Annotated in this window: 51 protein-coding genes (2 of these 51 only partly in view); 29 read left to right on the forward strand and 22 right to left on the reverse strand. The window is 63.9% G+C overall.

Annotation, left to right across the window (positions count from 1 at the left end; all coding sequences use genetic code 11):
* From AB0323_RS03850 to glyA, 9 genes are all read right to left on the reverse strand, one after another.
* Positions 1–127: the 5' end (the start) of a hypothetical protein gene (locus AB0323_RS03850; RefSeq protein WP_364538339.1), read on the reverse strand. 446 nt of this gene lie to the left of the window's left edge; only the first 127 of its 573 coding nucleotides appear in the window; the start codon lies at positions 125–127; the stop codon falls past the left edge of the window.
* 67 nt (positions 128–194) lie between these two features.
* Positions 195–1028 carry an ABC transporter permease gene (locus AB0323_RS03855; protein ID WP_366176181.1) on the reverse strand — a complete coding sequence of 278 codons (834 nt, stop codon included), beginning with the start codon at positions 1026–1028 and terminating at the stop codon, positions 195–197.
* Complete coding sequence (locus AB0323_RS03860; RefSeq protein ID WP_366176182.1) at positions 1025–1846, reverse strand: ABC transporter permease; 822 nt, start codon at positions 1844–1846, stop codon at positions 1025–1027. Before AB0323_RS03860 ends, AB0323_RS03855 begins: the two co-directional genes overlap by 4 nt.
* Positions 1839–2768: an ATP-binding cassette domain-containing protein gene (locus AB0323_RS03865; RefSeq protein WP_364538345.1), complete on the reverse strand. Its 930-nt coding sequence runs from the start codon at positions 2766–2768 to the stop codon at positions 1839–1841. Before AB0323_RS03865 ends, AB0323_RS03860 begins: the two co-directional genes overlap by 8 nt.
* A 229-nt stretch (positions 2769–2997) precedes the next feature.
* Positions 2998–3297 carry an SHOCT domain-containing protein gene (locus tag AB0323_RS03870; RefSeq protein WP_366176183.1) on the reverse strand — a complete coding sequence of 100 codons (300 nt, stop codon included), beginning with the start codon at positions 3295–3297 and terminating at the stop codon, positions 2998–3000.
* 133 nt (positions 3298–3430) lie between these two features.
* Entirely contained in the window at positions 3431–4096 is a 666-nt protein-coding gene (locus AB0323_RS03875; protein ID WP_366176184.1) for a response regulator transcription factor, read from the reverse strand.
* Positions 4093–5238 carry a sensor histidine kinase gene (locus tag AB0323_RS03880; RefSeq protein WP_366176185.1) on the reverse strand — a complete coding sequence of 382 codons (1146 nt, stop codon included), beginning with the start codon at positions 5236–5238 and terminating at the stop codon, positions 4093–4095. Before AB0323_RS03880 ends, AB0323_RS03875 begins: the two co-directional genes overlap by 4 nt.
* Positions 5239–5340: 102 nt before the next feature.
* The gene (locus AB0323_RS03885; protein WP_366176186.1) at positions 5341–6252 is read right to left on the reverse strand and encodes a bifunctional methylenetetrahydrofolate dehydrogenase/methenyltetrahydrofolate cyclohydrolase; all 912 of its coding nucleotides are present in this window, start codon (positions 6250–6252) and stop codon (positions 5341–5343) included.
* Positions 6253–6260: 8 nt separating this feature from the next.
* Positions 6261–7559 carry a serine hydroxymethyltransferase gene (gene glyA, locus AB0323_RS03890; RefSeq protein WP_236818388.1) on the reverse strand — a complete coding sequence of 433 codons (1299 nt, stop codon included), beginning with the start codon at positions 7557–7559 and terminating at the stop codon, positions 6261–6263.
* 227 nt (positions 7560–7786) lie between these two features.
* Here glyA and purU point away from each other — a divergent pair, with 227 nt between their 5' ends.
* The 3 genes from purU to AB0323_RS03905 all read left to right on the forward strand — a co-directional run bounded on the left by purU (position 7787) and on the right by AB0323_RS03905 (position 10053).
* Positions 7787–8647, forward strand: a complete 861-nt coding sequence (gene purU / locus AB0323_RS03895) for a formyltetrahydrofolate deformylase (RefSeq protein ID WP_366176187.1) — start codon at positions 7787–7789, stop codon at positions 8645–8647.
* 116 nt (positions 8648–8763) lie between these two features.
* Positions 8764–9435, forward strand: a complete 672-nt coding sequence (locus tag AB0323_RS03900; protein ID WP_366176188.1) for a class I SAM-dependent methyltransferase — start codon at positions 8764–8766, stop codon at positions 9433–9435.
* Positions 9436–9528: 93 nt separating this feature from the next.
* The gene (locus AB0323_RS03905; RefSeq protein ID WP_366176189.1) at positions 9529–10053 is read left to right on the forward strand and encodes a gamma carbonic anhydrase family protein; all 525 of its coding nucleotides are present in this window, start codon (positions 9529–9531) and stop codon (positions 10051–10053) included.
* Here the strand turns inward: AB0323_RS03905 and AB0323_RS03910 are convergent.
* Together AB0323_RS03910 and AB0323_RS03915 are read right to left on the reverse strand one after the other, a co-directional pair.
* The gene (locus AB0323_RS03910) at positions 10050–11774 is read right to left on the reverse strand and encodes an NAD(P)/FAD-dependent oxidoreductase (RefSeq protein ID WP_366176190.1); all 1725 of its coding nucleotides are present in this window, start codon (positions 11772–11774) and stop codon (positions 10050–10052) included. The two genes, AB0323_RS03905 and AB0323_RS03910, sit on opposite strands and share 4 nt — an antisense overlap.
* On the reverse strand, positions 11771–13201 hold the full coding sequence (locus tag AB0323_RS03915) for an amino acid permease (RefSeq protein ID WP_366176255.1): 1431 nt from the start codon (positions 13199–13201) through the stop codon (positions 11771–11773). The genes AB0323_RS03910 and AB0323_RS03915 overlap by 4 nt, the downstream gene beginning before the upstream one ends.
* Positions 13202–13420: 219 nt before the next feature.
* On the opposite strand from AB0323_RS03915, the gene alr reads away from it, so the two are divergent.
* The 5 genes from alr (at position 13421) to AB0323_RS03940 (ending at position 19146) form a co-directional block, all read left to right on the forward strand.
* Positions 13421–14641, forward strand: coding sequence for an alanine racemase (gene alr, locus AB0323_RS03920; protein ID WP_366176191.1), 1221 nt, complete (start codon positions 13421–13423; stop codon positions 14639–14641).
* A complete protein-coding gene (locus tag AB0323_RS03925) occupies positions 14631–16238 on the forward strand; it encodes a PucR family transcriptional regulator (RefSeq protein ID WP_366176192.1) in 1608 nt (535 codons plus the stop codon). Before alr ends, AB0323_RS03925 begins: the two co-directional genes overlap by 11 nt.
* Positions 16239–16700: 462 nt before the next feature.
* Positions 16701–17417, forward strand: coding sequence for an ABC transporter ATP-binding protein (locus AB0323_RS03930; protein ID WP_366176193.1), 717 nt, complete (start codon positions 16701–16703; stop codon positions 17415–17417).
* A complete protein-coding gene (locus tag AB0323_RS03935) occupies positions 17418–18845 on the forward strand; it encodes a hypothetical protein (RefSeq protein ID WP_366176194.1) in 1428 nt (475 codons plus the stop codon).
* Positions 18829–19146: a hypothetical protein gene (locus tag AB0323_RS03940; protein WP_366176195.1), complete on the forward strand. Its 318-nt coding sequence runs from the start codon at positions 18829–18831 to the stop codon at positions 19144–19146. The genes AB0323_RS03935 and AB0323_RS03940 overlap by 17 nt, the downstream gene beginning before the upstream one ends.
* A 578-nt stretch (positions 19147–19724) precedes the next feature.
* Here the strand turns inward: AB0323_RS03940 and AB0323_RS03945 are convergent.
* On the reverse strand, positions 19725–20522 hold the full coding sequence (locus tag AB0323_RS03945; protein WP_366176196.1) for a nitrilase-related carbon-nitrogen hydrolase: 798 nt from the start codon (positions 20520–20522) through the stop codon (positions 19725–19727).
* A 236-nt stretch (positions 20523–20758) separates the two neighbouring features.
* On the opposite strand from AB0323_RS03945, the gene AB0323_RS03950 reads away from it, so the two are divergent.
* The 9 genes from AB0323_RS03950 to AB0323_RS03990 all read left to right on the forward strand — a co-directional run bounded on the left by AB0323_RS03950 (position 20759) and on the right by AB0323_RS03990 (position 32454).
* Entirely contained in the window at positions 20759–21949 is a 1191-nt protein-coding gene (locus AB0323_RS03950) for an ROK family transcriptional regulator (protein ID WP_364538379.1), read from the forward strand.
* A 138-nt stretch (positions 21950–22087) separates the two neighbouring features.
* Positions 22088–23644, forward strand: coding sequence for a multiple monosaccharide ABC transporter ATP-binding protein (gene mmsA, locus AB0323_RS03955; RefSeq protein WP_366176197.1), 1557 nt, complete (start codon positions 22088–22090; stop codon positions 23642–23644).
* A gap of 44 nt (positions 23645–23688) precedes the next feature.
* On the forward strand, positions 23689–24960 hold the full coding sequence (mmsB, locus tag AB0323_RS03960) for a multiple monosaccharide ABC transporter permease (protein WP_366176198.1): 1272 nt from the start codon (positions 23689–23691) through the stop codon (positions 24958–24960).
* 48 nt (positions 24961–25008) lie between these two features.
* Complete coding sequence (locus AB0323_RS03965) at positions 25009–26112, forward strand: sugar-binding protein (RefSeq protein ID WP_364538385.1); 1104 nt, start codon at positions 25009–25011, stop codon at positions 26110–26112.
* Positions 26113–26311: 199 nt separating this feature from the next.
* Positions 26312–27760 (forward strand): FtsX-like permease family protein, encoded by a 1449-nt coding sequence (locus AB0323_RS03970; protein ID WP_366176199.1) that lies wholly within the window; start codon positions 26312–26314, stop codon positions 27758–27760.
* 2 nt (positions 27761–27762) lie between these two features.
* Entirely contained in the window at positions 27763–28464 is a 702-nt protein-coding gene (locus AB0323_RS03975) for an ABC transporter ATP-binding protein (RefSeq protein WP_366176200.1), read from the forward strand.
* Between the two features lie 103 nt (positions 28465–28567).
* Positions 28568–29638 (forward strand): Gfo/Idh/MocA family oxidoreductase, encoded by a 1071-nt coding sequence (locus AB0323_RS03980; RefSeq protein WP_366176201.1) that lies wholly within the window; start codon positions 28568–28570, stop codon positions 29636–29638.
* Between the two features lie 100 nt (positions 29639–29738).
* Entirely contained in the window at positions 29739–30593 is an 855-nt protein-coding gene (locus tag AB0323_RS03985; RefSeq protein ID WP_366176202.1) for a hypothetical protein, read from the forward strand.
* Between the two features lie 118 nt (positions 30594–30711).
* Positions 30712–32454: a hypothetical protein gene (locus AB0323_RS03990; protein WP_366176203.1), complete on the forward strand. Its 1743-nt coding sequence runs from the start codon at positions 30712–30714 to the stop codon at positions 32452–32454.
* 136 nt (positions 32455–32590) lie between these two features.
* Here the strand turns inward: AB0323_RS03990 and AB0323_RS03995 are convergent, their stop codons facing one another.
* A complete protein-coding gene (locus tag AB0323_RS03995; protein WP_366176204.1) occupies positions 32591–34066 on the reverse strand; it encodes a chlorohydrolase family protein in 1476 nt (491 codons plus the stop codon).
* Positions 34067–34275: 209 nt separating this feature from the next.
* Between AB0323_RS03995 and AB0323_RS04000 the strand changes: the two genes are divergently transcribed.
* Positions 34276–35685, forward strand: a complete 1410-nt coding sequence (locus tag AB0323_RS04000; RefSeq protein WP_366176205.1) for a DUF3100 domain-containing protein — start codon at positions 34276–34278, stop codon at positions 35683–35685.
* 908 nt (positions 35686–36593) lie between these two features.
* Positions 36594–37091 (forward strand): uracil-DNA glycosylase, encoded by a 498-nt coding sequence (locus AB0323_RS04005; RefSeq protein ID WP_364538599.1) that lies wholly within the window; start codon positions 36594–36596, stop codon positions 37089–37091.
* A 5-nt stretch (positions 37092–37096) separates the two neighbouring features.
* Here the strand turns inward: AB0323_RS04005 and AB0323_RS04010 are convergent, their stop codons facing one another.
* Positions 37097–37543, reverse strand: a complete 447-nt coding sequence (locus tag AB0323_RS04010) for a DoxX family protein (RefSeq protein ID WP_366176206.1) — start codon at positions 37541–37543, stop codon at positions 37097–37099.
* A gap of 130 nt (positions 37544–37673) precedes the next feature.
* Positions 37674–39893 carry an NADP-dependent isocitrate dehydrogenase gene (locus AB0323_RS04015; RefSeq protein ID WP_366176207.1) on the reverse strand — a complete coding sequence of 740 codons (2220 nt, stop codon included), beginning with the start codon at positions 39891–39893 and terminating at the stop codon, positions 37674–37676.
* Positions 39894–40103: 210 nt separating this feature from the next.
* Here AB0323_RS04015 and AB0323_RS04020 point away from each other — a divergent pair, with 210 nt between their 5' ends.
* Both AB0323_RS04020 and AB0323_RS04025 read left to right on the forward strand, forming a co-directional pair.
* On the forward strand, positions 40104–41096 hold the full coding sequence (locus AB0323_RS04020; RefSeq protein ID WP_366176208.1) for a hypothetical protein: 993 nt from the start codon (positions 40104–40106) through the stop codon (positions 41094–41096).
* Positions 41097–41269: 173 nt separating this feature from the next.
* Entirely contained in the window at positions 41270–42298 is a 1029-nt protein-coding gene (locus AB0323_RS04025) for a hypothetical protein (protein ID WP_366176209.1), read from the forward strand.
* A gap of 176 nt (positions 42299–42474) precedes the next feature.
* Here the strand turns inward: AB0323_RS04025 and purH are convergent, their stop codons facing one another.
* On the reverse strand, positions 42475–44172 hold the full coding sequence (gene purH, locus AB0323_RS04030; RefSeq protein ID WP_366176210.1) for a bifunctional phosphoribosylaminoimidazolecarboxamide formyltransferase/IMP cyclohydrolase: 1698 nt from the start codon (positions 44170–44172) through the stop codon (positions 42475–42477).
* A 120-nt stretch (positions 44173–44292) separates the two neighbouring features.
* Between purH and AB0323_RS04035 the strand changes: the two genes are divergently transcribed.
* The 3 genes from AB0323_RS04035 to AB0323_RS04045 are packed head-to-tail and all read left to right on the forward strand — an operon-like array spanning position 44293 to position 47573.
* Entirely contained in the window at positions 44293–45243 is a 951-nt protein-coding gene (locus AB0323_RS04035) for a BadF/BadG/BcrA/BcrD ATPase family protein (protein ID WP_366176211.1), read from the forward strand.
* Positions 45227–46201 carry an N-acetylmuramic acid 6-phosphate etherase gene (gene murQ / locus AB0323_RS04040; protein ID WP_366176212.1) on the forward strand — a complete coding sequence of 325 codons (975 nt, stop codon included), beginning with the start codon at positions 45227–45229 and terminating at the stop codon, positions 46199–46201. Before AB0323_RS04035 ends, murQ begins: the two co-directional genes overlap by 17 nt.
* A 19-nt stretch (positions 46202–46220) precedes the next feature.
* Positions 46221–47573 (forward strand): MFS transporter, encoded by a 1353-nt coding sequence (locus tag AB0323_RS04045; protein ID WP_366176213.1) that lies wholly within the window; start codon positions 46221–46223, stop codon positions 47571–47573.
* A gap of 241 nt (positions 47574–47814) precedes the next feature.
* Here AB0323_RS04045 and purN read toward each other — a convergent pair whose 3' ends face one another.
* Positions 47815–48387, reverse strand: a complete 573-nt coding sequence (purN, locus tag AB0323_RS04050) for a phosphoribosylglycinamide formyltransferase (RefSeq protein WP_366176214.1) — start codon at positions 48385–48387, stop codon at positions 47815–47817.
* Positions 48388–48425: 38 nt separating this feature from the next.
* Here purN and AB0323_RS04055 point away from each other — a divergent pair, with 38 nt between their 5' ends.
* Positions 48426–48848 (forward strand): hypothetical protein, encoded by a 423-nt coding sequence (locus AB0323_RS04055; RefSeq protein ID WP_366176215.1) that lies wholly within the window; start codon positions 48426–48428, stop codon positions 48846–48848.
* A 30-nt stretch (positions 48849–48878) separates the two neighbouring features.
* Here the strand turns inward: AB0323_RS04055 and AB0323_RS04060 are convergent, their stop codons facing one another.
* On the reverse strand, positions 48879–50210 hold the full coding sequence (locus tag AB0323_RS04060) for a DUF6350 family protein (RefSeq protein WP_366176216.1): 1332 nt from the start codon (positions 50208–50210) through the stop codon (positions 48879–48881).
* A gap of 359 nt (positions 50211–50569) precedes the next feature.
* On the opposite strand from AB0323_RS04060, the gene AB0323_RS04065 reads away from it, so the two are divergent.
* Entirely contained in the window at positions 50570–51034 is a 465-nt protein-coding gene (locus AB0323_RS04065) for a DUF4383 domain-containing protein (protein WP_284991734.1), read from the forward strand.
* A 156-nt stretch (positions 51035–51190) separates the two neighbouring features.
* On the opposite strand, the gene AB0323_RS04070 is transcribed toward AB0323_RS04065, so the two are convergent.
* From AB0323_RS04070 to AB0323_RS04085, 4 genes are all read right to left on the reverse strand, one after another.
* On the reverse strand, positions 51191–51922 hold the full coding sequence (locus AB0323_RS04070) for a maleylpyruvate isomerase family mycothiol-dependent enzyme (protein ID WP_366176217.1): 732 nt from the start codon (positions 51920–51922) through the stop codon (positions 51191–51193).
* Positions 51922–52749 carry a fumarylacetoacetate hydrolase family protein gene (locus AB0323_RS04075; RefSeq protein ID WP_366176218.1) on the reverse strand — a complete coding sequence of 276 codons (828 nt, stop codon included), beginning with the start codon at positions 52747–52749 and terminating at the stop codon, positions 51922–51924. Before AB0323_RS04075 ends, AB0323_RS04070 begins: the two co-directional genes overlap by 1 nt.
* Complete coding sequence (locus tag AB0323_RS04080) at positions 52746–53831, reverse strand: cupin domain-containing protein (RefSeq protein WP_366176256.1); 1086 nt, start codon at positions 53829–53831, stop codon at positions 52746–52748. Before AB0323_RS04080 ends, AB0323_RS04075 begins: the two co-directional genes overlap by 4 nt.
* A 225-nt stretch (positions 53832–54056) precedes the next feature.
* A complete protein-coding gene (locus AB0323_RS04085; protein WP_366176219.1) occupies positions 54057–54857 on the reverse strand; it encodes an IclR family transcriptional regulator in 801 nt (266 codons plus the stop codon).
* A 47-nt stretch (positions 54858–54904) separates the two neighbouring features.
* Here AB0323_RS04085 and AB0323_RS04090 point away from each other — a divergent pair, with 47 nt between their 5' ends.
* The 3 genes from AB0323_RS04090 to AB0323_RS04100 all read left to right on the forward strand — a co-directional run.
* Positions 54905–56248, forward strand: coding sequence for an aromatic acid/H+ symport family MFS transporter (locus AB0323_RS04090; RefSeq protein WP_366176220.1), 1344 nt, complete (start codon positions 54905–54907; stop codon positions 56246–56248).
* Positions 56241–57506 carry an FAD-dependent oxidoreductase gene (locus AB0323_RS04095; RefSeq protein ID WP_366176221.1) on the forward strand — a complete coding sequence of 422 codons (1266 nt, stop codon included), beginning with the start codon at positions 56241–56243 and terminating at the stop codon, positions 57504–57506. Before AB0323_RS04090 ends, AB0323_RS04095 begins: the two co-directional genes overlap by 8 nt.
* A gap of 109 nt (positions 57507–57615) precedes the next feature.
* On the forward strand, positions 57616–57671 hold the beginning of the coding sequence (locus tag AB0323_RS04100; protein ID WP_366176222.1) for an SPFH domain-containing protein. The gene runs 1381 nt beyond the window's last position; the window shows 56 of its 1437 coding nt (coding positions 1–56); the start codon lies at positions 57616–57618; its stop codon lies beyond the right edge, outside the window.

Below are 57671 nucleotides of genomic sequence, written 5' to 3' on the forward strand. Positions count from 1 at the left end.
TCACAGCCACCAGGAAAGCGATGAGCACCACCGTCATGCCCAGTCCACCGATGCGGAAGCCTTTGAAAGGGCTCCTGGCGGAAGCGGACGAGGGAACAGATGACGGGGAATCGCCGAGGGATCGCATGCACCCATTGTCGCAAACTCCGCGCGGCGAACCGCCCGCTTCCACCCCCGGCGAACAGCCTGTGCGGCTATTTCAGGAAGAGCTTGCGCAACCTTCCGGTGGTGAGCGTTATCCCCAGGGCGATCATCACGAGGTAGTAGGCGATATGGACTGCCGTGGCCGGGCTGAAGGAACCAATGCTGATCTGCCGCAGGAGTTCCACGCCGTGCCACAGCGGCATCGCGTGGATGAGCCACTGGATGTATTGCGGATAGACGCTGAGGGGGTAGAAGGTGGCGCTGAAAAGGAACATCGGCAGCATGAAGAAGTTGATCCAGTCCATCTGTTGGAAGGTCTTCATGAAGCTGGTGACGCCCATGCCGAAACTCGCAAAGCCGAAAGCGATCAGTACCGAGGCCGGGATGACGAGAATGGCCCATGGCGTGGTGATGAGTCCCATGACAGCCATGACGGCAGTGAACCCCGTGGCATACAGGAGTCCGCGCAGCAAGGCCAGGAAGATCTCCCCGATGGCTACGTCCAATGGTCCGAGGGACGTATAGAGCATTCCCTGGTACAGCTTGGCGAAGTTCATCTTGAAGAAGACATTCCAGGTGGAGTCATAGACGGCGCCGTTCATTGCGGACACGGCCAGGAGCGCGGGTGCGATATAGGCCGCATAACTGATTTCCTGGCCGCCCGGTCCCGCCACGGTACCCACTATGGGCCCGAGTCCAACGCCCATGGAAATGAGGTACAGGACCGGTTCGAAGAATCCGGACACAAGGATCAACCACGTGCTGCTTTTCGCTGCCATGAGGCCCCGGGACACAACAGCAAGCGCGTTGCGGGAGTACAACGGGCCGAAGGTACGTTCACGGGCAGCGTCAGTGGCGCTATGGCCCCCGGTCAGAACGCTCATGCCCCCATCCTCCTGACGAACTGGCGCCGCGTCAGCGTCCAACCCGCCGCGGCGGCGCCCACAAGGAACACGACGTGTGTCAGGGTCAACAAGGGATTCTCCTCGAGTCCATAGGTGAAGACGCGGCCCAGTTGCGTTCCGTGCCACACCGGGGAGATCCAACCGATCCAGCGCACCCCAAGAGGCAGCGAATCCAGCGGGAAGAAGGTGCCCGAAAACAGGAACAGCGGCACCACGATGAATCGCTGCACCAACGCGAACTGGCCGGAGTCTTTGGTGATGGTTGAGGCATAGGCCATGAGCGGCAGCCCGAAGGACAAACCGGCCACTGTGGCAACTATCGCCGACACCCAGCCCCACGGACTCGGCGAGGCGCCGAACATGGCCACGATGGCGAAGTACACCGCTGATTGCACGAGGAACTTCAAGGCACTTGCCATGATGTGGCCCGCGGCGATCTGCTGCGGTACCAGAGGTGAGGCGTGCGGGCCGTAGAACACGCGGCGCCATTTGAAACCGTCCATGATCGGGTAGGAAAAGTCCCCGGACGCCGTCATGACCGCGGATGAGACCAACAGTGCCGGCGCGATGAAGGTCAAGTAGTTCACGCCACCGAACACCGCCGCACTGTTCGCATCCACGAGGCTCGCCAGCCCGATTCCCATGGCGAACAGATAGGCCACCGGCTGGCCCACGCTGTACAGGAACACGGACCAGCCGTAGCCGCGCATCACCCGCAGGACCTGTTCGGCGTAGAAGAAGGATCCCCAGCGCTTCGCCCGGCTGGCTGAAACGGCCGGCGAGTGGGCGCTAATCAACGAGGCTCCGTCCGGTCAGCCGGAGGAAGACGTCCTCCAGCGAAGAACGCCGCACCAGCGAGGTGAGGGGACGCAGCCGCCGTGCGGAGACTTGCTCCAGGGCCGATTCGCCGTCGTTCGCGTAGATGAGCACCCGGTCCGGAAGCGTCTCGACGCGTTCGCCGATGCCCGCGAGTTCGATGCCGATGGTGGCGTTGCGTTCGGAACCGAAGCGGAGTTCAAGCACCTCGCGCGTGGAATATTCGCGGATCAGGCTCGCCGGCGAGCCTTCGGCCATGATCCTGCCTTTGTCCACGACGATCAGCCGGTCGCAAAGCTGTTCGGCCTCGTCCATGTAGTGCGTGGTGAGGATCAGGGTGACGCCTTGTTCCTTGAGCCGGAACAGCCTGTCCCAAAGGATGTGGCGGGCCTGCGGGTCCAGGCCGGTAGTGGGTTCGTCCAGGAGCAGGATCTTGGGCTCGTTGATGAGCGAGCGGGCTATCGTGAGACGCCGTTTCATGCCGCCCGAGAGGGCATCGACCCTGGACTTGGCTTTGTCCGTCAGCTGGGCGAACTCGAGCAACTCATCGGCCTTGGGACGCAAGTAGCTCAAGGGCAGGCCGAAGTAGCGGCCGTAGACAATCAGGTTTTCGCGGACCTTCAGTTCCTCGTCCAGGTTGTCCTGCTGCGGCACCACTCCGAGGTGCGCACGGACTTCCGGACCATGGGTTTCCGGGTCCAGGCCCATGATGCTGAGCTTCCCGGACGTGCGCTGCGAGACTCCGCCGATCATTTTCATGGTGGTCGATTTGCCGGCGCCGTTGGGGCCAAGCAGTCCGAAGGACTCCCCTGCCGGGACCTCGAAGGAAATACCGTCGACGGCCGTGAGCTCGCCGTAGCTCTTGGTGAGGTTTTCGGCTGTGATGACTGCGGGTGGGTTCATCTGGAAGCTGGCTGACGTGGAGAAAGAGCGGGTGGCTTCATTGTGCACCCCAGCAGACTAGTAGAGCCAAGGAATACGTGAAAGAGGTATTCCGCAATTTTCTGGAGTAACCTGCAGGACCCCGCGCGACGTTCTGCTGGATCACTCCAAACCTCAGGCCCTGGAACCTCTTGCTTCCAAGGCCTGATGGTTTATCCAGACGAGTGATCCAGCAGAATCCGCAGGCTCCTCACTTGGTCGGATGTGCCCGCAGCACGTCCAGGCGCTGGCGGTACTCGGTCTCGTCGATTTCGCCCCGTGCGTAGCGCTCCCTCAGCACGCTTTCGGCGCCTTGGGTTGCTGCCCAGTAGTGGTTCCGGCGCCACATCCGGCGGCCGAAGAAGATGAAGAATCCGATGACGAGGATCCAGAACAGCGGGATCAGGAGGAAAAACGGCCAGAAGACGAATCCGTCCCCCGGTCCATGGACGACGTCGGCGGGAAGCTGCGCGGCCGCGGCGCCGATGGTGGTGCTCAGTGATGTCAACATGTCCAGTCCAAACTCTCAACAGGCCGTATCTCGGCTCTGGTTCCAGTCTGGTTTTTGGCCCATCGAAACGCGTCGGCCACCGGGAGTCACTTGCGCCCTGTCGCCTACTCCCCCGGGAGACTGCTGGCCGGGGCTAGCTGCTCCAGCCCGGCCGGACCAATCCGGATTCGTACGCCAGCACCACCAATTGGGCACGGTCCCGGACCAGCAGTTTGGTCATGATCCGTGAAACGTGCGTCTTCGCCGTCAGCGGGGTGATGAACAGCCGCTCGGCGATCTCCGCGTTGTTCAGGCCCTCGCCTACCAGCGCCAGGACTTCCCGTTCGCGATCGGTGATTTGGTCCAGCGGCACAGTCTTCGACGCCGCCCTGGTGTGCAGGGCGAGCTGGGCCATGATGCGGCGGGTCACGGACGGCGAAAGGAGCGCGTCGCCGTCGTGAACTACCCGCACGGCGCGGATCAGTTCCTCCGGTTCGGTGTCCTTGACGAGGAAGCCCGCGGCACCCGCGCGCACCGCCTCGGCGATGTATTCGTCCAGCTCAAATGTCGTGAGGATGATGATCCGGGTATGTGCGAGGCGGGGGTTGGCCAGGATTTGCCGGGTTGCGGCCAGCCCGTCGCCGTCGGGCATGCGGATGTCCATGAGCACGACGTCGGGCGCCTCGCGCTCGGCCAACCTGACGGCATCCCGGCCGGTGCCCGCTTCAGCTACCACTTCCATGTCCGGTTCAGCGTCCAGAAGGGCACGGAATCCCGCGCGGATAAGGTTCTGGTCGTCGGCAAGCAGCAAGCGGATCATCGCTGGTGTCCTTCTTGCCCGGCGCTCAGCGGGACGTTCGCTTCCACGCGCAGCCCCGGCTCCAGCGGCATCAGGCCAAGCGTACCGCCGAGGGCCTCGACGCGCTCCTGCATGCCCCTCAGCCCGTTCCCGGCGGGCGCTCCCCGGAGGCCTCCGCCGTCGTCGTCGATCCTCACCCGCAGCGAGTTCCCCGCCAATTCCAGAAGTACGACGGCGGACGCCGCGCCTGAGTGCCTGCGGACGTTGCTCAGCGCTTCCTGGACGATCCGGTAGGCGGCTTCCTGCTGAGCTGCGCCCACTCGTTCCGGGTCAACTCGTTCCGGGTCAACGAGGTTTTCGAACCGCATCTGCAAGCCGCCGCGCCTCGCGTCGTCCACGAGTTCCGGGATCCGCCCCAGACTTGGCGGCGCCGCGGGACTCAGCGGGGCGTCGTCGCGCAGTACCCCGAGGAGCTGACGGACTTCGGCCAGGGACTCCTTGCTTGCGGCCTTGATGGCTTCCAGTGCCGGGCGGAGCTTCTCGGGATCGTCCGTTCCCAGATGGAGTGCCACGGAAGCCTGGACGTTGATCATCGAGAGGGAGTGGGCCACCACATCGTGGATATCGCGGGCGAGCGTGAGACGGTACTCGTCCCGTTCGGCCTGTTTCGCGGCCTCCCGCCGTCGCCGGTATTCGGCCATCCGCTCGCCCCGCCGTCGGAAGGCTTCACCGATCAGGACAAGGATGGCCGCCCAGGCAACACCGGCAGAGGCCCGGACAAGCCCCGTCTCATCCCCGGCGAGGACAGCAAGCAGAACGACGGCGCCCGCGCAAATGCCGGCCCCGAGCCAGGCCTGCCAGCGCAACCCCGCGGCAGCGGTCAGGATGATCGAGAGAGCCAGGGACAGCACAATCGGACCCCAGGCGTAACCGAGGAGCAGGTAGATGGACGTGGCTGCAACGGTGATCGGCAGCATGACGGCGGGCCTGCGGGTCCGGAACGCCAGGGCCGCGGGGCCGGCCAACAGCAGCATGAAGGCGAGCGGGTCCAACGGGCGCAGGACGGCCTGATGGCTCGCCGAAAAGACGGTCCCCAAGACCTGGATCAGGGCCACCGCGATCACGATGAAACTCGTGGGAGGACCCTGGAAACGCCGCTGCATGCTCCGAGCCTAGCCGCGGAGCGCGCCGGCGTCGTCGGGTTAGCGGTGTAGGGCGCCTACTCCCGCGGGAGTAGGCGCCCTACAAGGCGATGGGGAGCAAAATCAGGCGACGCCGGAGACGCTTCCCGCTGCCACTTGGCGTTCCGCAGCTTCGACCACGTTGGTCATGAGCAGCGCCACCGTCATCGGACCCACGCCGCCGGGGTTCGGCGAAATCCAGCCGGCCACATCGGCAACGGCGGGATCGATATCGCCGTGGACCTTGCTCTTGCCCGTCTCGGGGTCGGTTTCACGGGTGACACCGACGTCGAGCACGGCCGCGCCCGGCTTCACGTCCGCAGGCTTGACGATGTGCTTGGCACCCGCTGCACCTACAATCACGTCCGCCAGCCGCAGCAGCTCCGAGAGGTTCTTGGTGCCGGTGTGCGTCAGCGTGACGGTGGCGTTCACGGCCCGCCGGGTGAGCAGCAGGCCGATCGAGCGGCCGATCGTGACGCCGCGCCCGACCACCACGACGTGCTTGCCGGCGAGGCTGTAGCCGTTGCGCTCCAGGAGCTCGATCACGCCGCGGGGTGTGCACGGCAGCGGCGAGGTGATCTCTCCGTTGACGTTGAGCACCAGCCGGCCCAGGTTGGTCGGGTGGAGGCCGTCGGCATCCTTGGCGGGGTCGATCCGCTCGAGGATGGCGTCGGTGTCCAGGTGCTTGGGCAGCGGCAGCTGCACGATGTAACCGTGGCAGGCGGGGTCCGCATTGAGTTCGTCGATGAGGGCCTCAACCTGGGCCTGGGTGGCATCCGCCGGAAGCTCACGCTGGATCGAGTTCATCCCGATCTCCACAGACTGCTTGTGCTTCATGGACACGTAGAGCTGCGAGGCAGGATCCGCCCCTACGAGCACAGTGGCAATGCCCGGAGTTACGCCGCGGGCCTTCAGGGCAGCGACACGCTCAGTCAGCTCCGATTTGATGGCGGCGGCGGCCGCCTTTCCGTCAAGGATCTTCGCGGTCTGCGCCATGGACGGGGTCACCACTGCTCGTGCTGCGGGTACAGCGGGAAGTCAGCGGCGAGCTTGTCGACGCGGGCCTGCAAGGCTTCAACATCGGTAGCGGAGCCGGACTTCAGCGCCGAAGCGATGATTTCGGCAACCTCGGTGAATTCGGTGGCACCGAAGCCGCGGGTGGCCAGGGCCGGGGTACCGATGCGCAGGCCGGAGGTGACCATCGGCGGGCGGGGGTCGAACGGAACGGCGTTGCGGTTGACGGTGATGCCCACCGAGTGCAGGAGGTCCTCGGCCTGCTGGCCGTCAAGCTGCGAGTTGCGCAGGTCCACGAGGACCAGGTGGACGTCGGTGCCGCCCGTCAGCACGGAAACGCCGGCTTCGGCGACGTCGGCCTGGTTGAGGCGATCGGCGATGATCTTGGCGCCTTCGAGGACGCGCTCCTGGCGCTCCTTGAATTCCTCGCCGGCAGCGATCTTGAAAGCAACGGCCTTGGCGGCGATTACGTGCATGAGCGGGCCGCCCTGCTGGCCCGGGAACACGTTGGAGTTGAGCTTCTTCGCCCATTCCTGCTTGGCGAGGATCACGCCGGAACGGGGGCCGGCCAGCGTCTTGTGCACCGTGGAGGTGACGACGTCGGAGTGCGGCACCGGGCTCGGGTGCAGGCCTGCTGCGACGAGTCCGGCGAAGTGGGCCATATCCGTCCAGAGGAGCGCACCGACCTCGTCGGCGATGGAACGGAAGGCTGCAAAGTCGAGGTGGCGCGGGTAGGCGGACCAGCCGGCGATGATGACCTGCGGCTTCTCGGCAATGGCCTGTTCGCGGAGCTTGTCCATGTCCACGCGGAAGTTGTCTTCTTCAACCTGGTAGGCAGCTACGTTGTAGAGCTTGCCGGAGAAGTTGAGCTTCATGCCGTGGGTCAGGTGGCCACCGTGGGCCAGGGAAAGGCCGAGGATCTTGTCACCAGGGGTAATCATGGCGGACAGGGCTGCGGCGTTGGCCTGGGCACCCGAGTGCGGCTGTACGTTGGCGTACTCAGCGCCGAAAAGCGCCTTCACACGGTCGATGGCCAGTTGCTCGGCGATGTCCACGTATTCGCAGCCACCGTAGTAGCGGCGGCCCGGGTAGCCTTCGGCGTACTTGTTGGTCAGGACCGAGCCCTGGGCCTCCATGACGGCGCGGGGGGCAAAGTTCTCGGAAGCGATCATTTCCAGGGTGCCGCGCTGGCGGCCAAGTTCCTGTTCCAGTACCGCGGCGATCTCGGGGTCGAGTTCGGAAAGCGGCTGGTTGCTGATGGTCGCGGAGGTGATGGTGGTGGTGGTCACGAAGATCTCCTGGATAGGCAACGGGTATTTCTACAGGTCAGGCTACCGGCTGGGTTTTTTCCATGCCTTTGATTACGGGGCATGGCACAGCGACAGTAAAACGTGACCCTCGGCCCAGGCGTACGATCCGTGGTCTTCATCCATGCCGCTCCCTGGTGGTACACCACCCAACGCCAGTCGCGACGACTTAAACACTACAACAGGTGCGCAACGGTAGGCTTGACCGTGTGACTGACTCCACCCTGCCTACGTCTTTTGTTGTAACCCTGTCCTGCCCGGACCGGCCCGGAATTGTGTATGCCGTTGCAGGCGCTTTGTTGAAGGCTGGCTGCAACATCGCCGATTCCCAGCAATACGGCAGCCCGAGCACGGGAAACTTCTTCATGCGGGTGGAAGCCACGACGTCCTCGACCCAGGCTGAATTGAGTTCGGCGCTGGCCCCGGTGGCCGAAGAATTCGGCATGAAGTGGCAGGTCAACCCCGTCGGCCAGAAGGTCCGTACCCTGATCCTGGGGTCAAAGGACGCACACTGCCTCAACGATCTCCTCTTCCAGCAACGCTCCGGAACCCTCCCCATCGAGGTGCCGGCCATCGTATCCAACCACCGGGACCTCGAAGGTCTGGCGGAGTTCTACGGGATCCCCTTCCACCACATCCCGGTCACTCCGGACACCAAGGCCCAGGCCGAGGCGAAACTGCTCGAGCTCATCCACGAGCATGGCATCGAGCTGACCGTCCTGGCGCGCTACATGCAGGTCCTCTCCAACGAGCTCTGCACCGAGCTCAACGGCAAGGCCATCAACATCCACCACTCCTTCCTGCCGTCCTTCAAGGGCGCCAAGCCCTACCACCAGGCGCATGCCCGGGGCGTGAAGATCATCGGGGCCACCGCCCACTACGTCACGGCGGACCTCGACGAGGGCCCGATCATCGAGCAGGAAGTCATCCGGGTGGACCACGCCCGCACAGCCGAGCAATTCGTGCAAATGGGCCGCGACGTCGAGGGCCGCACGCTGGCACAGGCGGTACAGTGGCACGCCGAGCACCGCGTCCTGCTCGACGGCACCCGCACGGTGGTGTTCAACTAGCGCTCCCAGCGCACCCAACTGTCCCCACCGCCACCCAACTGACTCGCATTTGGTGTCGTTTTGACGCCTCATAACGACACCTACTGCGAGTCAGTTGGGTGTTCTACGCTGGGTCCATGCAGGGCTTCCCGGACGCCGACCACGAAGCGGACCTCGCCGCGTTCTACGACCGGCAGGCCCCTCTCCCGCATACCCGTGCCATGACCCCGCGTCGGACGGAATGCCGCGATTGGTTCATTCGCCTGCTCAAGAACGAACACAGGCACTCGCTATTCGAACTCGGCTGCGGGACCGGCGTCGAGGGTTTGGAATTCGTCCGAGCGGGACTGCATTACACTGGCGTCGACCTTTCCGAGGAGAGCATCCATGTCGCCCGCGCCAAGGGCCTGGACGCCAGTGTGGCCAGCGGCCGGTCCTTGCCGTTCGCCGACGCCACCTTTCCCGCGGTGTGGACCATGAGCACCCTTCTGCACGTCCCCAACAGCGGGATCCACGACGTCGTCCGTGAACTCGTGCGGGTCAGCGCGGCCGGTGCGCCGATCGCCGTCGGGCTCTGGTCCGGTGACGATGAAGAAGTCCTCAACCCAGAGGACCAAGACGAGCCGCGGCGGTTCTTCAGCCGCCGCAGCGATGCCGCGGTCCGGAGGATCTTCGGTGCGCACGGCACGGTGGAGCACTTTCAAACCTGGCCCGAGGGAACGGGCGTCGAGTCCGGACCCGGCGCGGGCAATTGGACCCAGCACTACCAGTTCCTGGTCCTCCGGACGCCTTCCGGCCCACCCAACTGACTCGCATTTGTTGTCGTTTTCAGGGCTCATAACGACAACAAATGCGACTTAGTTGGGATGGGTGGACCGGACGCCGTCATCTAGGCTTGCCCCATGGCTCCCATTTACACCTTTGCCGGGGATACGCCGGCCATCCATGACACCGCCTTCGTGGCACCCACGGCTTCCATCATCGGCAAGGCCACCCTCGGAGAGGACTCCAGCGCTTTCTACGGTGTCTCCGTCCGGGCCGACACCGCTGCCATCAGCGTCGGCGCCGGCTCGAACCTGCAGGACAATGTGGTCCTGCATGCCGACCCCGGCTTCCCCTGCACCGTCGGCGAGCGCGTCAGCGTCGGGCACAGCGCCGTCGTCCACGGATGCACTGTGGAGGACGACTGCCTCATCGGCATGAGCGCCACCATCCTGAACGGCGCCGTCATCGGTACCGGTTCGCTCGTGGCCGCCGGCGCGGTGGTGCTTGAGGGAACTGTCATCCCGCCCCGATCCCTTGTTGCCGGGGTGCCCGCCAAAGTGCGCCGCGAACTGAGCGAGGAAGAGCTCGACGGCGTGAAGCGCAACGCGGCGCACTACCGGGAGCTGGCGGCGGCGCACCGCGGGATGCACGCGCAGCGCTAGTCCAGGCTGATCGGGCCCAGCTCGTCCAACACGTCACCGGGACCGGGGTTGCCTGCCACGGAGGAACCACCGAGGTGGTTCACCACGCCCCACACGGCGTTCAGTCCTGTGGTGACGGCGCCTTCGGCCCAGCCTGCGGTGAACGAGACATCGTCGCCGGCCAGGAAGATGCCCCGCTGGGCCTCCGGCAGCTTGTCCTGCTTGAAGTGCGTGAACAAGCGCTGCTGGTAGCGGTAGTGCCCCGGCAGGTTGGCCTTGAAGGCACCCATGAAGTTGGGGTCGGCCTCCCAGGAAACGGTGATGGGCTGGCCCACGATGTGGCTCGCAATGTCCACGCCCGGGTAGATCTGCTCGAGTGAGTGCAGCATGAGCTTCACGCGTTCCTCGGCGCTGAGCGAAAGCCACTTCAGGGCGTCGTCGTTCCACGTGTAGGACAGCAGGATGACGGCAGGCTTGTCCGGGCCGTCGTCGAGCAGGTACGTTGCCCGGTTGAGCCGGTCGGTCAGCGTCATGGACAACACTTCGCGGCCCGTTTCGGGATCGATGTCCTTCCAGAACGGCCGGTCCACCATGACGAAGGTCTTGGACGACTGCATGTAGTGCGAGCGTTCGATCGCGGTCCACAGTTCCGAGGGGAACAACGACTCCTGGGTGTGGATGCGCGTGGACAGGAGCCAGGACTGGCATGTGGTCACGACGGCGGGATAGCCGGTTTCGCGGCCCCAACGTTCCCGCACCAGGAGGTCGCCGTTCCCACCGCGCTCGATCCGGTCCACGGCTCCGCGCGGGGAACCGGAATGCAACGACGCGAGCGAGGTGCCCTCGGGCCAGTGAGCCATGCCCGACGGCGCGTGGTGCCATAGTGCCTCGGGGAGCCGTTGCGCTCCCCCGGTGATGAGCCGGTGCTGGTCATCGGCGTCGGTGTAGACGACGCGGAGGATTTCGAGGATGGAGTTGGGGAAATCGGTGTCCCAGCCGCCTGTGCCGAAACCAACCTGCCCGAAGGCCTCGCGGTGCGCGAATCCGGCCTCCTTGAACGACTTGCTTGCGGCTATGAAGCCGTAGAAGGTCTGCTCGTCCAGGAGCGGGAGCAGTTCATTCCACAGCTCCTTGATGCGCTGGGTGTCGCGGGCCCGGATCGCCTCCTGCATCTCCTGGAACGCAGCGCCGTCATTCACTGCGGCCTTCCACGCTGCGGCAACCTCGTGGAAGAACTCCGGCAGCTCAGCAGAGGTGGCGGCGTAGTGCTTCTGCCCGGCCAACTCGATCACCGTGCTTGACGTTGCCGGGGCGAGGGGGTTGGGGAATTCCTGGGTGTCCAGGCCGAGGAGGTCCACGTAGTGGTAGAACGCCTTGCCTGACACGGGGAAACGCATGCCGCCGAGGTCTGCCACCACTCCTGGAGCGGAGGGGAAGCTCGCGGTGCGCAGCCGCCCGCCGATCTGGTCAGCCTCGTAGACCACGGGACGCAGCCCGAGCTTCATGAGTTCATAGGCCGTGACGAGTCCCGACAGCCCGGCGCCGATGACCGCGACCTCCGTGCCGTACAGTTCCGGCGGAACAACCGCAAGTCCGCCCGGGTGAGCCAGGTAGTGGTCGTAGCTGAACGGGAAGTCCGGGTTCAGCATGGTGATGGGAGCGTCGGCCGGCGTTGCTTGGGAAATTCCGGCGTCCCCGGGGCGGGGTGTCGGTTCCGCGGGCAATTCGGTGGCGATGGTCATGAAAGTTCTGCCTTCACAGTTTCCGGGTCAGCGACCCTGGCGGATAGTTCACGGTATTCCTGTTCGGTCAGGGCCGCTACCTTGGAGTTCCGGCGTCCGTAGCCGAAGTAGAGGGCGATCCCCACGAGCATCCAGCCGCCGAATACCGCCCAGGTGTCGGCACCCAGGTTGGCCATGAGGTAGGCACACATCAGCGTGCCGAGAATGGGGATGATCGGGTAGAGCGGCACGCGGAAGCTGCGCTTGAGGTCGGGGCGGTTGCGCCGCAGGTAGATGACGGCGATGTTGACCAGCGCGAACGCGAACAACGTGCCGATGCTGGTGGCGTCGGCCAGCGCGCCGAGCGGGACGAGTCCCGCGGTAAGTGCGACGGCGGTGCCCACGATGAGGGTCCCGGCCACCGGGGTGCCGGTTCGCGGGGAGATTCGGCCGAAGACCTCCGGGACCAGTCCGTCGCGGGACATGGACAGCAGGATGCGGGTCTGGCCATAGAGGACCGTCAGGACGATACTGGCGATGGCGAGCACGGCTCCGATGGAGAACACGAGCGCGATCCAGGGCTGGTGGGTGGTTTCCTCAAGGATCTGGACGAGGGCTGCTTCGGTGCCGCCGAACCATTCCCAGGGGCGGGCGCCGATGGCGGCCACGGCAACCAGGACGTAGATGCTGGTCACGATCACCATCGAGAGCAGGATCGCGCGGGGCAGGTCGCGCTTGGGGTTGCGGGCCTCTTCGCCGGCTGTGGAAGCGGCATCGAAGCCGATGTAGGAGAAGAACACCCTGGATGCGGCGGCCGAAACACCTGCGGCGCCCATGGGCATGAGCGGTTCGAAGTTGCCGGCGTTGAACGCGGTGAACGCAACGGCGCAGAAGAAGAGCAGGATGACGATCTTGATGGTCACGATCGCGGTGTTGATCCAGGCGCTTTCCTTGGCACCACGCACCAGCAAGACCATCGCGAGCACCACAATCAGCATGGCCGGCACGTTGACCACGCCGCCGCTGCCCGGTGGCTGGGACATCGCGTCCGGCAGGAACTGGCCGAACGCGGCGAGGGTTTCGTTCACGTATTGCCCTGCGCCGACTGCCACGGCAGCAACGGAGACCGCGTATTCGAGGACGAGGCACCAGCCGCAGATCCAGGCCATGCCCTCGCCCATAGTGGCGTAGGAGTAGGAGTAGCTGGAGCCGGCAACGGGCACGAGGCCTGCCATTTCGGCGTAGGAAACGGCCGAGAAAAGGGCGGCAAGGCCAGCGACGACGAAGGAAATCCAGACCGCGGGTCCGGCCAGCGGCACGGATTCCCCCAGGATCACCAGGATGCCCGTGCCGAGGGTGGCGCCGACACTGATCATGGTCAGTTGGAGGACGCCGAAGCTGCGGACGAGCGGCGTACCGGTTTCGCTGCTTCCGGCTTCGCTGACCATCTGCCCGATCGGCTTGCGGCGCAGCAGCTGCGAGCCGAGCCCCGGGCGGCGGGTGGCGTTGCCGGGATCTGCATTCGTGGCGTGCGTTGGCTTGGTCTGGGTGGAGGTAGGCACAGTCACCGTTGACGTCCCTTCAGAGTAGTTGGCGGATTCCCCTGACCACCGTAAGCCTGTGAGCCAGCTCTCACGGCGGTGCAAAATGACCTATAGTGGTCAACCATGAGACGTATTGCACAATCAGAACCAATGCCGGAAGCGGCACTTTCCGGGCAGGTCAGCGTTGACCTATCTGCGATTTCAGACAACATCAAAGCCCTCAAGAAGCGCACCGACGCGCCGCATTTCATGGCCGTAGTCAAAGGGAACGGCTACGGTCACGGCCTCGTGGATGTTGCCCGCACCGCGGTGACGGCAGGAGCCGATTGGCTGGGAACCGCCCAGTTGAGCGAAGCTATCACCTTGCGCCAGGCGGGCATCGCCGTGCCGGTCCTTTCGTGGCTGTATCTGGCATCCCAGACCAGCGCGACCATCCGTGAGGCACTCGAGTACGACGTCGACGTTTCGCTTGGGAGCGTCGGTCAACTTGAGGTCCTGGCCGGGATCGCGAGGCAATTGGGCCGTCCCGCCGTCGTGCACCTGGAGCTGGACAGCGGCCTCAGCCGCGGCGGAGCGCGCAAGGAAGACTGGTCCGAACTCGTGGCCCAGGCTCGCAAGGCCGAGCAGGACGGCACAGTCCTGGTCCGCGGCATCTGGACCCACTTGGCCTGGGCCGATGTTCCCGCCCACCCAGGAAACGCTGCAGCCGTGGCGGAGTTCGAAGACGCGGTTCGCGAAGCGCGCGCTGCCGGCCTGGACCCGCAGCTGCGGCACGTGTCGAGCTCTGCAAACATCCTGGACCGGCCCGAATTCCATTTCGATATGGTCCGCGCCGGACTGGCCATCTACGGATTGGCCCCGGCGGACCACCTGGATCCTGCCGACTTCGGACTGCGCCCAGCCTTGAGCGTCACCGCACCGCTCGTCATGGTCAAGAAGGTTCCGGCAGGGACTGGCGTCAGCTACGAACACCAGGCCATCACGCACGAACCGCGCTATCTCGGACTCATCCCCCTGGGTTACGCCGACGGCATCCCCAAGGGCATCAGCGGCCGGAGCCTGGTCCAGATCGCCGGACGGAAAGTCCCTGTGATCGGCAAGGTGTGCATGGACCAGTTCATGGTGGACCTCGGTCCGGATGCGTCCGGGATCGAGGTCGGTGACACGGCGGTCCTGTTCGGCGATCCGGCCGGAGGGGCTGCGAGCGCCGACGATTGGGGCGCCGCCATCGGAAGCCATGGTGACGAGATCATCAACCGGATAGCACCGCGGCTCCCCCGCGTGTACGAGTCCAGTGCCTACGAGTGCCCCGATTACCAGGAGGCCCCGAGCGATGTCGCCTGAGCCGACCCCCGGCCGCCTGAGCTTCGTCACGCTTGAGCAGTTCCTGAAGCAGCTGCCGCCCGAGTTGGAGATACTCCACGACGGCGGCAGCGGCGGGGAGCTGCTGCGCTGGGTCGAACCCAGCGAACTGGACGATCCCACCCCCTACCTGCCGGACGGGGAGTTCCTGCTGACCGCGGGGCTCCCTTTCCTTGGCGACGGCGGCTCGCAAGAGAACGTCGACGCCTATGTGAAACGGCTGGTAGGGGCCAAGGTGGCGGCGCTGGGGTTCGGGATCAGGCCGTATTTCGACGCCGTGCCGGCCGAGCTGCTCGAGGTGTGCCGGCGGCACAGGCTCACCTTGATCGAGATCCCGGAGTCCATCCCGTTCGCCGCAATCGGGCTCGAGTTCTCCCAACTCCTGGAATCGGACAACGCGAAGGTCTTCCGCCAGCTCGCAGACACCAACAGGCAACTCATGCGGGCAGTCCTCTCCCCTCGGCCGGAACACGAGCTGCTCGCTGCATTGGTCCAGAAGGTGCCCGTATGGGCACTCCTCGTCGGAGCGGACGGGCGGGTACGTGCGCGCGCCCACGCTGCCGGCGGCAGCACCGGCGTCGAGCATTCACTGCTGGAGCCCATGCTGGAACGCCTCCTCTCCGGCAGCGGGCCGCGGGTTGAGGTGGACGGTTTTGAGCAGCCGGGATCGGCGATGGTTTTCGGCCACCCGTTGCGGAGCACCAAGGACGCCAATCTGGGCGCCTTGATCCTGGGCTCGGACGCCGCGCTGACTCCCGCCCAGAACAGCGTGGTGCAGTCAGTGGTGGGGTTGCTGGAGCTGCTCGTCCGCCAACGGACCAGCGGCTCGCTCGCGCCGAGCCAATTGGCGACGGCGTTGTTGCTGCACCCTGAAAGCGTTGCCACCGGCGGGACCCGGCACGTCAACGGACTCAAGGATCTCCTCGCCCAGAGCTTGTCCTCTACTCGATCCGCTCCCCTGCGCGTGGTCCAGGGCATCAAGGTGGACTCGCCTGAGTGGCCCGCGGGCGACAGCCCGGTGCGTGAGCTATTGCAGTGGCGGCGCCTTTTCGACACCAAGCTGGTGGAGATCACCGATTACGGATTCGCTGCGATCACTCGTTTGAAGGTGGACGACGCGCTTCTGGCCGACGTCGAAAAGCTCGGTTGGCGGCTCGTCATCGGAGACCCGACGGAGCTGACCGGGCTTGCCGCAGCGCATCAGCGCGTGGCGTCGCTCCGTTCGCGGGTCCAGTCCAGCGGACGGAGTGCCCGCGTCGACGAGGTGACGTGGTCCGTCACCGGGCTCCTGGGGCGCGAGGCCGGGTCCATGCTGGCCGCGAGGCTTCTTGAACCGGTACTCGCCTTGGAAGCCGATCGGCGAGATCCGCTCTTGGCAGTGCTCCGGGGTTGGCTAAGCGAAAACGGCAGCTGGGACGCCTCCGCCAAACTGCTGGGGCTGCACCGCAACAGCGTGCGCCGCCAGATCGGCCTGCTCGCCGAACTCCTCGACACGGATCTGAACCAGGCCCCGGTACGGGCGGAGCTTTGGATCGCGCTTCAGTACACGGACGGTCTGGTAGGCGGAGGGGACGGCTAGTCTCGGCGTTTCCTGGCTGCGGCACCGTCTACAAGTGTGCTTGCGAAACACGTAGACAGGGCCGCAGGCACACGGAGAAACGTCGATTTTGCACGTATTTTGCCCCGTTCCACCACTTAATTTCGCCGATTGACCACTGAGACGCGGTTTTCGCGGCCTACCATTCGGGTGCCGGCTACACGGGATCCGCCAGTAGCTCAAATCGAGTGGAGGAACGAAATGCTCACTACGACCGTCTGGTTTCTAGTGGTTCTCGCCGTCCTGATGGTGCTTGCTTTTGCATTGCTCGCAGCGATGGCCGTCTGGTGCTTAACGCAGGGCCGAGGCCGCTTTACCGGCAACTGGAGTTGGAGCCAATGGGGTGTCTCTGTGTTCGTTGAATGCAGGTAGCCCGCTGCAGGCCAGCCGTCGTGGTGGCACTGACAACGTGCCACCACGACCAGAGCATCGGAATCACGCCTCATGACTCTCAGTGTTGCCAACGTCAACTACGCCTACAACTCCAGAAGCCAAGTGCTTCATGATGTCTCGTTCACGATTGCCGAGGACCAGGTCATGGGCCTCATTGGTCCCAACGGGTCTGGAAAGTCCACCCTGATAAAGGTCATCCTGGATCTGCTCCAACTTCAAAGCGGCCGCGTCCACATCGGGTCTGACAGTAGTCAGAGCCGCAGCGCCAAGATGTCTTCGATCTACTTGTCGAGCAATGATTACCTCCCTGAGTTCCTCACCGGGGAAGAATACGTGCGTTTCATGCACGGGCTCTATGGAGAACCCATGGATCACGAGGCACTGAGGACGCAATTCGCCAGGTACTCGATGCGCGACAGGCAACGCGACTTGATCGAAGACTACTCACACGGCATGAGGAAGAAGTTGCAACTCATCGCCGCGTTCATGCTCCGGCGAACGTTTACCGTAATCGATGAGACCCTCAATGGCGTCGACATCGATGCGATCAACATCTTCGAGCGCGATATCCGGAATCTTGCCAAAGAAGGCCGCTCAGTTCTGCTGTGCAGCCATGACTTCACCATGTTGGAGCACGTCGCTGACGAGCTGGCACTTCTCGTCCAAGGGGCCCTGGTGGTTCAGGCTCCGGTCCGGAAAATCATCCAAGATCACGGCACGATAGCTGACCTTGCCAACGAGTTCATTCAGGCAATGGAGCCATCTTAAGTGCGCATCAAAAGCGTAGTTCTGTTGTTTCGATTGTTCTGGCTCTTCATCGTGAGACGCGTCTTGGGACGAGGTCTGTTGGCAAGCCCGGCTGCCCGGCTTTCAGCCATATTCCTGCTCTTTGCCGCGTTCGCCGGATTCAACGTGTTGAGCTATCTGGTCATCCGCCAGTATCTCGGAGGAACCGGCCTGCTTGAGCCTGTTCTTCACGTCGCCAACGCATCCGTCGGATTCTGGGTACTTATCGCGTACACACTGATCCGGGTGCTGTTCATGAAGGCAGATGAGCTTCTGAAGGTCTCCTTTAATCTGCCAGTGACCAACAAGGAAAGGACGATGGCATTTGCTCTCTTTGAGTCGTCCCTCGTTCTCCTTATGACCGTGTTCGTTTTCGGTGCATTTTCCATTTCAACTGTGCTGATCGAGGGAACTGATTACATTCCGAGGGTTCTGGCGTCCGTCTGGTTTCCCGCTATTTCAACGTACCTACTTCTGAGCCTCGGCTACTACCTCCTTGAACGTGGTCTACAGGCCCTCAGGATTGCCCGACTCCGCGGTCTGGTAGTCCCGCTGGTGCTGGCTCTCGGGCTGGCCGTGGCCTTTCCTCAAACCAACGAGCAGAGCAGCCAGATCGCCGAAAGCTACGTATTCGGGCGCGACTACAATGCACCAATGTTGCTCTACGCGAAGCTGCAGGAAGACGTCGGGCTCTGGTTTTCCATTTTAGTGCTGCTTGCGACATCAGCAGCCCTAATTCCGGCAATAGTGGCGATCGCGCCCAGGAACTACGTTCCGATGCGTCGTTTCTTCGTCTTTCTGCCTTCATGCTTGGCAGGGCGTACGTTCGGTGTTTACATTCTGGTCTTGTTTCGAAGTTTCGAAACAATGGTGGCTGTCTCTTTTATCATCATCTATTCGGTCTTCGCCTGGCTAGAGCATCTGGTGTTGCCACCCTACGCCCTTGCTCTCATAACGTTTCAGGGAGTCTATGCATTTTCGAACTCGGAACCTCTCCGACGCATGGTCACCTATCCGGGCCGCACTGTTGCGAACTACTTGCGCCTCGTGGGCTCGCAAGGCGTCCTCCTGATGGTTGTGGGCATTCCAGTCGTCACGATTTCCGTGGCCCAGAGAGTTTCGTTTGAAGCCTGCCTGCCAGTGCTCGGATTCTGCTTGAGCAACATTCTCATATCAACCCTTGTTGGCATCGCTTTCCCTCCCGAGAAGGGAAACCCATTCACGGTTATCATCGGTGTCTTGCTAACGATGATAGTCGTCATGATTGTGGCGCTTGGTTTGAACGTCTTTAACTTTGGTCCAATTATCAGTGCGGCAATTTTTGCCGCCCTTAACTTACTCGTCGTCTTTTACAGCATCCTGGGTATGCGAAGAATGGAGAGGATTGCGCGCCATGAAGTGGCTGCTTAGATTCATTGCCGGGCTGACAGTCTCTTTTGTTGTCACCATGATCGTCGTTGTCACGAGTTTCATCACCACGATGTTCTCAGCGTCAGAAATAGGAGTCAGGAAGTTTGGGCTGTTCGGCGCGCTCTTCTTCGAGCCTCATGAACAGGCCGACGGAGCGACCGCATTGGAAATCGGGGTATCGAACGGCGCGCCCATCGCTTTGGTCTTTGCGGCATGCCTGGTTTTCTATGTTGCCGTTGCTGCAGTCCTGGAACGACTCAAGCTCCACAAGAAGCGACTCCTACGAGCAGACCAGCGTTGACCGTTCGCACGATCACCCTCCCGGATGCGACAGTCGGCCTGATAGCCAAGCAACTCATGTGGTCATGCAGATGGCCACTTGCCGCGGTGGTTCTCAGCTTCACTGCGTGTACCTTCCTGGCCGCCATCACGGCTGATCCGATCCTTTTCCAGGCCGGCCTGTGGCTCCTTGTGCATGCACTTTTCCTTCTGGGCGGTTTTCTGGTGCACGAGTGGTCCCATGTTGCAGGCATGAGGCTGTTTCATGGGGTTTCGGACATCGTGGTATCTGCCGGAGTCCTACGTTTTTCCCTCATTCCCGTCGGGCGTCTCTGCGGGTGGCAGATCGCAGTCGTGGCGACGCTAGGTCCGAGTGCATCCTGCTTGGTCGGGGCGCTGATTGCCCGGCTCGCCCCCGGCTCATTCCTGCAGTGCTGGTTCCTGTTGCATGCAGTCTTCCTTCTGCCATTCTTTGGCGACGGACGCAGCCTCATTCTCGGAATCCGCGTGTGGGCTCGGCCGGTTAGCTTACGAGCGCCCGGGACCAACTGCTGAGCTACCGTTCCACCCCATGGATTCCAACCCTCAACCTCGTGGAGCCTAGTCTTCCCACTCGCGGTACAGCTCCGGACGCCGCTCCTTCAGGTACGGCACCTGTTCACGGGCCGCCTTGACGCTTTCAGTAGAGATCTCGGCGAACAGCAACGCCGCACCATCCCCGGCGGCAGCGAGCAATGAACCGTCCGGACCGGCCACCACGCTTCCGCCAAGGAAGTCACAGCCGTCCTCGTGGCCGCTGTGGTTTGCGTAGGCCACGTTGAGTTGGCTCTCCAGGGCCCGGGCCCGGATCAGAACCTGCGGCACGGCGTCGAAGCCCGCGGACAGGGCAGTGGGAACCAGCAGGAGTTCAGCGCCCCGCGTGGCCGCGGCGCGGACACTTTCGGGAAACTCGACGTCGTAGCAAATCAGCAGCGACGTCTTGACCCCGTTGAAGTCCACGACGCCGGGAGCTGCCTGGGCGGCGGCGAATGCCTTTCGCTCCTCATCGCCGAAAAGGTGCACCTTGTCGTAGTCCAGAAGCGCGGCTCCGTGCGAATCCAGAAGGGTGGCGGAGATATGCCAGCCGCCATCGGCGGCCGGTGCGGGAAGGCTGTAAACGAGTCCGATTCCGTGCGTGCGGGCGATGTCCGCAAGGCGGGCCCGGATACCTGGAAGAACTGCAGGGTCCAGCTCCGAGTGCAGCCTCAGCGGCGCATAACCTACAGGGAAGAGCTCCGGAGTCAACAGCAAGCCGGACCCGGCCGCGGCAGCGCGCCGCGCCGCAGCATCGATCGTCTTCAGATTGGCGTCGATGTCCAGGACAACAGCGTTGGCCTGCAGAACGGACAGCAGCATCATTACCACCTCAATAGCACCTTGCATCCCCCGTCGGGCGTTCATGGGACCCAAGCCCGGGGTTACTCGTGGTTCCAGCCTAGCCAGCCACAGGCCGGTCCCACAGGACAAAAGGACCTGCGGACAGCCCGCCGGGGATGGATCGTACAAATCAGCGGTAAGTTCATGATGCCGACGCAAGTTCCTCCTATTGCGTTAACTTCTTGACTGCAACTGTGATTTGAGGCACGCTTCATGTCATGCCCGCAACATCCAGCCCGATGAAGAGCCACCGCAAGAACCCCGGTTCTCAATCAGCGCTGCGCCACCTGAACCAGCAGCGGCTCATCGAATGTCTGCTGAGCGGCCCAGCCACCCAGGCTGAACTCGCCAGGCAGACCGGTCTTTCCACGGCGACGGTGTCAAACATCGTCAAGATCATGCAGGACGCGGGACTCGTCTCCACCGAACCGATCACAAGCTCCGGACGCCGGGCACTGAACGTCAGGCTCAACAGCAACGGCGCGGTCGCCGTCGGTATCGATTTTGGCCGGCGCCACCTGCGGGTAGTCCTGGCCTCCCTGGGCTATCACATCATCGTCGAGGAAACCGTCACGCTGCCCCTTGGCCACCACGCCGAACAGGGCATCAGCGCCGCCGTCGCCCTCCTCGACAAACTCCTGCTCGAAAGCGGGGTTGACCGAAGCGCGGTAGTTGGCGCGGGCGCCGGCATAGCGGGCCCCATCGACCGCCGTTCCGGCACCGTGGCCCAGGGTGCCATCCTGCCCGAATGGGTGGGCATCCAGATTCTCGAACGACTGGAGGAAGCCCTCGATCTGCCCATATACGTTGACAACGACGCCAATCTGGGCGCCCTCTCCGAGGTCACATGGGGGCCGCACAGCGGGATCAGCAACCTCATGTTCCTCAAGATCGGTTCGGGTATAGGGGCTGGCCTCATCATCAATGGAGCGCCGTACTACGGGGCTGTGGGAATCACGGGCGAAATCGGCCACGCGACCATCCACGAGTACGGCGCCATCTGCCGGTGCGGCAATCGTGGATGCTTGGAAACCATGGCCTCAACCACCACGATGATCGAGTTGCTCGGCAAAGGTTCGGGCCAGCACCTCGAGCCGGAGGACATCGTCCGCAATGCCCTCGCAAAGGATCCGGCGACCTTGCGGGTAGTGGACGACGCCGGACTCGCCGTCGGACGCGCTTTGGGCAACGTGGCCAATCTCATCAACCCGGAAGTCATCGTCGTGGGCGGGCCCCTCGCCGGCCTTGGCGACGTCCTCCTCGACCCCATCAGGCGCGGTCTTGTCCGCCATGCAGTGCCCGTAATCGGCGAGACCACCCACCTTGCAATGTCTTCGCTGGGCGCCCGCGCGGAGGCTCTTGGAGCGGCCGCGCTGGTGTTCCAGCACGCCGGAATCAAACAAAGCTAAGCAATTCGTTACAACGCTGTTACCCACGTCTTGCGTTCAAGTCTTGACGACAAGGCGTGTGATCCAGTTTACTTTCTCATCAGATAGGCTCGTCAATCCGCGGGCCGACAACGACGTCAACATTGGAGGCGCGAAGGAATGTCGACCCCCACATCGCAACAGGATCCGGTTCTCCTGGAGATGCGGTCCATCACGAAGGAATTTCCCGGGGTGAAGGCTCTCTCGAACGTAAGCCTGCGGGTCAAAGTGGGCGAGATCCACGCGATTTGCGGCGAAAACGGTGCAGGAAAGTCCACCCTGATGAAGGTGCTTTCGGGCGTCTACCCCTACGGTAGCTACGACGGCGACATCGTTTACCAGTCCCAGGTCCAGCAATTCAAGGACATCCGCGCCAGCGAGCAGGCCGGCATCGTGATCATCCACCAGGAACTCGCCCTGATCCCTGAACTCTCCATCACGGAAAACATCTTCCTCGGCAACGAACCCGTGCGTCGCGGCATCATCGATTGGGCCGAAGCCCGCAAGAGGACCATCGAGCTCCTTGCCAGGGTGGGCCTGCGGGAGGACCCGGACACCCCCATCAAGGAAATCGGCGTCGGTAAGCAGCAGCTCGTGGAAATCGCCAAGGCGTTGAACAAGTCCGTCAAGCTGCTGATCCTCGACGAGCCGACTGCGGCGCTCAACGAATCCGATTCCCAGCACCTGCTCGACCTCATCCTCGGCCTCAAGGGCCGCGGCATCACGTCCATCATGATTTCCCACAAGCTCAACGAAATCGAACAAATCGCGGATGAGATCACCATCATCCGCGACGGCAAGTCGATCGAGACCCTCAACGTGAAGGAAGACGGCGTCGACGAGGACCGGATCATCAAAGGCATGGTGGGCCGCACGCTGGAATCCCGGTTCCCGGACCATACGCCCAAGATCGGCGAGGTCTTTTTCGAGGTCAAGAACTGGAACGTCGGGCACCCGCAAATTCCGGACCGCCTGGTCTGCAAGAACTCGAACTTCCATGTCCGGCGCGGCGAGATCGTCGGGTTCGCGGGCCTGATGGGCGCGGGCCGCACGGAGCTCGCCCGATCGGTCTTCGGCCACTCCTACGGCCGCTTCATCTCGGGGCAGGTGTACAAGGATGGAAAGCCGATTGTCATGCGCAATGTCCGGCAAGCGATCGACGCCGGCCTCGGCTACGTGACGGAAGACCGCAAGACCCTGGGACTGAACCTCCTGGACGACATCAAGACCACCACGGTGGCCGCAAACCTCAAGAAGGTCAGCCGGGGAATCGTCGTGGACACCAACAAGGAATTCATGGTGGCCGAGCAATACCGGAAATCGCTTCGCACCAAGACCCCGTCGGTGGAGGAAGGCGTATCGAAGCTCTCCGGCGGCAACCAGCAGAAAGTCGTGCTCGCCAAGTGGATGTTCACGGACCCGGATCTCCTCATCCTCGATGAACCGACGCGCGGTATCGACGTAGGCGCCAAGTACGAGATCTACGGCATCATCCAGCAACTGGCCAACCAAGGGAAGGGCGTCATCGTCATTTCCTCGGAACTCCCCGAATTGCTGGGCCTCTCAGACCGTATCTACACCATTTTCGAAGGCGCCATCACCGGCGTCCTCAACAAGGACGAAGCCAGCCAGGAGAGCCTCATGAAGCTCATGACATCCAGCCGCAAAGCTGCCTGACCCCGGTCACCTCCAGAAATAAACGGACTCAAGGACCTAAAACAATGAACGCGCTCAAGAAGCTATTCGGTGGCAACACCCGCCAGTTCGGCATGATCTTCGCACTGGTTGCACTCGTCATCTTCTTCCAGATCTTCACCCAGGGCCGCACCCTGACCCCCGGCAACGTCATCAACCTCTTCAACGGCAACTCCTACATCCTGATCCTGGCCATCGGCATGGTCCTGGTCATCATCGCCGGACACATCGACCTCTCGGTGGGTTCGGTTGCGGCGTTCGTGGGCATCTCGGTGGCACTGGCCATCAGGGACTGGCACCTTCCGTGGTACGCGGCCGTGCTGTTCGGCCTCCTGCTCGGCGCAGTCATCGGCGCGTGGCAGGGGTTCTGGACTGCGTACGTCGGCATTCCGGCGTTCATCGTCACACTGGCCGGCATGCTCCTGTTCCGTGGTTTCAACCAGTTCGTCGGCAAGTCCAACACCGTGCCGGTCCCCGAAGACTTCCAGTACCTCGGTTCCGGCTACCTGCCCGAGGTCGGACCGAAGACCGGGTATAACAACCTGACGCTCCTCCTGGGCCTCCTCGGCGTCGCGTATGTCATCTTCAGCGAACTGCGCAACCGCCGCACCGCCCAGGCCTTGGGTGCGGATGTCCCCGAGACCTGGGTGATGATCACTAAGCTCGTGCTGGTCAACGCCGCCATCCTGTACGCCACGTACTTGTTCGCCACCGGCCGGCCGGGCACCTCGTTCCCCATCCCCGGGCTCATCCTGGCCGTGTTGGTCCTGATCTACGGCTTTGTTTCGGCCAAGACGGTCATCGGCCGCCACATCTACGCAGTAGGCGGAAACCGCCACGCGGCGGAACTTTCGGGTGTCCAGTCCAAGAAGGTCAATTTCATGGTCATGATGAACATGTCCATCCTCGCCGGGCTCGCCGGCATGATCTTCGTCGGCCGCTCCACCGCCTCGGGCCCGTTCGACGGCGTGGGCTGGGAACTGGACGCGATTGCCGCAGTCTTCATTGGTGGCGCCGCAGTCACCGGCGGCGTAGGCACCGTTATCGGCTCGATCGTTGGTGGCCTGGTCATGGCTGTCCTCAACAACGGCCTCCAGCTCCTCGGCGTCGGCGCCGACCTGACCCAAATCATCAAGGGCCTCGTGCTGCTGGCAGCAGTTGCCTTCGACGTCTACAACAAGACGCAGGGCAAGAAATCGATCATCGGAATGATGATGAAGAACTTCGGCCGGAAGAGCGAAGAGATCGCTCCGGACGAGACAACCTCAACCAGGGAAGTCATCTCGAAGGAAGCCTGACCGGCTTCACAGCTTGTTCCATCCACAACAAAGAAAGCGAACCAAGATATGCGAATGTTGGGTAAAGCAGGAAAGGCAGCAGCGGTAGCTGCGATCGCGGCACTGGCGCTGACGGCCTGCGGCCGTTCGGACACCGGCAGCTCTGGCGGCTCCTCAAGCGGAGCAGCCGAAACGTTCCCGAAAGGCTCCTCGATCGGCGTCGCGCTCCCCCAGAAAACGAGCGAGAACTGGGTGTTGGCAGAGAAGCTGTTCAACGACGGCCTGACGAGCGCGGGATTCAAGCCGGATGTGCAGTTCGCCAACGGCGGCGTGTCGGAGCAGCAGAATCAGATCAGCGCCATGGTCACCAAGGGTGACAAGGTCATCATTGTCGGTGCCATCGACGGTGCCCAGCTCGGTACACAGCTGAAGCAGGCCAAGGACGCCGGTGCGACAGTCATCGCCTACGACCGCCTCCTGCTGAACACGTCCAACGTGGACTACTACGTGGCATACGACAACTTCAAGGTCGGTGTGCTGCAAGGCCAGGCACTCTTGGACGGGCTCAAGGCCAAGAAGCCGAGCGGTCCATACAACATCGAGCTCTTCGCCGGTTCGCCCGATGACGCCAACGCGAAGGTCTTCTTCGACGGCGCCATGAGCATCCTGCAGCCGAAGATCGATGACGGAACCCTCAAGGTGGTCTCCGGCCAGAAGTCGTTCGAACAGGCCGTCACCCAGGGCTGGAAGGCAGAGAACGCCCAGAAGCGCATGGATACCCTGCTCGCGGGAACCTACACCAGCGCCTCGATCGATGGAGTGCTGTCCCCGAACGACACCTTGGCCCGTGCCATCCTGACCTCGGTGAAGGCTGCGGGCAAGCCGCTTCCGGTCGTCACCGGCCAGGACTCCGAAGTTGAATCGGTCAAGTCCATCATGGCCGGCGAGCAGTACTCCACCATCAACAAGGACACCCGCAAGCTCGTTGAGCACGCCATCACGATGGTCCAGGACTTGCAGGCCGGCAAGCAGCTTGAGATCAACGACACCAAGTCCTACAACAACGGCGTCAAGACCGTCCCGGCTTACCTTCTGCCGCCGGTCATTGTCACCAAGGACAACGTGAAGACGGCCTACGTGGACGATCCGGTCCTCGGCCCGATCACCAAGTAGTAGTTCCCAGTCCAGCACCAACGACGGCGGCCATCCCCACTCGAGGGGGTGGCCGCCGTCGCTGTGTCCGGTTGCATCCGCCGTCGCGCAACTCTTCACAGGCCCCGCATAGCTTCAGCAGCACAGTCGCACAGCCGCGGTGAGCACTCTTAGGTGAGCAGGCGCGCCGCTGGGGCGGGCCAGGTCCAGAAGGAGAATCGTGAGCGTCCTCGCCCGGAGTGTAGGCAATGCCTTCCGCAACAAGATAAGAACCGCGGCTGTAGTGGCAGTGCTGGCCGTCGCGATCGGGCTGGCGCTGGCCATGCTCGTGGCCAACCAGGCCGTTGGCGGCAAAGTCCAGGAGCTCAATGCCTCCGTGGGCACGGTCCTGACCGTGAACCCGGCCGGGGCACAGGGCTTCGACGGCGGCGGCGAGCCGCTCACTACCGCCCAGACCGCGACGGCGGCAGCCGTACCGAACGTCGTTTCCGTGGTGGGCACCAAGGCGCTGCGGCTGGAGACCGCAACAGCGGCCTCGACCACCGGCACCACGACGCAGCAGACCGGACCGGGCGGCGGCCCGGGCGGCGGTACGAGCGTCACCACCAACCTCCAGGCAGCCATCGACGCCGGCACGCTCGGTAACCGCAACACCAGCGGCAGCACCGGGTCGGGAAGCACCGGGTCGGGAAGCACGGGCACGGGAAGCACCGGAACCGCGCCGACGTTCTCATTGCCCATCACGGCTACCGGTATCGGCGCCGAGGTTGACACTGCCGGCAAGGCTTTGAACATCACCAGCGGCACGGGCCTGGGCGACTACACCGTGGCCAGCACCAAGGCCCTCGTCGGAACTACCCTCGCGACAAAGAACAACCTCAAGGCCGGCTCAACGTTCAGGATCGCCGGTAAGACCTTCGCGGTGACCGGCATCTTCGACGCCGGCACCACTTTCGGCAACAACGCCGTGTACACGACGCTCGCCGAAGCCCAGGCCCTCGCAGCAACACCCGGCGAGCTCTCCAGCATGGTGGTGACGGTCAACAGCATGGCGAACGTGGATGCCGCCAAGACGGCTCTACAGACTGCCCTGGGCTCCGGAAAGGCAGACGTGACGCAGGGCCAGCGGAACCTCGAAACCGCAGTCAGTTCCCTGGACAGCGTCAAGAACATCTCACTCGTGGCCTTCATCGCAGCCCTTGGCACGGCCGGCCTGATCATCCTGCTCATCATGGTCATGCTGGTCCGCGAGCGCCGCCGTGAGATCGGAGTCCTGAAGGCCATAGGCGCCCGCAACCGGACCATCGGCTTGCAGTTCGTGCTCGAAGCACTCGTCCTCGTGGCGCTCGGCAGCGTCGTTGGTGCTGCCATCGCTTCCTTCGCCAGCGGCGGCATCGCATCGGCACTGATCAGTTCCAACAGCTCGACGGCGGCCACCACCCAGCGCGGCCCCGGGGGCGGAGGATTCGGCGGCGGAGGCTTCGGCGGACCCGGTGGAAACCTCTTCGGCGGAGCCTCCCAACTGCTCACCTCGGTCACGGCGAGCGCCTCCCCCGGCATCATTGCCGCGGGCGTTGCCGCCGTCTTCGGCGTCGCCGTCGTTGGCGCCCTGGTACCAGCGCTGCTCACAGCCCGCATCCGCCCCATCGAAGTCCTCCGAGGAGAATAGCCATGATTGAAGTCAAAGACCTGGTGCGCCAGTTCAAGTCCGGCGACCGCACCATCAAGCCCGTCAACGGCGTGAGCTTCGAGCTCGAAAAAGGCACCCTCGCCTCGATCGTGGGGAAGAGCGGCAGCGGAAAGAGCACCTTGCTCTCCCTGGTCGGCGCCCTGGACAAGCCCACCAGCGGCGACGTCGTCGTGGATGGGGTCAGCCTGGCCGGGCTCCCCGCGGGCAAACTCACCGAGTACCGACGCCGGGACATCGGCTTCGTTTTCCAGCAGTTCAACCTCATTCCCAACCTCTCGGCAGTAGACAACGTGATGCTGCCCATGGAGTTCGCAGGAATGCGGAAGGCTGCCCGCCTGGAGCGGGCGCGGTCCCTCCTGGAGCAGGTGCAGCTTGATCCCGAAAAACAGTCCCGCCGCATCAACAAGCTCTCGGGAGGCGAGCAGCAGCGCGTTGCGATCGCCCGGGCGCTGGCCAACGAGCCCAAGCTCATCCTTGCCGACGAGCCCACCGGCAACCTGGATGAGCAGACCGGTGAGCACATCATCGAATTGCTCAGTTCCTTGAGCCGGGACCACAACACCACCATCCTGGTGGTAACGCACGACCGGAGCCTGGCGCAGAAAACCGAGCGGCGCTTCAGGCTGCAGCAGGGCAAACTGAGCGAGGAAACGCTGCGTCCGAGGGTAGCTGCCGGGGCCTGATCACGTTTTCCAAACAACGGAAGGAGGGCCGGCGAAATTCGGACGGCTCGTGACTAGAGCGTGTGCTGTATGACTCCTGCCGCGGAATGAGAGGATAGGCCGCATGAGTCTGCATATCACCAAGCCGTGGTTGTTCAGCCAGCCGAACCAGGATCCCCGCGCAGCCACCGGCAGGGCTCTGAACTGGGGCTTTATCGCCACAGGAGGGATCGCTAAAACCGTGAGCGGCGACCTCGCCCAGCTCGAGGACGCAAACCTCTACGCAGTGAGTTCCCGGCGCCAGGAATCCGCTGACGCCTTTGCTGCCGCGCACGGGGTCACGAAGTCCTACGGGGACGACGGCGGAGTGCCCGGCTACCGGCGGCTGCTCGCCGATGACGCCGTCGATGTGGTCTACGTGGCCACTCCGCACGCCCAGCACTTCGAGATCGTCAGGGACGCCCTCAACGCGGGCAAGCACGTTCTGTGCGAGAAATCCTTGACCATCAACGGCCGTGAAGCGGCAGAGCTGGTCGCTTTGGCCCGGGAACGGAAATTGTTCCTCATGGAAGCCGTATGGAGTCGATTCCTGCCCAGCATCCAGAGGGCGTTCGCCATTGCCGCGTCAGGCGAACTGGGCGACATCAAGTGGGTCAGCGCCGACCTTGGATTCCCTGCCCCCTATGATCCCGCCGCCCGGATCTGGGCCCCGGCGGACGGCGGCGGGGCACTTTTGGACCTCACGGTGTACGCGTTGCTCTGGCCTTTGGGCACCCTCGGTTTCCCGCAGTCGGTCAGCGCAGTGGGCACTTTGACGGTCGACGGCGTCGACTCGCAGAACGCGCTCACGCTGGCTTACGACGGCGGTGCCATCGCCCAGCTGACCTCTTCGTTACTGGCCCATGGGCCGCGCTCGGCGTCCGTTGCCGGGTCCAAGGGTTTCCTCCAGACGCGGGGGTCCATCAACAATCCGCGCGAGCTTCTGATTCGAACCGGCTGGGACGAGCCGCGAATCGAACGCTTTGACGCGGTAGGGATCGGCTATACCTACGAACTGCGCGAGGTTACGCGATGTGTCCAACAAGGACTGATCGAAAGTCCCGTGATGCCCTTGGACGATTCATTGAACACGATGCGCCTCTTCGACGGCGTGCGGTCCCAGCTCGGAGTCCGTTACGCCAACGACGCCCGCTGAACTAAATGACAAATCCATCGTCCAATGTCTGGACTAGTTAATTAGTGAGGCCTAGGATGGGAGCGATCGTCGATCCAAGCTGACGCTGGGGGGTGTCGAGATGGAAGCTGAGCAAAGTAAGTCGCGCGTTCTTCATATTCTCCGCTCCATCATGCTCGCTGGCGCCGGAGCTGTCGTTTGGATGGCCCTCTCTTCCACGGCAGCAAACGCTGATTCCGGAAGCGCAAACAACCACAACCTCCTGGGCGGCGCCGGCTCTGCAGTGTCAAACGTCGTGCACAACGAGGTCCATCCACCAGCGGTACAGGTACCGGCTGTCGCCGTGCACGATCTTCCCAAGCTGAGCCGGAGCGTCGACCAACTTGTAGCCAGCACGCCCGTTGTCAGCGTGGTCGTCCCTGAAGGAACCGTCGGTGCCGTGACTACAAGGGTTGTATCGCCGGCAGCAAGCGCGGTTGACGGCGTTGGGGCAAGCGTTGGTTCCTTGGTCGGCAGCCTTCCAGTCACCATCCCCGAGATAACTGTCCCCTCCGTCCAAATCCCCGATGCTGTCGGAACGGGAGAAGCTCCTGCACCGGAACCCGCTGCTGTTGAGCCCGTTGCCGTAGTCCCCCCGACGCCGGCTCAGGATGTCGCGGCCCCGATGCTCGGCGTCGCTGGCCCCAGCGGCCCGCCGGTCCTGAATGGGACACTTTCGACGTCGACAGTCCGGGCCACCAGTTCCGAGGTACCTTCAGCACCCGCGCCGGGCGGGACATTCCCGCCCGGCACACCAAACGGCAGCGACGCCGGAAATAGCTCTGCAGTCCTCACCAGTAATCCTTCGGGGGCTGCTACTGCCTGGCTCCAAGGCACGATTCTGTTTTACCCCTTGACTGGGACCCTCGTGTCCACAGCTGCTGCCGGCAGAGTTCCGGCCCCGGTGTCGTTTGACCCGGGTTCTTCCCCTGACTAGTTCCGAGCCCCGCCGCTCTCCCGGAAGGCAATTCTGGACGGCGGCAAATGGCCAATCAGGCGTAAACGCAGGCTCCTGCGGACGCCTCTGGGAACTACTCGTTCAGGAGAAAAACACAATGCACAGCATGATTCGCAAGGGGCTGCTTGGCACCCTCTTTGCCGGTGGGTTGATTGCCCTCGGCGCAACTGCCGCGAACGCGGCAGACACCACTACAAGTGCGTCAGGCAATGCCTCAGGCACACAAGTCGTTGCACCGGTGTCCGCTCCGGTGACCCTCGGGTCGACGTCGCTCTCAATACTGGGAAATTCGGGCGCCGCGACCACCACCCCTGCACCCGCCCCGGCTCCGGCCCCGGCGAGCAATTCCGGCGGAGCAGCCGTCCCGTCCGGAACCCAGGTGGTGGCTCCGATATCGGTCCCTGTTAATATCGGAGCCGCTTCACTGGCAGTCCTGGACAATTCCGCCACTGGAACAGCCGCTGGCACCCAGGCGACGGCTCCCGTCAGCGCGCCAGTTACCGTCGGTGACACCTCCGTCAACGTCCTCAGCACGACGCCGGCAGGCACCGCGCCGGCAGGCACCGCCGGAGGCGCTGGCGTGACGGCACCTGTGACCGGACTAGCCACCGTCGGCGACACCTCCTTCAACGTCCTCAGCACGACGCCGGCAGGCGCCAGCGGAGGCACCGGCGTCACGGCCCCTGTGACCGGACTGGCCACCGTGGGTGACACTTCCGTCAACGTCCTCACGACGCCGGCAGGCACTGGCGGAGGCACCGGCGTCACGGCACCCGTAACCGCTCCTGTCACCGTCGGCGACACCTCCGTCAACGTCCTCAGCACGACGCCGGCAGGCACCAGCGGAGGCACCGGCGTCACGGCACCGGTAACCGCTCCTGTCACCGTCGGCGACACCTCCGTCAACGTCCTCACGACCCCGGCAGGCACCGGCGGAGGCGCAGGCGTCACGGCACCGGTAACCGCTCCTGTCACCGTCGGCGACACCTCCGTCAACGTCCTCACGACCCCGGCAGGCACTAACGGAGGCACCGGCGTCACGGCACCGGTAACCGGACTAGCCACCGTGGGTGACACCTCCGTCAACATCCTCACGACCCCGGCAGGCACCGGCGGAGGCGCAGGCGTCACGGCACCGGTAACCGCTCCTGTCACGGTCGGCGACACCTCCGTCAACATCCTCACGACCCCGGCAGGCACTAACGGAGGCACCGGCGTCACGGCACCGGTAACCGGACTAGCCACCGTGGGTGACACCACGGTCAACCTGCTCGGCACCACACCAACGGCAGCCACCGGCATCCTCTCGGGCACGGGACTCACCGCACCCCTGAACCTGCTCGGCACCACCCCGACAGCAGCCACCGGCATCCTCTCGGGCACGGGACTCACCGCACCCCTGAACCTGCTCGGCACCACACCGACAGCAGCCACCGGCATCCTCTCGGGCACGGGACTCACCGCACCCTTGGGTCTGCCGATCAATGTCAGCAGCGCATCGGTAGGTTTGGGTCTGCCTTCGGGCATCGTGAACCCGTCGACCGTTACCCCGCCCGTCGTGAACCTGCCGGTCGTGAACCTGCCGTTCGGTTCGCAGGGTTTTGTCGATCCAGGTGCAGCCGCTCCTGCGGGTGAGACGCCGTCGGCCATCGCTTCGGGAACTGCTGCACAGGCCAATGCGGCCTCGGTTTCTGCAGCCGTTGCTTTGGGGGCTGGAACTGCCGTTCTCGCAAGCACTGGCTTCAATGGCCTGTGGTTGCTGTTCGCGGCAGCTCTGCTGCTGCTGGGATTCATCGCGATGGTGGGTAGCCGGAAGATCCGGGCAACCGTTCCCGCATAGTCACTGGCTCGGGCTGCTCCACCGCACTGGAGGTAACCCGTTCCAGGCTCCTCCGCAGGGCATCCAGCCCCGCGGAGGAGCCCATGCGTGGAACCACCGGGGAATCCCGACTGCCACGGTGCGTTACGCTGTCAGGTCACTGGACCTGGGCCGCCGCCGGGGCGTACACCGGGGGGAACAGCTCGGAGGCATCGCGACGCCGGTAGTCGCGTTCGCCGTAGGCTTCCATCATCTGTCCAAAAAGCTGCTGACCCTCGGCACGCAGTTTATCGAGTTCGATGCCTGGGAGTGAGCCGCCAACAACCACGGGGCGGCCCGCAACGTACGTATCGGTGACATTGCGTGCGGAGCCGTTGAGGATCAGCGTGCGCAATGGATCTTCGATGACCCCGTCACGGAAGTCACCTAGTGAGGCGACCATGATGTCCGCTTGCGCGCCCGGAGACAGGCGTCCCAGGTCGTCGCGGCCCAATGCCCTGGCACCACCCAGGGTGGCGGCGTCGAAGAACGCCGACACCGTGCCGGCGTCCCGGCGGCCCTCTGCGATGCGGGCCAGGTGCGTGCCGATGTCGATGCCCTTGATCAGGTCCGGCGGGAAAGAATCCGTTCCCAGGCACATGTTGACCCCGGCGGCTGCGAAGGCATCAAAGGACTTGAGCATGCCTGAGTAGTGGAACGACGTCAGTGGGCAGTGGATGATGCTGACGTCATGCCGGGCCAGCACGTCCAACGGTCCGCCCTCCGCGCTGGAGGACGGGTTGGTCCCGTCGATGACAACCCCATGCGGAATAAGGAGCCGTGTGTCCAGCAGGCCGGAATCCGCAAGCTGCTCCAGGACGGTGCGCCCGGTGAGCTCGACAAGGAACCCGTCTTCGTTGGTCCCCTGAAGGCAATGGAGGCGGACCAGCGCGTTGCGTTTGGTGGCCAGCTCCGCGGTCCGGCGCATTAGTTCGTCCGAGAGCGTCTCGATTCGGCAAGGCAGCAGGACACCGGTAAGCAACGGATGTCCTAGCTCGTCGGCGTAGTCGAGGAACCGCGCGGCGTCAGCGAATCCTTTACGTCCTTCTTCCTCGTCGAAGAGGATCACCCGTTGGCCGTCGTCGTCGGTAACATTGATCCCCGAGCGGTACGCGGGGCCTAGGAAGCCGCGCAGTCCGAGCTCGATGCTGGACTGCGCCATCCCTTTGAGTTCTTCGAAGGTTTCAGCCCATGAGCTGTGGATCTCCGAGGCGATCGGCATGTAGGTGGTCACTCCGTGCAAGGCGAGCTGCGCCAGGGCGAATTTGCGCACGCTCTGGCGCTGCGCCCCAGTGAAGACATCGCGCCGGCGGTTGTGGAAGTAGTCCTCAGACCATTGCAAGCCCGGGGCCGTCTCGTCGGTGGGCCAAGAGTCGAAGATCATGTGATCTATGTCCGTCAAGGCATCGAGATCGATAAGGCCGGGTGCGATGAGGCTCTGTCCGAAGTCCCGGCGTTCGTCCACGGGACCCGGGTAATCCGTCCCGACGTAGATGATCTCGTCATCCCGCATCACGACGTGCCCGTCCGTGTGCATCTCGTGCCCGGTTCTGTCATAGCCAAGGACGTACCGGGCAGAAAGCTGAGTAATCATAAACCCTCCAAGTTTGGTATTCCAGGTCAAATAGCCGCAGATCAAGTTCGAAGTTGGCCCGAACACGCAGTTGCCTTAATTTCCAAGAATTTCCAGCAGCTTCTGTGACATGTCTTGCAATGCGATGTGATCCACCTTACCATCTTTGGTATACCAAATGACTGGACGGATCCGTCCTCGCCACTGCAGCACACGAAGGGTGCACAACAATGAAGAACCAATCCACAACCACTCCGGAGGTGGATACGCCCGTAGTCAATGTCGATCACGAACCGGCCCGCCTCTTCACCCCCACGGCACGGCAATGGGGATCGATGATCCTGCTGTCCACGGCCATCTGCGCCGTCGCCATCCTGGCCGGCACGCACAAGATTCCCCTGGGCAACGCCGCCATCGTGCTGATGCCCGTCTTGTGGGCGGTGCTGATCGGTGCTGTCATCGGCGTCCAGAAGGTCCGTCCCATGTCGGGCCAAAGCCGCGCCGTCGCCTCGGTGTTGCTCAACGTCAGCATCGTCATGTTCCTCGGGGCCCTCGGCACCCAAGTGGGGCCCTCTTTCGCCAAACTGACCTCTCTCGGCCCGGCCATCCTGCTCCAGGAAGTGGGCCACATCTTCGGAACGGTCATCATCGCCCTGCCGGTCGGTGTGGCGCTGGGCATGGGCCGCACGGCCATCGGTGCCACCTGGGCAATCGACCGTGAATCCTACTTGGCCTACGCATTGCAGCGTTTCGGCGTGAAATCCCCGATTTACCGGGGCGTCTTCTCCGTGTGGCTTCTGGGCAGCGTCTTCGGCGCAGTCTTCATCTCCCTGCTGGCAGGCCTGCTCGGCGGGATGGGCATCTTTGACCCCCGCGCCCTGGCGCTGGGCCTGGGCCTCGGCTCGGGTTCCATGATGCTTGGCGGCGTAGCCGCCCTGTCCATCATCCATCCGGAGCAGGCGCCAGAGATCATGGCGCTGGCGGCCCTGTCCAACCTGGTGACGAACCTTGTGGGCTTCTACGCCGGGGCCTTCCTTTCACTGCCGATGTCCTTGCGGCTTTACAAGTTCTGGTCGCGACTCTTCCGCCGGGATGACGAGGGCAAGCGCCTTGACCGCAACGGGAACGCCGTTGTCGCGAACCTGCGCCGGCCACAGGACCGAACCAAGGTGGACGTTTCGGCTGTGATCCGGGACCCGGAGGTGCGCACGAAGCCTTCAACATGGATCATCGCTTTTGCTGCAAGCATCTCCGCGGGCGTGGTTCTCAACGCCTTGGGCACCAAGTCCATCAGTGTCAACGACGTCATTGGCGTGGTGATCCTTGGCCTCCTAACCGCTCTGGCATTCGTACTTGCCAAGTTCGTGCCCGCCGTGCCGTCAAGCGTATGGGTCCTTGCACTCGCCACCTTGGCAACCGCTCCGATCCTGCCTTTCAGCGGCATGATCGGCTCATTCACCCACAACCTTGACCCGCTCTACGTGGGCCTTGGCTCGATCGCCCTGCTCGGCATGAACGTGGGGCGCGACATCAACGCGCTAAAGACCCTGAACTGGCGCACGGTGATTGTGGCGACAATCACGTTCTCCGCGAGTTTCGTGGCAGCCGCGGCACTTGCGCAATTCGTCATCCACGTCTGAACTGCGGCACTTAACAACTGGCACTGAATAACTGACACTGAACAATTGACGCCGAACAAGGCGGGTTGAATGGGCCCTTTCTGTCCATTCAACCCGCCTTTTCGCGGCTCTGCTCCCGCCCTCGGCGGCGCGTACGGGTGATGTTCGACGCATCGCGGCTCCTTCATGCCCCTGGGCTGCGCGACAGACCGTGTCAGGTGAACAGCGGAAGGACACCAGACCGCCTGTGGCTTGCTAAGATCTAAAGGCTCAACCGGCCACCCGGAGAGCCCCCCATCAACTGGCCCGGAACGGACGTGCCCCCACGCGCCCCGGTATCGGCCCCTGCCCGACCCCAGGAGACCCCTGCTCTCATGACCGCATTGGCCGAACCGGACTATTTCGACGTACACGACGAGGATTACCGCAGCGCACTGGACTCGCGGTACGAGGAAGGTTTCGGGCGCGGCCCCGAGCTCGACGACGACGACTACAGCGGCTACGACGAACTCGACAAGCTCTTCGATGGTTTGTTCGACGACGAGGATGACCTGGACGCCCCGGCCAAGGCCGAAAAGAAGGCGACGGCCAGGAAAGGCGCTCCGAAGGCTACCGCCGTAAAGACGGCCACGCCGAAGAAGGCTTCCTCAATTTCCATGCCCCAGGCCAGCCCGGTCATCACCCGCAAGATGGAACCTGCGGCCGCTCCCGCCGTCGAAAACACTCCGACGGTAACCGCCGTCGAGCCGACCGCCGTTGAGCCGACCGCCGTCGAACCGGCAAGCTCCGCAGAGGCTTCCGCCGAAGAAGTCGTGACTCCACCGGTCCCGGACAGCCCCTTCTTCGCCCCGCACATCGCGCCGGTGAACCAGCATGTGGAGTTCCTCCGCAAGCTCCGCCCCGGCTTCGAAGTTCCCTATGTGGATCCGATGCATTCGGTTGAGGACTGCCGGATTGTCACCCTGTTTTCCAACAATAGCGAAGCCTCCTCGCGGGGCGTTGTCTGGGCCGGCGACGACGCCGCCGCAACCCGGCTACTGGGCCTGCAGTTCCAGCTCGGCCTGCGCCCGGAATGGATGATGCCATGGAACACCCACCCGTGGTTCACTCCGGGCGAGGCGAACGGAAAGCTGACTCCCGAGCAGATCGCCGCCGGTCTGAAGCCGCTCATCGCTTTCCTCAAACTCGTTCCACGCGCTTCGGCGATCGTCGCCCACGGAACGGAAGCCAACCGCCTGGCGCAGATGCTCCTCAAGACTGACAACCAGCTGATCTGGCGCCGCGGATTGAAGGTCTACAAGGCCCGTTCGCTGCACGGGCGCGCCTTCGCCGGGTCCAAGGAACGCCAGACCGAATGGCTGATCGAAATGGGCCGCTCCTACGCGGATGCCATGGCCCGCGCGGGTCTCCAGGCCGGTCGGCGCTAGGGCGCCTAGCGCCGCGACTTCCGGGCTGGCTTCCCGGCAAACAGTTTCCGGTCCAGCGAAACCGCCCCCGAACCGATGAAGGCAAACGCCAACGCCAACGCGATATACAGAATGAGCAGCTCAGCGTTGATTCCGGGACTATTGCTCAACAGGGGCTTGCCCGATTCGGTGACAAACCAGATCCCGGCGTACATCAGGGCGGCCAGGAAACCAGCCACCCTGGTCAGGGCGCCGAGCACCAAAAGTGCGCCCAGTCCGGTTTCGCCCCAGATGACGAGCCAGGACATCAGCTCCGCTTTTTGAACACCCATGGCAGCGATGGTTGCCTCGAACGCGGGCTGCCCGGCGAGGAGCTTCTGGACTCCGTGCAGTAGCAAAAGGCCGCCGAACACGATCCTCAGAAAGGCGATGCCACGCGAGGACGATGTCTGCGAAGGAAGGAGGAATTTCACCCGGTCCAATCTTCCATGTCGACGGCGGAGCTCAAAACGGCCGCGCTTAAATGCAACTGACTCGAAGTTGTTGTCGTTCTGAGCTCTCAAAGCGACAACAACTGCGAGTCAGTTGGGTGGGGCGGGGTGCCTAGTTCAGCGTGGCGACAACCTCGTTGAGCTTTGCGGAAGGACGCATCACGGCCTCTGCCTTTGCGGCATCGGGGCGGTAGTAGCCTCCGATGTCGACAGGCGAACCCTGGACTGCGAGCAGCTCGGCGATGATCGTTTCCTCGTTGGATGTCAGGGCTCCGGCGACGGCGGAGAATGCCGCGGCGAGTTCGGCGTCGTCGGTCTGCTGGGCCAGTTCCTGTGCCCAGTACTTGGCGAGGTAATAGTGGCTGCCTCGGTTGTCGAGCTCGCCCACCCGTCGCTTCGGGGACTTGTTGTCCAGGAGGAACGTGCCCGTGGCACGGTCCAGCGTGTCTGCGAGGACCTGGGCCCGGGCGTTGCCCGTGGTGGTGGCGAGGTGCTCGAAGCTAACCGCGAGAGCAAGGAATTCGCCCAGGCTGTCCCAGCGCAAGTGGTTTTCCTGCAGGAGCTGCTGGACGTGCTTCGGAGCCGAACCGCCGGCACCGGTCTCGAAGAGGCCGCCGCCGTTGATCAGCGGAACCACGGAGAGCATCTTGGCGCTGGTGCCAAGTTCGAGGATCGGGAACAGGTCGGTGAGGTAGTCACGCAACACGTTTCCGGTCACCGAGATGGTGTCTTCGCCCTTGCGGATCCGCTCCAGCGTGAACGCGGTGGCCTTCTCCGGGGACATGATTTCGATCTGCAGGCCCTCGGTGTCGTGGTCCTTCAGGTATTCCTTGACCTTGGCGATCAGCTGGGCGTCGTGGGCACGGCTTTCGTCGAGCCAGAACACGGCCGGCATCTTGGAAGCGCGGGCACGCGTGACAGCGAGCTTGACCCAGTCCCGGATCGGCACGTCCTTGGTCTGGCAGGCGCGCCAGATGTCGCCCGGTGAGACCTGGTGTTCGATCAGCACGGTTCCAGAGGAATCCACAATCTGCATGGTTCCGGCGTACTCGACCTCGAAGGTCTTGTTGTGGCTGCCGTATTCTTCAGCCGCTTGTGCCATCAGGCCGACGTTCGGAACCGTCCCCATGGTGGTGGGGTCGAAGGCGCCATGTGCACGGCAGTCATCGATGACAACCTGGTAGACGTCCGCGTAGCAGCTGTCCGGGATGACGGCGAGGGTGTCGTGCTCCTTGCCGTCCGGGCCCCACATGTGGCCGGAGCTGCGGATCATGGCCGGCATCGAGGCGTCAACGATGATGTCGCTGGGAACGTGGAGGTTGGTGATGCCCTTGTCAGAATCGACCATGGCCAGTGCGGGGCCGTCGTCCAGACCCTTCTTGATGGCCGCCTTGATGCCTTCGCGGACGTCCTCCGGGAGTTCATCGAGGCCGTTGAGGATGGAAGCGAGGCCGTTGTTTGCGCTCAGGCCGGCGGCAGCGATCTGCTTGCCGTAAGTGTCGAAGAGCTCCGAGAAGTACGCCTTGACGACGTGGCCGAAGATGATCGGGTCGGAGACCTTCATCATGGTGGCCTTCAGGTGTGCCGAGAACAGCACACCCTCTTCCTTGGCACGGACCACCTGGGCAGCCAGGAACTCGTCCAATGCCGAAGCGCGCATCACGGTGCCGTCCACTACTTCACCAGCGAGGACGGGGAAGGCCGGCTTGAGGACCTTGACGGTGCCGTCTTCGCGGACAATCTGGATCTTGACGGTGTCATCGGCCGGGATAACCACGGACTTCTCGTTGGAGCGGAAGTCGTTCGCCGTCATGTGCGCAACATTGGTCTTGGAGTCCGCGCTCCAGGCACCCATGGAGTGCGGGTTCTGGCGGGCGTAGTTCTTCACCGACAGGGGTGCGCGGCGGTCCGAGTTGCCTTCGCGCAGGACCGGGTTGACGGCCGAGCCCTTGATCTTGTCGTAACGTGAGCGGATGTCCGTCTCTTCGTCAGAGGAGGGGTTGTCCGGGTAGTCCGGAAGCGCGTAGCCCTGCGCCTGCAGTTCGGCAATGGCTGCCTTGAGCTGCGGGACGGATGCGCTGATGTTGGGGAGCTTGATGATGTTGGCTTCGGGTTTCTTTGCCAGTTCACCCAGTTCGGCCAGTGCGTCGCTGATCCGCTGCTCTTCAGTCAGGTAGTCGCCGAAGACGGCGATGATTCGGCCGGCCAGCGAAATGTCGCGGGTCTCGACCTCCACGCCCGCCGTCGAGGCGAAGGCTTCCACAATCGGCAGGAACGAGTACGTCGCCAGCATCGGCGCTTCGTCAGTGTGGGTATAGATAATCTTTGCCATTGGCGGGGCATCTCCCTGAAAGTCTGCAGATTTCAACATCTCTAACTTACCCGAGGGGGCCGGATTGGCGCGTACTGGGACGGCTCCGAACGAACTATGCAACGTCATAGCCCGCCTGGCCATATGTACGTCCGCGCCAAATCGGAGTAGGTTCATTGGGTCAAACTGTGGCCGACGACACGTGGCCGCCAAACGATTGGCAGGACAATCATGACAAAGAAATCACTCCCCATCACTGGTCTCCTGAGCCTCCTTACCTCCGCCGTTTTGACCCTCTGTGCCGCTGGAGGGGCGGCAGCCGCAACGCCTTTCACTGCGGTTTCGAGCTTTGCAGCGCCTGGGACGCAGCAGCTCGTCAGTCTGGCGACAACAAACACCGACCCCACGGCGTACTGGACTCCCGAACGGATGCAAGCAGCAATCCCCGGCGATGTCCTCGCTGGCATGGCCCTCGCACGGGGTGGGGCTTCCAGCACCGCCGGCGGCACGGTCGAAACCGGTCCGCCAGTGAAAATCGCCAGCACCAAGGGCGGCAGCGCGAGCCTGCATCAAGACGAAGACCCCATTGACCACGTCGGCAAGGTCTTCTTCACCATGGGTGCCTTCGCCTATGTCTGCTCCGGCAACGTCGTCGTGTCGGATAACGACAGCACCGTCGCGACCGCGGGCCACTGTGTCAATGAGGGTCCTGGAGCGTTCGTCCGGAATTTCGTTTTCGTTCCGGCCTATCTCAACGGGAAAGCTCCTTACGGCATCTGGCCTGCCAAAGCCCTTTACACCACACCCCAGTGGCGCACCGCGGGCGACATCCGCTATGACACAGGCTTCGCAGTCACTGCCACGGTGAACGGCAAGCACTTGGCCGACGTCGTTGGCGCGTCCGGCGTGGAGTTCAACCAGGACCGGGGACTCAGCTATCAAGCCTTTGGCTACCCTGCCGCGCCGCCGTTCGACGGACAATCGCTGAAGAGCTGTTCGGGCGAGGCCACCGATGATCCCATCAATCCACAGTTCAAGGCACAGGGCATTCCCTGCGACATGACCGGCGGATCATCGGGCGGACCGTGGATGGTCGACTCCGGGCGGGATTCCTACCAAAACTCCATTACGAGCTACGGCTACCCCGGTGGCCCGGCCGTGATCTACGGGCCGTATTGGGGCTCCGTCATCCGGGAAGCCTACGAGTCGGCGTCGACATCCTAGGTGTTCGGCCACCCGGAAAAATGGCAGAATTCGCATCTTGTCAAAACGAAAGTCAAATCTCACACAATTTCGGCAATTTCTTTACATACTTGTCACGTCTTGGGTAGTTTCGGTTCCGTCAGTCGGCGGCCACCACCAACCGGCCACCTACCCCCTCGATCTCTAGGACAACTGTGACGAGAACCAAGACCTTGGCCACAAGTCTGCTCGGCCTCGCTGCCGCCGCCTTGCTCGCACTGGGCGCCGGCAGCGGGGCCGCCGCGGCTCCTTCCATAAGCCATGGCACCGATGCGTCGACCGTCAGCAGCGATTCGGCGTCGGATGGCAGCACCGCTGAGTATTGGACTCCTGAACGGATGAAGAACGCCGTCTCCGGCGACGTTCTGGCGGCCAAGGCGCTCACCCGGGCACACGCCGCAGTGGGCCTTGCCAATCTCCCGGTTTCTGCCGAGCAGCTTTTTCCCGCGCTTGGCCGCGCAGTGACTATCGAAGGCCAGAAACCCACCAGCGCCACAGCACCGTCGGCCGTGGATCGCAAAGCCAACGCAGGTGAGCCTCCTGTCTCGCACATCGGGAAGGTGTTCTTCACCCTGGGCGGGGTGAACTATGTCTGCTCGGGCAACTCCGTCACCTCGGCCAATCAAAGCACCGTCTCCACCGCGGGCCATTGTCTGAACGAAGGCCCCGGAGCATTCGCAAGCAACTTCACGTTCGTTCCTGCCTATCTGGACGGGGCCGCGCCCTACGGCAAGTGGACGGCCAAGGCGCTCTACACAACCAGCCAATGGTCCTCGAATGGAAACATCCAGTACGACACCGGTTTCGCCGTGATGAACACCCTCAATGGCCAGAAGCTCTCAGACGTAGTGGGCGCCTCAGGGGTCCAGTTCAACGCCGCCCGAGGACTTGCCTACAAATCGTTCGGATACCCTGCAGCATCTCCCTTCACCGGAGAATCACTCAAGAGCTGCTCCGGTACGGCCACCAATGATCCCTACAACCCCCAGTACAACACCCAGGGGATCCCTTGCAACATGACGGGTGGCTCCTCCGGTGGCCCGTGGTTCATTGGAACCAACTCCAGCGGGTACCAGAACTCGGTGAACAGCTACGGCTACGGCAGCAACTCCACCACGATGTACGGCCCATACTGGGGCGCGGCCATCCAAGGCACATATCAAACCGCGTCCACGGCCCCATAACCTCCCCCCTCTCCCCGGACATGCCCCCTGTCCGCTCCCAGGACTGGACATGTTAGGAATATGCCCAGTCCTGAGCATAAAAAATGGACATGTCCCCCGGGAAAGGGGGGACATGTCCATTTTTTGGTGGAGCGGGTGGACTCGGTGGAGCGGGCGGACTTAGTGGAAGTCCAGGCTTAGTGGAAGAAGTGCCTTGCTCCCGTGAAGTACATCGTGATCCCGGCGGCGTTGGCCGCGGCAATGACTTCCTCGTCGCGCACTGAACCGCCAGGCTGGACGACGGCGCGGACACCGGCGTCGATCAGGATCTGCAGGCCATCGGCGAACGGGAAGAACGCGTCGGAAGCGGCCACGGCACCGCGGGCGCGCTCGGGTGCGCCAGTCGCGGCTGATTCTGTCGTTCCGACATTTGAGGCACCGCCGGGGGCATCGCCCCCAACAGCACCGCCGGACTCCACCTGAACGCCCAAGGTGTTGGCGCGTTCAACGGCCAGTTTGCACGAGTCCAGGCGGTTGACCTGGCCCATGCCGATGCCGACTGCGGCTCCGTTGTTGGCGAGGAGGATCGCGTTGGACTTGGCGGCGCGGCAAGCGGTCCAGGCGAACGCGAGGTCGGCCAGCGTGGCGTCGTCGGCGGCTTCGCCGGCTGCCAGGGTCCAGTTGGCGGGGTTGTCGCCGTCGGCGTCCACCTTGTCGGCTTCCTGGACGAGGACGCCGCCCGAGACCTGGCGGATTTCCGTCGGGTAGCGGCCGTAACCGTCCGGCAGCGCCAGCAGGCGGATGTTCTTCTTCTTGGACAGGATTTCAACGGCTTCCGGCTCGAAGCCCGGGGCGATGACAACCTCGGTGAAGATCCCGGCTACGGTCTGCGCCATACCCGCCGTGACAACGCTGTTTGCCGCGATGACGCCGCCGAAAGCGGACACCGGATCGCAGGCGTGGGCCTTGGCGTGGGCGTCGGCGATGGGGTCGGCGGCATCGGCGGAACCGACGGCCACGCCGCAGGGGTTGGCGTGCTTGATGATGGCGACCGCGGGCTCGGAGAAGTCGAATGCGGCTCGGAGGGCGGCGTCGGCGTCGACGAAGTTGTTGTAGCTCATGGCCTTGCCGTGCAGCTGGTCTGCCTGGGCGATGCCGGCGGGCGCGGCCTTGTCCACGTAGAGGGCGGCCTGCTGGTGCGGGTTTTCGCCGTAACGCAGGACCTCGGAGCGCTCCAGCGCGAGACCGGCGTAGGCGGGCCAGTCGATGACGCCATCGCCGTCTTCGTCGAGGAACTGGCTGGCGGTCCAGGTGGCAACGGCCGTGTCGTACGCTGCGGTGTGGGCGAAGGCTTTCGCTGCCAGGCGGCGGCGGGTCTTCAGGTCGAAGCCACCCGAAGCGGCGGCTTCCACCACGGCGCCGTAGAAGTTCGGGTCGACAACGATCGCGACGGCGGCATGGTTCTTCGCGGCCGAACGCACCATGGCGGGGCCTCCGATGTCGATCTGCTCGACGACGTCGTCCTGCTCAGCGCCGGAGCGGACGGTCTCAACGAACGGGTAGAGGTTGACCACCACGAGGTCGAAGGGCTCGATCTCCATCTTGGCCAGCGTTTCCATGTGGGCAGGAACCCGGCGGTCGGCCAGGATGCCACCGTGCACGCGCGGGTGCAGGGTCTTGACCCGGCCATCGAGCATCTCCGGGGAACCGGTGACTTCTTCGACTTCCTTGACCGGAATACCGGCTGCGGCAATCCTCTTCGCGGTGGAGCCGGTGGAGACGATGGCGACTCCTGCTGCGTGCAGGCCCTTCGCGAGCTCCTCCAGCCCCGTCTTGTCGTAAACCGAGATCAGTGCACGGCGGATGGGAACACGGTCAAGCTGCGTCAAGCTCACAAAAGTCTCCGTCTTATATCGCGGGATTCCGCGGTTGCTGGGGATACGGATGAGTTTATCGTGTTGTGGCTCCTCTTAGTTTTTCGAGACGTGGCGGCGCCCGCAACATATGGTTGGGCCATGGATTCCGCGGATGTGATTTTGGTGGCCGACGTCGGCAAGAGCCGATGCAGGGTAGAACTCCGGCAGGGCGATGAGGTGTTGGGCTCGGCGGACCAGCAAGGCTTCCCCGGCCTGGGCATGGACAACGGCGCCCGGCTCGCCTTCGAGCTTCTCGCGGACACCGCATCCATGCTGCCGAGAGGGCTTCCGGCAGCTTTCCCGGAAGGTTCGTTGCGCGGAATCGGCGCCGCCGTGGCCGGGGTTGAGGCCTCCGCGGCGAACTCCCACCGGCTCGCCGTTCTGCTTTCCGAACGCTTCAAGGTCCCGGCCGCGGTCCTCTCGGACGCCACCGCGGCCCAGCTCGGCGCCCTGGACGGCGCGCCCGGAACAGTGCTGATTGTGGGCACGGGGGCCGTTGCCTTCCGCTTCGACGACGCCGGCACCCTCCACCGTGCCGACGGCTGGGGACCGCTGTTGGGCGATCGCGGAAGCGGCCGGTGGATCGGCCAGCAGGGTCTCCAGGCCGCACTGCAAGCGCACGACGGCGGCCCTGCCACTTCGCTGCTCGACGCGGCTGCCGCGCTCGTTGGCTCGCCCGCGCAGCTTCCCGCGTGGCTCGCCGAATCCGACAACCCGGCCCGGACGATGGCGCGTTTCGCCCCTGCGGTGCTGAAAGAGGCGGAGGCGGGAGACGCCGTCGCACGCGGCATTGTGGACGAAGCGTGCAGGCTCCTCGTGAACACTGTGTTGCTTGCCTCCGGCGACACGAACGGCGGCACGAAGCAAGTGGCGCTCCTTGGCGGCGTCGTGAAATCGGAGTTCTTCGGCGGGCTCTTGCACAACGCCCTCGCTTCGGCTGGGATTGAGGTGGTTGCGGCACTCGGCCATGGCATGGACGGGGCCGCCCTCGCAGCGACCCGCCGCGGGCTCCTCCAGGAAAGGTACATTCACCGTGACGGAACAGCCTGACGCACCTTCCACTGACTCTCCCGGTTCCCCTGACGGCGACCGGCTCAAGGAACTCCGCTCCGAGCTCGCGGGCCTGCAAACAGAAGCGGCATCGCCCGCGCTCAGTGAATTGGACACCATGGGCACGGCCGAACTCGTCGCCGCCATGAACGAGCAGAACCGGGGCGTCCCGGCCGCCGTCGAACAAGCCAGCGAACAGATCGCCGCAGTGGTCGACGCCGTTGCGGAACGCCTCGCCCGCGGCGGTCGGCTGCTCTACGTCGGCGCCGGAACTGCCGGACGGCTCGGAGTCTTGGACGCGAGCGAATGCCCGCCCACGTTCGGCACTCCCCCGGGACTCGTCATCGGGATCATCGCGGGCGGCACCCAGGCCATCCAGAAACCGGTGGAATACGCCGAGGACAACGCCACGGCCGGGGCCCGGGACCTGCACGACATCAGCGTGACCGAGGCGGACGCCGTCGTCGGAATCTCGGCATCGGGACGAACGCCGTACGTGATCGGCGCCCTCGAGGAGGCCCGCAGCCGGGGCGCGTTTACGGCATCGATCGCCTGCAACCACGACTCACCCATCAGCAAATTGGCGGACGTGGCGATCGACGTCGTAGTCGGCCCGGAGTTCATTGCCGGTTCAACGCGGCTGAAGGCGGGGACCGCCCAGAAACTCGTCCTCAACATGATCAGCACGCTCGCCATGGTCAAGCTCGGGAAGACCTACGGGAACCTGATGGTCGATCTGCGCGCCACCAACAACAAACTCCTTGCGAGGTCCCAACGGACCATCCAACATGCCACCGGCGTGGACGCGGAGACGGCGATTCGCGCGCTCGATTCCGTCGGCGGATCGGTCAAGGCGGCCATCCTGGTGCTGCTGACCGGCATCGATCCCGCGCAGGCGAAGAATGCTTTGGATGAGGCCGGGGGATTCCTGCGAAAGGCGATCGAGAAGCACGGATAGAGTTTCCCCAGGAGGGGAAATGAATACTTACACAACCGTCCCGAGCGGCGAACAGGTTGTCCAGGAGCTGCCGTGGCGGTGGAAGGTCCAGGGCCGGATCTTCCTGATCGGTGGGCTCGGCTTCATGTTCGATGCCTGGGACGTCACCCTCAACGGCATCCTCATTCCGCTCCTTTCCAAGCATTGGTCCCTCCAGCCCGCCGACGCCGGATGGATCGGCACTGCCAACCTGATAGGCATGGCCTTGGGCGCCTTCGTCTGGGGAACCATCGCGGACACGATCGGGCGGAAACGGGCATTCACCGCCACCCTGCTCATCTTCTCGATCTTCACCGTGCTGGGTGCTTTTTCCCCGGACTTAGTCTGGTTCTGCATCTTCCGCTTCATGGCCGGCTTCGGCCTGGGCGGGTGCATTCCAGTGGATTACGCCTTGGTAGGTGAATTCACCCCACGGAAGCAACGCGGCAAAGTGCTTACTGCAATGGATGGTTGGTGGCCTGTGGGCGCAGCCCTGTGCGGCTTCATTTCGGCCGGACTCGTTGCAGCCTTTGCCGATTGGCGCCTGACCATGCTCGTCATGGTGTTGCCTGCCCTGCTGGTGTTCTGGATCAGGCGGAGCGTGCCCGAATCCCCGCTCTTCCTCATCCGTAAAGGCCGGCGCCAGGAGGCCGCCGACGTCATCGACAGTCTCGTCCTGGCCACAGGAGCCGAGCCTCGCGCCTACAGCCTTCCCGCACCACACGACGCGCCGCGCCTCTCCGCCTCCAGCGGGTGGCAGCAGCTGCGACTCATCTGGCAGTTCAACTGGAAGATCACGACGGCGGCATGGGCCCTGTTTTTCAGCATCCTCCTGGTCTACTACTTGAGCCTGACGTGGATGCCGCGGATTCTGATCGGTGCAGGATTCGAGGAGTACAAGGCCTTCGTGACGACAGCCGGGATGGCCGGCGTCGGGCTCTTGGGCGTGGCGGCCGCCGCGGTGCTGGTGGAGCGCGTGGGCCGCAAGTGGATCCTGGCCATCACCGGGCCACTGTCCGCGTTGACCCTGGTGATTGTGTCATTGGTGGTGGACATTCCTGACGCGGCGGTGTTTTGGCTGCTGGCGTTCGGCTTCGTTGTTCAGGTGGCCATACCGGTGCTTTATACCTACGTGTCGGAGCTCTACCCCACCGAGCTTCGGGGTTCCTGCTTCGGCTGGGCATCCACATTTTCACGGGTTGGAGCCGGGATCGGGCCGCTCGTGTTCGCCTCGTATTTCTGGCCCGAGTTCGGCTTGGCCACGTCCTTCGCCTTGGCCGGCGGGCTCATTGTGCTGTCCGTGCTGTGGATGGCGTTGTTTGCCCCGGAGACCAAGCAGCTCGACCTCCACTGAGCATGCCCCCTGTCCGAGGCTACGAGTGGACATAACAGCAATATGTCCATCCTTCGGGGGCAGCAGTGGGCATGTCCCTTGGGGAGTGCCGCACATGTCCACCCTTCGGGGTCAGCGGTGGGCATGTCCCTCGAGGAGTGCCGCACATGTCCCCGAGGGGTGCCCAACTAGCTCGCATTAGGTGTCGTTTTCAGGCCTCAATACGAGGTCTAATGCGAGTCAGTTGGGTCGGAAGGGGGACTCAGGCGTGCTTTCCAGCCGCGAGGTCTGCGAGGGTCCGGACCAAGAGCCTGCGCTCCACCACCTTGATGCGTTCGTGCAGGGTGTCTTCGGTGTCGTCCGGGGCGATTTCGACAGCTTCCTGGGCGATGATGGGCCCGGTGTCCACGCCGGCGTCGGCCCAGTGGACAGTGCAGCCAGTCACTTTCACGCCGTAGGCCATGGCATCGCGGACTCCGTGGGCTCCGGGGAAAGCGGGCAGCAGTGCGGGGTGCGTGTTGAGGTACTTGCCGCCGAACGCGTCGATGAATTCCGGGCTGACAATCCGCATGAATCCGGAGGAAACCACCACGTCCGGATCGTACGAGGCGACGGCTTTGGTAAGCGCGGCGTTCCAATCGGCCCGGTCTGCATAGTCTTTGAAGTCCACCACGAAGGTGTCCAGTCCAGCTTCAGCGGAGCGTTCCACGCCGTAAGTACCCGGCCGGTCGGCTCCCACGGCTGCGATCTCAACGTCCAGCTCTCCCGCCTTCACGGCGTCGATTACTGCTTGGAGGTTGGAACCGGTGCCGGAGACGAGGACAACAATGCGCATTGCACTAGCTTATGGCTGGCTCGCGTAGGCTGGAAAACATGAATTCCGGCGTTGGACCCACCCCGCAGCATCAGCCACAGAGCGAGGCTGCCAAATCAGCGCTTGCCGTTACCCAAACGCTGTTCAGGGCATTCCTGCTGACTGTTCTTGGCGCCGTCTTCGTCTACACCCTGAACATCAGCTACGTCTGGCTCAGTGCCGTCCTCACCGTCATCGCGGGGGTGCTTGGAGTGGTGGTCCTCGTCCGGACGATCCGGTTCAAGCAACCGCGCATCGTGCTGTTTGGCACCATTTCCGGGCTCGTGGTCACCGCCATCATGTGCCTGCTGGTGATCACCGCCGTCGTCTTCTTCCAACAGATCACCACTTTGAGGGACTGTGCACGGGGCGCCCTGACGCTCCACGCCCAAAACTCGTGCCAGGTGGACTTCCAAAACTCCATTCCCTCCGGATTGCGCTAACCGGGGCGCAAGCCAGGTGAGGCGGGCACTTTAGCGGCGGTCGCCGTCGTACACGGCATCCTCGAGATCCGCTTCGCGGAGCTTCTGCCGCCTTTCGAGCCAGGGCCCCACCCAGTAACCGATCACGACGCCGATCCCCACCTCCGCGGCGATCCAGACTGCCGTCCCCCGCGGGTCCGGGCCGATCTCGGTGAGGCGACCGATTCCGGCGGAACCGCGCGCCAGCCAGGCAAGGCCTCCAGCCAAAGCCCCGGCCACAGACCCGATGAGCGCGCCAAGGATCAGCGTGGAAACAGGAGCCGTGAACCAGCGCGCCTTGATCTTGATGGAGAGCCATTCGTCGAAGTGGTTCTCCCCCGCGCGCAGGAACCACCAGCCCGCCAACAGACCGGCGATCACCGGAAGGGCAAGGGCCGCGGCACCGAAGTCGAGCTGTCCGGTGGGCAGCGCGCCGAAAACAGGAATCGCAGGCAGGGGCCCGACGGCGGTGCCCAGCGGCCCGACGTGGGAGCCGACACCGAGGGAGAACCCGGCGCCGGAGGACCAGGCCAAAGTGAAAACCGCCAGATTGGGTAGGTAGCCGAGCTGGGCGATGGTCAGGACGCCGCCGCCGAGGGCCCCGGCTTTCAGGCCTTCATAGACGGCGATGATGTCCGTCCAGTGCATGACAAGGTCGACGGCGAGCAGTGTCGCCGAGAGTGTCATGGCCGCCATGACCGCCACGAATCCGGCCTTGATGGCGGAGCCGAAGTAGGAACCGGCCCAACGGGAATGTTGGCTTGTGCGCGCGAGCCAATCGACGGCGTCGACCCCAATGAGCCTGCTCCAGGAGCCGGACTCACGCCGGGCGCCCACCACCATGCCGAGGCCGAACGGGATAAGCGGCAGGAATGCTGCGAACCAGATGTTGATGACGACGTCCTGCGTGCGGCACACGAACCCGGTGGCCGCGCCGAACGCCCCGTAGACAAGCAACGCTCCGAAGAAGGCTTGCCACAGCTGGTCCGTGTAGGAAGCCCTGGCCAGTCGGCGGCCCGCGCGCCATGCCAGGAGGAAGGGGACCAACGTCAGTCCGAGCGGGATAAGGGACAGCATCCCGGATCCCGGCAGGCCTGCGGTTCCCATGTTGACGGTGGCAAGCTGCAGCGGCACGCCATGGACGAGGAGCCAGGTTTGGCCAGCCAAGCGTGCCAGGAAGTCGATGGTGTGGTTCTGGAATCCGTCAGTTGCCCAGACGCCGATGAGCGGCAGGACCACCACGAGCGCCGAGATGATGGCGGCCTGGGCCGACTCAAGGGCACCCTGCAGCCACAAAGGCATGGGCAGGCCATGGTTACCGGTCTGATCAGCGCGCAGTTTCATCGTGTTCTATCGTGCCACGGCGTGCCGCGCTCCCCCGGCAGGCGCCCGCGCGGCCCGCAAATCCACCAACGCCCGCTCACTTATATCCCCCTCCCGGCCAACGCCCGCTCACTTATGCGGCGCGAACGCCAAACGCCCGCTCACGACCGCCGTGCCGCCGCCGTTTAAGTGAGCGAGCGTCCGGGGAAAACGCCATACAAGTGAGCGGGCGTCGGGGCCCGCCGGCGGCGCTCCCCAGCGCCGCCCCGAGGGCCGCCCGAGTGCCGCCCCGGGCACCTCGAGGGCCGCCGATCCCCGCGCTTTTTGCATATGTCAGACGTAAAATTGGATTGTTCGCAATAGGTGGATGGAGGGCATAAATGACTACCGCAACCCCACATGCACACGGTGTTCACTTTGGACGGACGGACATCCAGAACATCGGCATGGGTGTAGGTATTCTGATGGCGCTGGTGGGCCTTCTCGGATTCATTCCGGGCATCACCATGCGGTACGGGGAACTGCAGTTCTTCGGGCCAAATTCGCACGCAATGCTCCTGGGTGTGTTCCAAGTGTCGCTGCTGCTCAACATTGTGCAGCTGCTCATCGGTGGAACCAGCTGGGCGATGTCCCGCTCGGGCGGCCATAGCGCACGCAATATCCTGATGAGCTTCGGTGCCTTGTACATCGTGTTCAGTGTGTATGGACTGAGTGTCGGGGTTGATTCGGCGGCCAACTTCCTGTCGCTGAACACGCTCGACAACTGGACGTTCATGGTTTTGGGCATCCTGATGATCGCCGCAGGCTGGATGTTTTCACGGCATCTGGCTGACGACGCAAAATAGACCTGTTCACAGGCCCGGATTAAGTTAGCCCGGGATTACAGGAGCCGCCAATGGGTAGGATCTACAGCTAAATCTGAATAGTCATACAAGCGGTTGGTGCAGTTCCTGCGGTGAAGAAGCCGGGAGCTGTGCCAACCTTCTTTGTGCCCGACGCCGTCAGATCCACTTGGGTGCCGCCGGCACCTGCCCAGCGCCCCCAGCCACCCCGTCGGTCCCGCGCCCGGTGGCCCACTGCACGACGCCGGCGAGGGGCCCGGCGACCACGACGGCTGCGTCCGGGTCCCCGAAGACCAGGTCCGTGCCGGTGACTCTGACCAACAACCCGGCATCGGTGCCTCGCGCGGACCACGCGGACGTGATGTCGCGGAGCAGCCGTTCCAGTACCGACGCCGGGATGTCACCGAATGATGCTCCGTTGTCCAGGTCCACGGCGTGGACCCAGACTTCGCGGGTGCGCATCCAGACCGTTTCCGACGCCGGGACTTCCCTGCCCTGGATGGTCCGGACCGTGTGGTGCCAGGCGTCCTCGGGCAGGTCGCGCCATTCCACACTCAAGTGCACGGCGGAGTGGTCAAAGAGGTTCCGCAACGCGATGGGAGAAAGGGTCGCGCCGAAGTTGATCTCCTCATCCCGCACCGCGACTGAGGGGTACATGGGGGTCTCCACCCCGGTCGAGGCCCATTCCACCAGCCGCGCGATGGCCCGGGCGTTGTAGCCGATGTGTGCTACAACGTGGCGGCGGCTCCAGCCGGGAAGCAGCGAACCGCCGTCGAGCCCGGCATCGGTGAGTTCATTGAGCTTGCGGGCGAAAAACGCGGTCCCGCGCCGGGCCTGCAGCAGTTGTTCCTGCAGGCCCGGATCGGTGGTGAGGTCGTGGCGGGCGACCATCAGGCTTCCTTGACCACGCGGTTGTTCAGCTGGCCCAGGCCGTCGATGGTGGTGACCAGAAGCTGGCCTTCCTGGAGGTAGCGCTTGGGGTCCTGGGCGTGGCCCACCCCGCCGGGGGTGCCGGTCGCGATGACGTCTCCCGGGTTCAGCGTGATGATGGTCGAGATGTAGGACACCAGGAATTCGGGCGTGAACACGAGGTCCCCGGTGGGGGTCTGCTGTTGGATCTCACCGTCAACGGCCGAGGTCATCAAGGGCCCGGCTGTGAACTCGTCTTTGGTGACCAACGCGGGCCCGAAGGGCGTGGACTTCTCCCAGGTCTTGCCCTGCAGCCACTGGATGGTGCGGAACTGGTAGTCGCGCATGCTGATGTCGTTCAACACCGAGTACCCGGCGATGTGATCGGCCGCGTCGGCTTCACTGATCCGCCGGCCTTTCTTGCCGATCACGACGGCGAGCTCGGCCTCCCAGTCAACTGTGTCCGATTCCTGCGGCAACGCGAGGTCGTCGTTGGGCCCGATCAGGGATTCCTGGTACTTCGCGAACAAGGTGGGGTATTCCGGGATTTCCCGGCCCATCTCCTTGATGTGGTTGCGGTAGTTGTGACCGACGCAGATGATCTTGCCCGGTGAGGGCACGACGGCGGCGAGGTCGGCGCCGTCGTACGCGTGCGTTGCGCCGTGGGCCGCCTCCGCTATGGCCGCCCAGGCGGGGTCCTGCAGGAGGGCGCCCACGTCGGAGAAGCCGTCGATCTCGGTCAGGATGTTGCCGTCCTGGCGGACCGCCGTCGTCGTTCCGGCGGAAGTGCGGAGGGTGAGGAGTCTCATTTGTTGCGTCCTTCGATGTACGTGCGGTTGAAGTTCAGTCGTTCGAAAATGGGGGCGTCGCTGAAGCGGAAGAGATCGAACTCGCTCTCGGCTTCGAGGGACCACAGAGCCCAGGACGGGACCACGAACAGGTCACCCTTCGCCAGGACCTTGGACTCCCCGTTCAGCACCACGGTGCCAGTGCCTTCGAAGACCTGCCACACGCTCGAGCCGACCTCGCGCAGCGGCTCGGTGGAAGCCCCGGCCCGCAGCCTGTGGAACTCGGCGCGGATGGTGGGCATGACGTCCCCGCCGGTGGTCGGGTTGGTATAGCGCACGGCGGCGTGGCCCTGGGACACGGTGGCGGGGTGGCCTTCGTCCTCGAGAAGCAACTGTTCGCGAAGGGCCGCGTCCGTGTGCTCCCAGCGGTAAGCCGCGATGGGCGAGTTGGTCGTGTTCTCCAGCCCGGACAGCGGGCGAAGGCCCGGGTGAGCCCACAGGCGTTCGGAACGGGAGACGTCCGGGGTGGCCTCGTCCGTGACCCGCTCGGTGCCGAATTCGAAGAACCCGGCGTCGGCGTAATGCACGAACGGAATGTCTAACCCGTCGATCCAGGCCATCGGCTGATCGGTGTCGTTGTGGTGGCCGTGGAAGTTCCAGCCCGGAGTCAGCAGGAAATCCCCGCGACGCATCGCCACAGGATCCCCGTTCACCACGGTCCACACCCCTTCGCCCTCGACGACGAAACGGAACGCGTTCTGTGAGTGGCGGTGCTCCGGGGCCGTCTCGTGCGCACCCAGATACTGGATCGCGGCCCACAACGTCGGCGTCGCATACGGTGTGCCGGCCAAGCCTGGGTTGGCCAACGCGATGGCCCGGCGTTCCCCACCACGCCCGACCGGCACGAGGTCCCCGGCTCGGGCGGCCAGCGGGTAAAGATCGTTCCAGCGCCACACATGCGGCACGGCCTTCGGGGACGGCACCATCGGCATCAGGTCCGCGATCTCCGTCCAGAGCGGGACCAGGTTCCCGGCTTCGAAGTCGCGGTACAACTGATCCAGCTGGGCAGCTTCCTCGGGAGTCGGTTCCGGAACCGCGTGCACTGTGCCGGCGGCAACTGACTCATGGGTTGTGCTATCGGCGCTGATCGACACAGGGGACCTCCTTGAGGGGTACGGGACAGTTTTTGGCGTACTCCAAGACCCTAGGGAAGCCCCCGAATGATCTCCATCATATTCTGCTAGCCAGAATCAACTGGCCCAACTGACTGGCAGTAGATGTCGTTATGGGCCCGCAAAACGACATCAACTGCGAGTCAGTTGGGTGCGCTACGGCTCGGACTCGGCCGGATTGGCGGCGATGTCGATCTCCAATTGGCGCTGGGTTTCGCGCAGGATGCCCACGAGTCCGCTGTCGAAGAGCCTGCGGAACCTTGCCACGGGAGTCGCGACGCTCAACGCACCCACGGCAACACCCCGCCCGTTATGGAGGGCCACCCCTAAAGCGCTGATTCCTTCCTCGGTGCCCTCGAAATTCGCGGCGAATCCGTTGCTCCGGATCGTTTCAAGCTCGCGGAGGAAGGCCGGATATTCGCCGTCGGGAATGTTGTCCCCGCCAATCTCGGCATTGTGGCTGCGGAACAACTGCTCAATCATGGCGGGCTCGAGCTCGGCCAGCAGCGCCTTGCCGCCCGAGGCCTTGTTCGCGGGCAGCACGGTTCCCTGCCGGTCGCCTACCCGCAGGGCGTTGGTCCCTTCCACCGTGGCAAGGAACCTCACCTTGGTACCCACGCGCACCATGAGGTTGACGGTCTCGTTGATCCGGCCGCTCAGGAGTTCCATGTGCGGCTGGGCCACCGTGCGCAGCAAACGGGTCCAACTGAGTCCTGCCGGCCCAACCCCCATGGCCGGCCCGGGCACGTAGCGACGGGTCTCGTCCTGGACCGCGAACCCCCGGTAGACGAGCATGGCCAACAGCCGGTGGGCAGTGGACGGGGCAACGCCCAACTCCGCGGCGGCGTCCTTGAGCCGCAGGCTGCCGCCGTCGCGCAAGAGCTGGAGGAGTTGCAGGGCGTTGTCCACGGCCTCGATGGAGTAGGCCGGTTTCTTGCGGGCTGGAAGATTCTGCACAACAGAATTCTATTGGTGTCGGGGAGCGTGGCCCACACAGTGGTGGGATGAATCACACACCATCCGCTGCAGCGCCGGAGCGGACCCGCCGGCCCCACTCTCCCGAAGCCTCCGCCCGGTTCTCCAAGCGTTCCGCCACCGCCGTGCTGGTCTGCTGGTTGCTGGTTGTTTTCGACGGCTATGACCTCATCGTCTACGGCACGGTGCAATCGTCCCTCATCACAGAGACAGGCTGGGGGCTCACCAAAGCCACGGCCGGCACGGTCGGTTCGATGGCGTTCCTGGGCATGATGATCGGAGCCATCTTCGCCGGCAGGATGTCGGACAGTTGGGGCCGCCGACGGACCATCATCGCCTGCGCCGCCCTGTTTTCGCTCTTCACCATCCTGTGTGCGTTCTCCCCGAACGCCTTCGTCTTCGGGGGCTTGCGTTTGCTGGCCGGCATCGGCCTGGGCGGCCTTGTCCCTTCGGCCAATGCCTTGGTCGGGGAGCTGGTCCCCGCCAAATGGCGGTCCACCATCGCCACGTTGATGATGTCCGGAGTGCCGATCGGCGGCTCGGTTGCCGCTTTGGCAGGCATTCCGCTGATTCCCGCATTCGGCTGGCCGGTCATGTTCCTGGTGGCGGCGGTGGCCCTGCTCGTGGTGGTTCCGCTGGGCCTGCGCTTCCTCCCGGAGACGCTCCCGGAAAGCCTCCCCGAGACGCTCACGGAGCTGCCAACTGCAGAAAAGGCGAAACAAACTGTGGGCTTCAAGTCCTTGCTCAGGGCCCCGTACCTCGGCATGAGCCTCCTGTTCGCGATCTCCACCCTCGTGACGCTCTTTGCCTGGTACGGCCTGGGCACGTGGCTACCGAACCTGATGCAACTGGCCGGCTACAACCTCGGATCAGCCCTGACGTTCGCGCTGGCACTCAACCTCGGTGCCGTCGTCGGCTCGGTGGCCACCGCTTGGGCGGGAACCCGCTTCGGTCCGATCCCGACGGCGATCGCGGCAGCCGCCGTCGCCGCCGTCGCGCTGGCCGTACTCGTGGCGGGTCCACCGGTGGGCCTTGTCTACGTCATGTTGGTGCTGGCCGGGGTCGGGACGCACGGAACCCAGTGCCTCATCATCGCGGCGGTGGCCAGCCATTACCCGGCGCACTTGCGGGGCACAGCGCTTGGCTGGGCGCTCGGCGTCGGCCGCATCGGCGCGGTCGCAGCTCCCCAGGTTGGCGGGCTGCTGCTGGCGGCCGGGCTGGGCGTCAACTCGAACTTCCTGGCATTTGCCGGGGCTGCCGCCGTCGCGGCCATCCTGCTCGGCATCATCGGCTCGAAAATCAAAACCACGAAAATCAAAACCGCGAAAAACCAATCCAAAAGCACCACCTCTCTAGGAGCGAGCAATGTCTGACCGCAAACCGTCCACTGAAGTCCTCGTCGTCGGCGGAGGGATGGCTGGCCTCGCCGGCGCCCTGGCCCTCCGCTCAAACGGCGCAGAGGTGACGTTGGTTGAGCGGGCTCCCGAATTCGGCGAGGTCGGCGCGGGACTGCAGATGGCACCCAACGCCTCCCGCGTCCTGAAGCGTTGGGGCCTCCTTGGGAAGGCGCTCGAAATCGGCGTCAGGCCCAAGCATCTAGTGTTTCGCGACGCCCTGACCGGTGAGGAACTCACACGTCAGACCCTCGGAGGCGAGTTCGAGGAGCGCTATGGCGCCCCGTACGTAGTCATCCACCGCAGCGACCTGCACCGGATCCTGTTGGAGGCCTGCCAGGACGCCGGCGTCCGCCTCGTGAACGACGTCGTCGTCGACAAAGTCGAGACCGTGAACGGCCGCGGCACGGCGCACACCTCGAGTGGCGACATTTACGAGGCCGACGTCGTGATCGGCGCCGACGGCCTCAAGTCCACGCTCCGCGCCGCCGTCGCGCAAGACGGGCCGGTGTCCTCGTCGTACGTCGCCTATCGCGGAACGGTGCCCATCACGGCTGAGACCCCCGCAGCCGATCTCGAAGACGTCGTTGTCTACCTCGGGCCGGACTGCCACCTCGTGCAATACCCGCTGCGCAAAGGCGAACTGCTCAACACCGTGGCAGTTTTCAAGTCGCCCTCATTCGAGCGCGGGGAGGAGCAGTACGGTGGCGTCGACGAACTCGAGGCCGCTTACAAAGACTGCATTCCGGCAGTCCAGCTCGCGTTGCGGAACCTTGCGACCGGCATCCGCTGGCCCATGTACGATCGCGATCCCATCGAGAACTGGATCGACGGCCGCTTGGTTTTGATGGGCGATGCTGCGCACCCCATGCTTCAGTACTTGGCCCAGGGGGCCTGCCAGGCGCTTGAAGACGCCGCGGTCCTCCAGGACTCCACCGTCGGTTCCGTGTTCACCGACGACGGCGTGGACACCGATGCTTGGGACCGCGCCATCAGCGATTTCAACTCAGCCCGCGCAACGCGCACGGCCCGCGTCCAGCGCACCGCGCGCGTCTGGGGCGAGTCCTGGCACGTGTCCGGCGTCGCGCGCATCTTGCGGAACCTGCTGTTCAAGAGCCGCAAGGACGGCGACTTCCAGTACAACGACTGGCTGTACGGCCAAGGGGGCGACGGCGTCCCCGCGGTTCCAGCGGACGGCACGGCGAGGACCGAAACTCTGGTGGGAACGCACGCCTAGCAGCATCCGTTGTGTCAATTGTAAGTAAACAAATTGCTGGACTCCTGGAGCAGACCACCGCAGACTGACTACACGAGCCGCTTGGGTGCTTGCCGTTGAAAGGACAGTTATGTTCGACCTCGTTGCTTATCTCCCCCTTCTTGTCACCGTATTGGGGGTAGTTGT

The organism is Arthrobacter sp. NPDC080031 (assembly GCF_040702485.1).
In the GTDB taxonomy this organism is placed as follows: Bacteria; Actinomycetota; Actinomycetes; order Actinomycetales; family Micrococcaceae; genus Arthrobacter.

Coding starts and splice junctions, on each gene's coding strand:
- AB0323_RS03855 (WP_366176181.1), bottom strand. CDS start 1,028: ATGAGCGTTCTGACCGGGGGCCATAGCGCCACTGACGCTGCCCGTGAA.
- AB0323_RS03865 (WP_364538345.1), bottom strand. CDS start 2,768: ATGAACCCACCCGCAGTCATCACAGCCGAAAACCTCACCAAGAGCTAC.
- AB0323_RS03870 (WP_366176183.1), bottom strand. CDS start 3,297: ATGTTGACATCACTGAGCACCACCATCGGCGCCGCGGCCGCGCAGCTT.
- AB0323_RS03875 (WP_366176184.1), bottom strand. CDS start 4,096: ATGATCCGCTTGCTGCTTGCCGACGACCAGAACCTTATCCGCGCGGGA.
- AB0323_RS03880 (WP_366176185.1), bottom strand. CDS start 5,238: ATGCAGCGGCGTTTCCAGGGTCCTCCCACGAGTTTCATCGTGATCGCG.
- AB0323_RS03885 (WP_366176186.1), bottom strand. CDS start 6,252: ATGGCGCAGACCGCGAAGATCCTTGACGGAAAGGCGGCCGCCGCCGCC.
- AB0323_RS03900 (WP_366176188.1), top strand. CDS start 8,764: ATGCAGGGCTTCCCGGACGCCGACCACGAAGCGGACCTCGCCGCGTTC.
- AB0323_RS03905 (WP_366176189.1), top strand. CDS start 9,529: ATGGCTCCCATTTACACCTTTGCCGGGGATACGCCGGCCATCCATGAC.
- AB0323_RS03910 (WP_366176190.1), bottom strand. CDS start 11,774: ATGACCATCGCCACCGAATTGCCCGCGGAACCGACACCCCGCCCCGGG.
- AB0323_RS03915 (WP_366176255.1), bottom strand. CDS start 13,201: ATGGTCAGCGAAGCCGGAAGCAGCGAAACCGGTACGCCGCTCGTCCGC.
- alr (WP_366176191.1), top strand. CDS start 13,421: ATGAGACGTATTGCACAATCAGAACCAATGCCGGAAGCGGCACTTTCC.
- AB0323_RS03925 (WP_366176192.1), top strand. CDS start 14,631: ATGTCGCCTGAGCCGACCCCCGGCCGCCTGAGCTTCGTCACGCTTGAG.
- AB0323_RS03930 (WP_366176193.1), top strand. CDS start 16,701: ATGACTCTCAGTGTTGCCAACGTCAACTACGCCTACAACTCCAGAAGC.
- AB0323_RS03940 (WP_366176195.1), top strand. CDS start 18,829: ATGAAGTGGCTGCTTAGATTCATTGCCGGGCTGACAGTCTCTTTTGTT.
- AB0323_RS03945 (WP_366176196.1), bottom strand. CDS start 20,522: ATGATGCTGCTGTCCGTTCTGCAGGCCAACGCTGTTGTCCTGGACATC.
- AB0323_RS03950 (WP_364538379.1), top strand. CDS start 20,759: ATGCCCGCAACATCCAGCCCGATGAAGAGCCACCGCAAGAACCCCGGT.
- mmsA (WP_366176197.1), top strand. CDS start 22,088: ATGTCGACCCCCACATCGCAACAGGATCCGGTTCTCCTGGAGATGCGG.
- mmsB (WP_366176198.1), top strand. CDS start 23,689: ATGAACGCGCTCAAGAAGCTATTCGGTGGCAACACCCGCCAGTTCGGC.
- AB0323_RS03965 (WP_364538385.1), top strand. CDS start 25,009: ATGCGAATGTTGGGTAAAGCAGGAAAGGCAGCAGCGGTAGCTGCGATC.
- AB0323_RS03975 (WP_366176200.1), top strand. CDS start 27,763: ATGATTGAAGTCAAAGACCTGGTGCGCCAGTTCAAGTCCGGCGACCGC.
- AB0323_RS03980 (WP_366176201.1), top strand. CDS start 28,568: ATGAGTCTGCATATCACCAAGCCGTGGTTGTTCAGCCAGCCGAACCAG.
- AB0323_RS03985 (WP_366176202.1), top strand. CDS start 29,739: ATGGAAGCTGAGCAAAGTAAGTCGCGCGTTCTTCATATTCTCCGCTCC.
- AB0323_RS03990 (WP_366176203.1), top strand. CDS start 30,712: ATGCACAGCATGATTCGCAAGGGGCTGCTTGGCACCCTCTTTGCCGGT.
- AB0323_RS03995 (WP_366176204.1), bottom strand. CDS start 34,066: ATGATTACTCAGCTTTCTGCCCGGTACGTCCTTGGCTATGACAGAACC.
- AB0323_RS04000 (WP_366176205.1), top strand. CDS start 34,276: ATGAAGAACCAATCCACAACCACTCCGGAGGTGGATACGCCCGTAGTC.
- AB0323_RS04005 (WP_364538599.1), top strand. CDS start 36,594: ATGCATTCGGTTGAGGACTGCCGGATTGTCACCCTGTTTTCCAACAAT.
- AB0323_RS04015 (WP_366176207.1), bottom strand. CDS start 39,893: ATGGCAAAGATTATCTATACCCACACTGACGAAGCGCCGATGCTGGCG.
- AB0323_RS04020 (WP_366176208.1), top strand. CDS start 40,104: ATGACAAAGAAATCACTCCCCATCACTGGTCTCCTGAGCCTCCTTACC.
- AB0323_RS04035 (WP_366176211.1), top strand. CDS start 44,293: ATGGATTCCGCGGATGTGATTTTGGTGGCCGACGTCGGCAAGAGCCGA.
- AB0323_RS04045 (WP_366176213.1), top strand. CDS start 46,221: ATGAATACTTACACAACCGTCCCGAGCGGCGAACAGGTTGTCCAGGAG.
- purN (WP_366176214.1), bottom strand. CDS start 48,387: ATGCGCATTGTTGTCCTCGTCTCCGGCACCGGTTCCAACCTCCAAGCA.
- AB0323_RS04055 (WP_366176215.1), top strand. CDS start 48,426: ATGAATTCCGGCGTTGGACCCACCCCGCAGCATCAGCCACAGAGCGAG.
- AB0323_RS04060 (WP_366176216.1), bottom strand. CDS start 50,210: ATGAAACTGCGCGCTGATCAGACCGGTAACCATGGCCTGCCCATGCCT.
- AB0323_RS04065 (WP_284991734.1), top strand. CDS start 50,570: ATGACTACCGCAACCCCACATGCACACGGTGTTCACTTTGGACGGACG.
- AB0323_RS04070 (WP_366176217.1), bottom strand. CDS start 51,922: ATGGTCGCCCGCCACGACCTCACCACCGATCCGGGCCTGCAGGAACAA.
- AB0323_RS04075 (WP_366176218.1), bottom strand. CDS start 52,749: ATGAGACTCCTCACCCTCCGCACTTCCGCCGGAACGACGACGGCGGTC.
- AB0323_RS04090 (WP_366176220.1), top strand. CDS start 54,905: ATGAATCACACACCATCCGCTGCAGCGCCGGAGCGGACCCGCCGGCCC.
- AB0323_RS04095 (WP_366176221.1), top strand. CDS start 56,241: ATGTCTGACCGCAAACCGTCCACTGAAGTCCTCGTCGTCGGCGGAGGG.